Genomic DNA, 47,041 nt, shown 5'->3' on the forward strand with positions numbered 1-47,041 from the left:
GGTGTGATCAAGATGGTGAAGGCGATCGAGCACGGGCTGCTGCCCGCGTCGCTGCACGTGGACGCGCCCAGCGAGCACGTCGACTGGGACGGCGCCGGCGTCGAACTCCTGACGGAGCACACGCCCTGGCCGCGGCTGGAGCGTCCGCGCCGGGCCGCGGTCTCGGCGTTCGGCATCTCCGGCACCAACGCCCACGTGGTACTGGAGCAGCCGGCGCCGGCCGAGGCCGGGACGGGCCCGACGCAGTCCCCCGCACCGGCGGGACCGGTGCCGTGGGTGCTGTCGGCCCGTTCCGCCCCCGCCCTGCGCGAACAGGCCGCCAACCTGGCCGACGCCCTGCGGGACGGCCTGGCCGACGCCGACCCGGTGGCCGTCGCCCGCGCCCTCGCCACCACCCGCAGCCGCTGGAATCACCGTGCGGCCGTCGTCGCCCGCGACGCCGAGGACTTCCACGCGGGACTCCGGCAGCTCGCCGACGGCGGTTCGGCACCCGGCGTGCTCAGCGGCCTCGCCCGCGCCGGAGCGGTGGCCCACATGTTCACCGGGCAGGGCAGCCAGCGCCCCGGCATGGGACGGGGCCTGTACGAGACGCACCCGTTCTTCGCCGCCGCCCTCGACGCGCTGTTCGCGGAGTTCGACCCCTACCTGGACCGTCCGCTGCGCGACATCGTCTTCGCCGGACCCGGCACCCCCGAGGCCGCGCTGCTCGACACCACCGCCTACACCCAGCCGGCGCTCTTCGCCCTGGAGGTCGCCCTCTTCCGCCTCCTCGAACACTGGGGCGCCCGGCCGGACATGGTGCTCGGCCACTCCATCGGCGAGATCGCGGCGGCACACGTCGCCGGGGTGTTCACCCTGCCCGACGCGGTGAAGCTCGTCGCGGCCCGGGGCCGCCTCATGCAGGCGCTCGCCACGGGTGGCGCGATGGTCGCCGTGGAGGCGACCGAGGAAGCGGTCCGCGAGGAGATCGAACGCCAGGGCCACACCCACGGCGTCGACGTCGCCGCCGTGAACGGCCCCGCCTCCGTGGTCCTGTCCGGGGACGCGGACGCCGTCACCGAGGTCGCCCGCGCCCTCGCCGGGACCGGGAGCAGGACGAAGCAGCTGACGGTGAGCCACGCGTTCCACTCCTCCCACATGGACGCCATGCTGGACGCCTTCCGCGCCGTCGCGGAGCAGCTCGACTACCGGCCCGCCGCGCTCACCGTCATCTCCTCGCTCACCGGCGCACCCGCCACGGACGGGGAACTGGGCTCGGCCGACTACTGGGTGCGCCACGCGCGCGGCACGGTCCGCTTCGCCGACGCCGTGCGGTGCGCCCGCGAGGAAGGCGCCGAGGTGCTGATCGAGCTCGGACCCGGCGCCGTGCTGACGCCCATGGCCCTGGACTGCCGGCCGTCCACGGACCCGTGGCCCCTCGTGATCCCGTTCCTGCGGGCCGACCAGCCCGAGGACCTCGCCGCGGCCCGCGCGCTGGCCCAGGCCCACGTGCACGGCGTCCCCGTCGACCTGCCCGCCTGCCTGGGCGCGGGCCCCGCCGCACGCGACCTGCCGACCTACCCCTTCCAGCGCGAGCGCTACTGGCTGGAGCCGGCCGCCGCGACGGCGGACGTCACGACCGCCGGACTCGAGACCGCCCACCACCCGCTGCTCGGTGCGGTCCTGGACCACCCGGAATCCGCCGGTCTGACCCTGACGGGCCGTATCGCCGCCGGCAGCCCGGCCTGGCTCACCGACCACGCCGTCGCCGGAACGGTGCTCCTGCCGGGTACGGCCGTCCTCGACATGGTGCTGTACGCCGGCGCCCACGTCGGCCTGACCGAGGTGACCGAGCTCCTGCTGGAGTCGCCGCTGGCCGTGCCCGCGAGCGGGGACGTCCTGGTGCGGCTGGTCGTCGGCGAACCCCAGCAGGACGGCGACCGGACGGTGACCCTGTACTCCCGGCCGGAGAACGCCGGCCCGTCCACCGCGTGGACACGACAGGCCCACGCACGGCTGGGCGCCGGGACAGCGGCCCCGGCGGACCCGGACCCGTTCCCGGAGCCGGGCCACTGGCCGCCGGCCGGAGCCGAGCCCCTGCCCGTGGACGGGTTCTACGACGAACTCGCCGACATGGGGCTGCACTACGGCCCGGCGTTCCAGGGGCTGCGCGCCGCCTGGCGGGACGCCGGCACCCTCCTCGTGGAGGCGGAACTCCCGAGGGCCACCGGCCCGGACGAGTTCCTGGTCCATCCCGCCCTCCTCGACTCCGCGCTGCACGGCTTCCTGCTCACCCCGCCGGACGTCGCGGACCGCACACCGGTGCTGCCCTTCGCCTGGAGCGGCGTGCGGGTCGGACGGACCGGCGCCACCTCGCTGCGGGCACGCATCACCCCGCTCGCCGCCGACCGGCTGCGGCTGGAGGCATGGGACCACGACGGCCGGTTCGTCGCCCGCGTCGACTCCCTCGCCACCCGGCCGGTGCCGGTGGCCGGCATCGCGGGCCCCACCCCCGGCGACCTGTACGTCATCGACTGGAGCGAACCGCCCCTGCCGCAGGGGCCCCCGGCACAGCGATGGGCCCTGCTGGGCGACCCGGCGGCGCTCGCCCCCGGCTGCGCGGTGCCCGCCGGGACCGCCGCCTACCCGGACGTCGCGGCACTGGCCCGCGCCGTCGACGCCACCGGTGCCGCACCCGGCCTGGTCGTGCTCGCGGGCCGGGCACGCCCCGCGGCCGGACCCGAGCCGGTGGAGCAGACGGAGGCCGTGCGCACGGCGCTGACGGAGCTCCTCGCGACCATCCAGGCCTGGCTGGCCGAGGAACGCCTGTCCCAGAGCCGTCTGATCGTCGTCACCCACGGAACGGAACCGGGCGCCGGCCTGCCGAGCGCCGCACTGCGCGGCTTCGTACGGGCCGCGCAGCGCGAACACCCGGACCGGTTCACGCTGATCGACAGCGACGGACAGGACACCGCGCCGGACGTCTTCCACGCCGCCTGCCGGAGCGACGCACCGGAGATCGCCCTGCGCGCCGGCACCGCCCGCGTGCCCCGCCTGGCACCGGTCGCCCGGACCGGCGACACCCCGCCGTCCGCGCCGGCCACCCCGCTGGACCCCGACGGCACGGTCCTGATCACCGGTGCCGGCGGCTCGCTGGGCCGCCGGGTGGCCCGCCACCTCGTCCACCGGCACGGGGCACGGCGGCTGCTGCTCGTCAGCCGCCGGGGCGCCGCGGCCCCGGGCATGAGCGAACTGGAAGCCGAACTGTCCGCGGCAGGTGCCCAGGTCACCACGGCGGCCTGCGACGCCGCCGACCGCGAGGCACTGGCGGCCGTCCTGCGCACCGTGCCGGCCGACCACCCGCTCACCGGGGTGTTCCACACCGCGGGCGTCCTCGCGGACGGCGTCGTGGAGTCCCTGACACCCGACGACATCGACAGCGTGCTGCGGCCCAAGACGGACGCCGCGCTCCATCTGCACCGGCTGACCCGCGAGGAGAACCTGGGCGCGTTCGTGCTGTTCTCCTCGGTCGCGGGAATCCTCGGCTCGGCGGGACAGGCCAACTACGCCGCCGCCAACGCGGCGCTCGACGCCCTGGCCGCACAGCGCCGGGAGGCGGGCCTGCCCGCCACCTCCGTGGCGTGGGGCAGCTGGCTCGCCGAGGACGACGGCGCCGGGATGACCGGAACGCTCAGCGACACACAGCTGGCGCGCCTGCGCCGCACCGGAGTGGTCCCGCTCGCCGGCGGCGACGCGCTCGCCCTGCTGGACCGCGCCCTGACGCTGCCCCACCCGGTGCTGACAGCCGCCCACCTCGATCCGCGCTCGCTGCGCGAGCAGGCGGGCTCCGGCACCCTGCCCGCCGTCCTGCACGGCCTCGTGCCCGCCCGGCCGGCACGTGCCGCGGCCGGGCGCGACACCCGGCCCGCGCCCGACGGCGCCGAGACGCTCAGCCGCCGGCTCGCGGGAGCGGACCCCGCCAAGCGGCGCGGCATCCTGCTCGACGCGGTCCGCCGCGGGGCCGCGGCGGCCCTCGGACACACCGGCCCGGACGCCGTGCGGGCCGACCGGGGCTTCCTGGACATGGGCTTCAACTCGCTGACGGCGGTGGAGTTCCGCAACGATCTGGAACGGCTCAGCGGATTCCGGCTCGGCACCACCGTCATGTTCGACCACCCGACACCGGAAGCGCTCGCCGACCACCTGCTGGCGCTGAGCGGGTCCGACGACCCCGCACCGGCCTCCCGGGCGCTCGCCCCGCTCGACGAGTTCGCCCGGTCCCTGCCGGAACTGACCGACGACGAGGCCGTCCGCGCGTCCGCCGTGGAACGGCTCAGGGGACTGCTGCTGGCACTCGACCGGCCGGCCGCCCTCCGAGACGCCGCGACTCCCGCCGCGGACGACCTCGACGACACCGACGACGAGGACATCTTCGACCTCGTCGACCGCGAACTCGGGGCCTCCTGATGAGCCACCGAAAGCCCTCCGAGCCTCCGAGAGGACGGACCAGCGTGCCGACCGAAGCGACCACGACACCTACCTCCCCCGCACCATCGGACTCGGAGCGGACCGCGACCGAGCGCAGGCTCCGCGAGTACCTGAAGCGGGTCACCGGCCAGCTCCAGGTGGTCAAGGCCGAGTTGCGTACCCTCGACGACGCCAGGCACGAGCCGGTCGCGATCGTCGCGATGAGCTGCCGCTACCCCGGCGGCGTCCAGACACCCGAGGACCTGTGGCAGCTCGTCGCCGACGGCAGCGACGCCACCGGCGACTTCCCCGGCAACCGCGGCTGGGACACCGACGCCCTCTACGATCCGGACCCCACGACCCCCGGCCGCACCTACAGCACCCGCGGCGGCTTCCTGTACGACGCCGACCTGTTCGACCCGGAGTTCTTCGGGCTCAACCCCCGCGAGGCGCTCGCCACCGACCCGCAGCAGCGGTTGCTCCTGGAGCTGGCCTGGGAAGCCCTCGAACGGGCCGGCATCCCGCCGCGAAGCCTGCGGTCGAGCGCCACCGGTGTCTTCACCGGCGTCATGTACAGCGACTACGCGGGCCGGCTGCGGCCCATGCCCAGCACCTTCGAGGGTTACCTGGGCAGCGGCAGCGCGGGCAGCGTCGCCTCGGGGCGGGTCGCCCACACCTTCGACCTGCGCGGCCCGGCGGTCACCCTGGACACCGCCTGCTCGTCGTCCCTGACCGCCCTCCACCTCGCCGTCGAGTCCCTGCGCCGCGGCGAGACCACCCTCGCCCTGGCCGGCGGCGTCACCGTCATGGCCACCCCGGACACCTTCGTCGAGTTCAGCCGCCAGCGCGGTCTCGCCCCGGACGGCCGGTGCAAGCCGTTCTCCGCCCACGCCGACGGCACCGCCTGGGGCGAGGGCGGAGGGCTCCTCGTCCTCGAACGGCTGTCGGACGCCGTACGCAACGGGCACCCCGTTCTCGCCCTGGTCCGCGGCAGCGCCGTCAACCAGGACGGCACCAGCAGCCAGCTCACCGCCCCCAACGGGCCGGCCCAGCAGCAGGTCATCCGCCAGGCGCTGGCGAACGCCCGCATCACCCCCGCCGACGTGGACGCCGTCGAGGCGCACGGCACCGGCACCACCCTCGGCGACCCCATCGAGGCCGGCGCGCTGATCAGCGTCTACGGCCAGGGCCGGGACGCGGACACCCCGCTCGGCCTGGGCTCCGTCAAGTCCAACATCGGCCACACGCAGGCCGCGGCCGGAGTGGCCGGCGTGATCAAGATGGTCATGGCCCTGCGCAACGACCTGCTGCCGCGCACGCTGCACGCCGAGGAGCCCTCGCCGCACGTCGACTGGTCCGCGGGCGGCGTCCGCCTCCTGACGGAGCAGCGGCCCTGGCCCCGCGGCGAGCGCCCCCGCCGGGCGGGCGTGTCCTCCTTCGGGATCAGCGGCACCAACGCCCACGTCGTCATCGAGGAGGCGCCGCCCGCCGCGACGGCCGCCGCCCCGCCCCGGCCGGTGGTCACCACCGAGGTGCCGCCGTGGATCCTGTCCGCCCGCACCGAGGCCGCCCTGCGGGACCAGGCCCGGCGGCTGCGCACCTGGCTGGACGGCGGCGCCACGGCGGGCGACGCCGAGATCGCCGCCGTCCTGGCGGGCGGCCGGTCCCTGCTGGAGCACCGCGCCGTCCTCCTCGGCGAGGACCGGGACCGGATGCGGCAGGCTCTCGACGCCCTCGGCGCCGGCCGCAGCAGCCGGCACCTGGTCGACGGCGATGTCACCCCGGCCGGACGCACCGTCTTCGTCTTCCCCGGCCAGGGCACCCAGTGGGAGGGCATGGCCGGGGACCTGCTCGAACGCTCGCCCGTCTTCCGGGAGGCCCTGGAAGAGTGCGCCGAGGCACTGGCCCCGCACACCGACTGGTCGCTGATCGAGGTCGTGCGCGAGGGCGGCCGGTCGGAACTGCTGCGACGCGTGGACGTCGTGCAGCCCGCGCTCTTCGCGATGATGGTCGCCCTGAGCAGGCTGTGGCGGTCGGTCGGCATCGTGCCCGACGCGGTCGTCGGCCACTCGCAGGGCGAGATCGCCGCCGCCCACGTCGCGGGCGCGCTCGACCTCGGCGACGCGGCCCGGGTCGTCGCCCTGCGCAGCCGCGCCCTGACCCGACTCGCCGGCACGGGGGCGATGGCGTCGGTGCCCCTGCCCCCGGCCGAGGTCGCCCGGACGGCGGCCGAGAGCCGGCCGGGAGTGGAGATCGCCGCCGTCAACGGGGTGTCCGCCACCGTCGTCGCGGGCGACCCCGAGTCCGTAGCCGCACTGGTTGAGGAGTACCGGGCGGCCGGTGTGAAGGCCCGGCTGATCCCCGTCGACTACGCCTCGCACTCCCCGCACGTGGAGGTCATCCGGGACGAGGTCACCGGCGCTCTCGCGGGCCTCGCCCCCCGGGCCGCCCACACCGCGTTCTACTCGACCGTCGAGGCCGGCCCGGTCGAGACGACGACCCTGGACGCCGCGTACTGGTACCGCAACCTCCGCCAACCCGTCCGGTTCGAGGAGACCACGCGACGGCTCGCCGAGGACGGCTACGGCGTGTTCGTGGAGTCCAGCCCGCACCCGGTCCTCACCACCGCCGTCCAGGAGACCGCCGAGGCGGCCGGGGCGGCCGTCTTCACCGTCGGCACGCTGCGCCGTGACGAGCCCGCCACCCGCCGGTTCCTCACCTCCGCCGCGGAACTGCACACCCAGGCCGCCGACGTCGACTGGCGCGCCGTGCAGTGCGCCGCGCCGCCCTGGCACGCGCCCGTGCCGACGTACGCCTTCCAGCGGCGCCGCCTGTGGATCGACACCCCCGACGGTGCCGTCGACGCGCCCGCGCTGGGCCTGCGGGACACGCCGCACCCCCTGCTCGGCGCCGCCCTGAGCACCGCCGAGACCGGTGCCACGGTCCTGTCCGGCCGGCTCGCGCGGAGCACCCACCCCTGGCTGGGCGGACACGCCGTCGCCGGCACCGTGCTGCTCCCCGGGACGGCCCTGCTCGACCTCGCCCTGCACGCGTCCGCGGAGACCGGGGGCGCCGGGGTCGAGGAACTCACCCTGGAAGCGCCGCTGGTACTGCCCGAGGACGGCGCGGTCGGCATCCAGGTGGCTGTCACCACCGACGCCGACGGACGGCGCCGCGTCACCGTCCACTCCCGGCCCGCGCGGGAGGACGACGCGGGCGGGTGGACCCGCCACGCCTCCGGCCTGCTGGCCGAGGACCCCGCACCGGAGACGGACGCGGCAGGCCCGGGCGCCGCCTGGCCGCCGCCCGGCAGCCGCCCCGTCGACCTGACGGACGCCTACGACCGCCTGGCCGACCTCGGGTACCACTACAGCGGCGCCTTCCGCGGCCTGCGCGCCCTGTGGCGTGACGACACCCACCTGTACGCCGAAGTGGAACTGCCCGCCGAGACCGACGCCGCCGGCCACGGCGTCCACCCCGCCCTGCTCGACGCCTGTCTGCACTCCCTCCTCACCGAGGAGAACACCGCCGAGGGCATCCGGCTGCCGTTCCACTGGCGGGACGTACGCCTGTACGCCGCCGGCGCCCGCACACTGCGGGTCACGCTCAGCCCCGTGGGAGAGGACTCCCTCGCCCTGCTGGCCGTGGACACCGACGGACGCCCGGTGCTGACCGCCGCCGCACTGACCCTGCGCCGCATCGACCCCGCCGGGCTCGCCACGGCCGCGCAGCAGGCCGGGGACGGCATGTTCCACCTGGGCTGGACGGCACTGCCCGACCAGGGGGCGGCCCGGCCCGCCCCGCCCGGCTGGGCCGTCGTCGCCGCACCCGTGGCCGGCGGCCAGGCCGCGGCGGAGGAGGCCGCGCTGCGGATCGCCGGCCTCACCACGAGCCCCGGGCTGCCCCCGTGCCACTCCGGCCTGCCGGCCCTGCGGGCCGCGACCGGCACCGCGGCCCCCGCACCGGACACGGTGCTGACCGTGCTGCCGAGCGACCCGGAGGCCGACCCGGTCGAGCACACCCACGCACTGACCGCCGCCGTGCTCGGCCTGCTCCAGCAGTGGCTGGCCGACGAGACGCACGCCCACGCCCGGCTCGTGCTCGTCACCCGCGGAGCCGTCGCCACAGGGGCCGGGGAGCCGGCCCCCGACCTCGCCGGAGCCGCCGTCTGGGGCCTGGTCGGGGCGGCGCTGGCCGAGACCCCCGACCGGTTCGCGCTGCTCGACGTCGACGACGCCTCCTGGGACGCCGTCCCCGCCGCCCTCGCCACCGGAGAGCCGCGGCTCGCCCTGCGCGCCGGAACACCGCTGCGTCCCCGCCTGGCCCGTGACACCGGACCCCACCCCGACCTGGCGGTCCCCGACGACGGACGGCCGTGGCGGCTGGACCTCTCCGAACGCGGCAGCCTCGACAACGTCGTGCTCGCCGCCGGCCCGGAACTCGGGCAGCCGCTCGGACCCGGACAGGTGCGGCTGTCGCTGCGGGCGGCCGGCCTGAACTTCCGCGACGTACTGATCGGTCTCGGGATGTACCCGGGCGACGGTCGGATGGGCGGTGAGGGCGCGGGCGTCGTCCTGGAGACCGGCCCCGGGGTGACCGGTCTGCGGCCGGGCGACCGCGTGCTGGGACTCGTCACCCACGGCACCGGTCCGGTGACCGTCACCGACCACCGCCTGCTGACCCGCATGCCCGACGGCTGGTCCTTCGCCCAGGCCGCCACCGTCCCCATCGTCTTCCTCACCGCCTACTACGGGCTGCGCGACCTCGCCGGCGCACGACCGGGGGAACGGCTGCTGCTGCACGCGGCGACCGGCGGCGTCGGCATGGCCACCCTCCAACTCGCCGAGCACTGGGGACTCGACGTACTCGCCACCGCGAGTCCCGGCAAGTGGCCGGTGCTGCGCCGCCTCGGCGTCCCCGACGAACGCATCGCCTCCTCCCGCGACCTCGGCTTCGAGGCCATGGTCGCCGAACGGACCGGCGGACACGGAGCCGACATCGTCCTCAACTCGCTGGCCGGGGAGTTCGTCGACGCCTCCCTGCGCTGCCTGCGGCCCGGTGGGCGGTTCGTGGAGATGGGCAAGACCGACATCCGCGACGCCGGCACCGTCGCCCGCGACCACCACGGCGTCCGCTACCAGGCGTTCGACCTCCTCGACGCCGGCCCGGAGCGGATCGCGGAGATGCTCGCCGACCTCGCCCGGCTCTTCGCCGACGGCGTGCTCACACCGCTCCCGGTGCACAGCTGGGACGTCCGCCAGGCGCGGGAGGCCCTGCGTTTCCTCAGCCAGGCCCGGCACACCGGGAAACTGGCGCTCGCGCTGCCCAGGCCGCCCGGCGCCGACGGCACCGTGCTGCTCACCGGCGGCACCGGCACCCTGGGCGGCATCGTCGCCCGGCACCTCGTACGGGACCGCGGCGTCACCCGCCTGGTCCTCGCCGGCCGCCGGGGACCCGACGCGCCCGGCGCCGCCGAGCTGGTACGGGACCTGACCGGGCTCGGCGCGCACGTCACCGTCGCCGCCTGCGACGCCGCCGACGTCCGGCAGCTCGCGGCCCTGCTGGCGGACATACCGGCCGCCCACCCGCTGACCGCCGTGGTCCACCTCGCCGGGGTCCTCGACGACGCCACCGTCCCCAACCTCACCGACGCCCGGCTGCACTCCGTGCTGCGCGCCAAGGCCGACGCGGCGTGGAACCTGCACCGGCTCACCGAACACCTGGACCTCTCCGCCTTCGTCCTCTTCTCGTCCCTGGCCTCGACCGTCGGCGCACCGGGACAGGCCAACTACGCCGCCGCGAACGCGTTCCTCGACGCGCTGGCCCAGCACCGGACGGCCCGCGGGCTGCCGGCGCACTCCCTGGCGTGGGGCCTGTGGGCGGAAGCCTCCGGGATGACCGGCCACCTCGACGGGGGCGACCAGGCCCGGCTGCGGCGCACCGGTGTCCTGCCCCTGAGCGAGGAGACCGCGCTGCGCCTGCTGGACACCGCCCTGGACCACGGCCACGCGACGGTCGTCCCGGCGCTCTTCGACACCGCGGCACTGCGCCGGCAGGCCGAGAGCGGCATGCTGCACCCGGTCCTGCGCGACCTGGTCCGTCACACCCCGAGGCGGGCCGCCGGCACCACGGCGGCACCCGAGGACCTGCTGCCGCGGCTGAACGCCGCCGATCCGGCCGAGCGCCGGCGTCTGATGCTGGAGGCGGTCCGGGAGAACGCGGCGCTCGTCCTCGGCCATGACGCGGCGGACGCCGTCCTGGTCGCCCAGCCGTTCAAGGAACTCGGCTTCGACTCACTGACCGCGGTGGAACTGCGCAACCGGCTGAACCGGGTCACGGGGCTGCGCCTGCCGGCCACGGTCGTCTTCGCCCATCCCACCCCGGCCGAACTGGCCGACCACCTGCTCGGCGAACTCGCCCCGCAGTCCGCGGACCAGGCGCTGCTCGCCGGCCTGGGCGACCTGGAGGCGAGACTCGCCACCGAGGAACCCGGAACCGCCGTACGGGACGAACTCCTGACGCGTCTGGAGGCGCTGGCGCGGCGACTGCGCCCGGACGCGGCGGAGGCGGCCGGGCCCGGGGAACCGGAGACGGAGATCCACAGCGCCGCGACGGAGGAGATCTTCGCCCTGATCGACCGGGAGCTCGGACGGTGAGCGGGGACCGCGCAGACCACACCACCGGGAGGGGCGGCCCAGCCGTGACCGAAGAAGGCAAGCTCACCGAATACCTCAAGCGCGTCACCGCCGACCTCATCAAGACGCGCCGGCGGGTGCAGGACCTGGAGGCGGAACGCCAGGAACCGATCGCCGTCGTCGGCATGGCCTGCCGCTACCCCGGAGGGGTGCAGTCCCCGCAGGACCTGTGGCACCTCGTCGACGCCGGCACGGACGCCATCACACCGTTCCCGCGCGACCGGGGCTGGGACATCGAGCAGGTCTGCCACCCCGACCCGGAGCACACCGGCACCAGTTACGTCGACCGCGGCGGATTCCTGCACCAGGCGGGCGACTTCGACGCCGCCTTCTTCGGGATGAGCCCCCGCGAGGCCCTGGCCACCGACCCCCAGCAGCGGCTGCTGCTGGAGATCACCTGGGAGGCCGCCGAGCGGGCCGGCATCGATCCGGCCGCGCTCAAGGGCAGCGACACCGGGGTGTACGTCGGGGTCATCGCCCAGGACTACGGCCCGGTCACCCCGCACGGCGTCCCCGCCGGCATCGAGGGGTTCGCCGTCGGCAACCAGACCAGCGTGGCCTCCGGGCGGATCGCCTACACCCTCGGACTCAAAGGGCCCGCGATCACCCTGGACACCGCGTGCTCCTCCTCCCTCGTCTCGATCCACCTGGCCGTGCAGGCGCTGCGGAACCGCGGCTGCGCCCTCGCGTTCGCCGGCGGCGCCACCGTGCTCCCCAGCCCCCGCGGATTCATCGAGTTCAGCCGGCAGCGCGGCCTGGCCCCCGACGGCCGCTGCAAGCCGTTCGCCGCCGCCGCCGACGGCACCGCCTGGGCCGAGGGCGCCGGAGTGCTCCTGCTGGAGCGGCTGTCCGACGCCCGCCGCAACGGCCACCCGGTGCACGCGGTCATCACCGGCAGCGCCGTCAACCAGGACGGCGCCAGCAACGGCCTCACCGCCCCCAGCGGCCCCGCCCAGGAACAGGTGATCCGCCAGGCCCTGGCCGACGCCCGGCTGCTCACCGCCGACGTCGACGTCGTGGAGGCGCACGGCACCGGGACCCCGCTCGGCGACCCCATCGAGGCCGACGCGCTGCTCGCCACCTACGGGCAGGGCAGGCCGGCCGACCGGCCGCTGTGGCTCGGTTCGGTGAAGTCCAACCTCGGGCACACCCAGGCGGCGGCCGGGGTCTGCGGCGTGATCAAGATGGTGGAGGCCATGCGCCACGGCCGCCTGCCGCGGACCCTGCACGTCGACGTGCCGTCGCCGCACGTGGACTGGTCGGCGGGCGCGGTCAGGCTGCTCACCGAAGAGGCCCCCTGGCCCGCGGTGGACCGTCCGCGCCGGGCCGCCGTCTCCTCCTTCGGCATCAGCGGCACCAACGCCCACGTGATCGTCGAACAGGCCCCCGAGCCGGAGCCGGCCCCCCGGGAGCCCGGCACCGGCGAGCCCGGCACCCAGCCCTGGATCCTCTCCGCGCGTACCGAGGCCGCCCTGGCCGACAGCGCCAGGCGGCTGCTGCACCACCTGCGGACCCGGCCCGAGGAGACGCCCGCACGGATCGGCAGGACCCTGGCGTCGACCCGCTCCTCCCTCGAACACCGCGCGGTGGTCGTCGGAACGGACCACGCCTCCTTCGCCGACGGCCTGCGCGCGCTGTGCGAGCACGGCACCTCGCCGCGGCTGCGCACGGGCACCGCCGGGGCGCCGCCCCGCACGGCGTTCCTGTTCTCGGGCCAGGGCGGCCAGCGCCTCGGCATGGGCCGGGAACTCCACTTCGCCTACCCGGCCTTCGCGACCGCCTTCGACGAGGTCTGCGAGGCCCTGGACCGGCACCTCCCGCGGCCGCTGCGGAACGTCGTCTGGGCGTCGGGCAACGGGCCGGACGCCGGCCTGCTGGACCGCACCGAGTACGCCCAGCCCGCCCTGTTCGCCCTCCAGGTCGCCCTGTTCCGGCTGCTGGCGGCCTTCGGCGTGCACCCGGACCACCTGATCGGACACTCGGTCGGCGAGCTGGCCCTCGCGCACTGCGCCGGCATGCTCTCGCTGGAGGACGCCGCCACGCTGGTCGCGGCCCGCGGCCGGCTGATGCAGACCCTGCCCGACGGCGGTGCGATGATCGCCGTCGAGGCCACCGAGCAGGAGGCGCGCGAGGCCGTGGACGGCCTGGAGGACCGGCTCGGCATCGCCGCCGTCAACGGTCCCCGGGCCGTCGTCCTGTCCGGGGCGGCAGCCGAGGCGGAGCGGATCGCGGAGCGGTGGCGCGTCCAGGGCCGCCAGGTCCGCCGCCTCACCGTCAGCCACGCCTTCCACTCCCCGCTGATGGACCCCGTCCTGGACGACTTCCGCCGGGTCGTCGCCCAGGCCGACTTCCAGGAGCCCCGCATCGCGATCGTCTGCGGCGCCACCGGGGCGAGCGCCGACGAACGGCTGCGCTCGCCGGAGTACTGGGTGGAGCACCTGCGCGGCACGGTGCGCTTCCACGACGGTCTGACCCGGCTGCGCGAACTGGGCACCGAGGCGTACGTGGAAGTCGGCCCCGACGGTGTGCTCGCGTCGCTGGTCCAGCGGACCACGTCCGTCACCACCCCCGCGGACCCGCAGACCGCGCCGGGCGCGGTGCGGGTGGTCACGCCCCTGCTGCGCCGCGACCGGCCGGAGCCCGAGACCCTGCTCACCGCCCTGGCCGTGCTCCACGTCGAGGGGACCGACGTCTCCTGGAGCCCAGCCTTCGGCGGGACCGGCCCGGAGCCCGCCGAGCTGCCGACCTATCCCTTCCAGCGCAAGCGCTACTGGCTCCCCTCGGCCCCCGCCGAGGACCGTCCGCCGCAGGAGCGGTTCTGGACGGCGGTCGACCGCGGCGACGTCGGGGAGGTCGCCCGGATCCTGGGCACGGACGACGACCGCCCGCGCACCCTCGCCGACCTCGTCGCCGGCCTCGCCGCCTGGCGCGGACGCCCGGAGACCGCCGCGTCCGCCGACGGCGTCGTGCACCGGACGGTCTGGCCGTGGACGGCCGTGCCCGGCGTGCCGCTGCTGACCGGTCACTGGCTCGCCGTGCTGCCCCCCAACGGCGCGCGGCAGCCGGACCTCTCCGCGGTCACCGCCGCCCTGACCCGCGCCGGCGCGGAGGTCGTCCCCGTCGTCCTCGACGACGGCGCGGACGTGGCCGCCGCCCTGCGGGCCGCGCTCGGCACCGTCACGCGGGCGGGCGCGCAGACCCCGGACGTGGCCGGCGTCCTCTCGCTGACCGCCTGCCACGGGCGAGCCGAGGACCCCGACGAGGACGTCCCGGCGGACCTCCTGACGGCCCGTCGCCTCGACGCGGCCCTCGCGGAGGCCGGCCTGGACGTGCCCTTGTGGTGCGTCACCCGGGCGGCCGTCGCCCCCGACGGCGACCGGCCCGGCACCGCCGCCGCCCTCCTGTGGGCGCTCGGTGAGACCCGGCGCTCCGCCAGGACGCCGTGGTACGGGCTCGTCGACCTGCCGGAGACACCCACCCGGCGCGAACTGGACTGGCTGACCGCGGTGCTGGCCGACCCGACGGGACCGGACCACGTGGCGCTGCGTCCCGGCGGTGTCCGGGTGCGGCGCCTCGCCCGCGACACGGCGTCGCCGCCGGCCACGGTACCGGCCCTGACCGGCACCGTCGTGATCACGGACGGGGGTGCCCGGCTGACCGGGGCGGCGGCACGCTGGGCGGCGGAACGCGGCGCCGGCCACATCCTGGTGCTCGCACGGCCCGGCCGGCCCTTCGCCCCCGCGGAGGATCCGGCCGCCCTGACGCACGGCCGCCCCACCACGGTCGTCCCCTGCGATCCCGCCGACCGGTCCCGGCTGGCCGCCGCCCTCGCGGCCGTACCGTCCGAGCACCCGCTCGGCGCGATCCTCCACCTCGGCCCGGCCGGCGACCCGTGGGACCCGGCCGGCCAGGACGCCGGCGTACGGGCCGCGGCCGACGCCGCGCGCCATCTGGACGACCTCACGCGGGACCGCCCGCCCGCGCACTTCGTGCTGTTCTCCCGGTTCGGCAGCCCGCTCGACGGGGGCAGCCGGATCGAGGACGCGCTCCTGCACACCGTCCACGACGCACGGGTACTGCGGCGCCGAGCGTCCGGGGCGTCCGGGGTCAGCGTCGCCTGGAGGCCGGCGGACGACGCCGGGTCCGATCTGGTGGCCGCGCTGGACCGCGCGTTCGCCGGCCGCGAGCCCTCGCTCGTGGTCGCCGCCGTCCCGCTCACCCAGCTGCTCACCGAGTACGCGGGACGGTCGGCGCACCCACTGCTGCGCGACCTGTTCGACCCGGCACCCGCCGACCGCGATCCCGGCGCCGCGGACGAGCGCAACCGGCTCACCACGCACCTGCGCGGACTGCCGGCCGGGGAACGCCACAGCGCGCTGCTGTCACTGGTGCGCAGGAGCACCGCGTTCGCGCTCGGGCACAGCACCGTCGACGCCGTGCCCGAGGACGTCGCTTTTGTGGACCTGGGGCTCACCTCGTTCACGGCCTTCGAACTGCGCAGCAGGCTCGTCGAGATCACGGGCATCGAGCTGCCGCTGTCGGAGATCTACGAGCACCCCAGTCCGTCGGCGCTCGCCGGCTACCTGCACGCGGCGTTCGAGGGCGTGAGAGCGGCCTGAAGGATGCCGAGCCGAAGGACGCGGGAGGACGCACAGGGCGGGTTCGGCCGCAAGGCCGCCGAGGACGGTCGGGAAGGGAGTGACGGGCACCGTGGATGCCGCTGACATGAAGGTCGACGCCGATGTGGTGGTGGTCGGAGGAGGGCCCGTCGGACTGTTCCTGGCAGCCGAACTCGGGCTGGCCGGAGCCTCCGTGGTGGTCGTCGAGAAGCTCGGCCGGCCAGGCCGCGCCGACAGTCCCGCACTGCGCGGAATCACCACGCGCACGATGCGCACCCTCGCCCTGCGCGGACTGGACCGGCCGGTCGCCCGGGCCGCCGAGCAGGCCCTGCGCGGGCTGATCAGCCGGGCGAGCGGCCGGGACGCGCGGCAGGCGCCGCCCCGGCCGGTGGACGGCCAGGTCACCTCCACGACCCTCGGCAGCGGCGGGGCCACCAAGGGGCACTTCGGCATGGTGCCGCTGACCGATCCGGCCGGTGACTTCGCAGAGGTGGCCCTGCTGCCGGTGCCGTACGCCGCGCTGCTCGAGGTGTTCGCGGAGCGCGCCGTCCGGCACGGCGCCGAGATCGTCCGGGGGCGCGCCGTCGCGGACCTGGTGACCGGCCCGCGGGGCGTGACCGCCTGCCTGGAGGACGGGCAGCGGATCCGGGGCCGCTATCTGGTGGGGGCGGACGGCGGGCGCAGCGTGGTGCGACGCCTGGCCGGATTCGACTTCCCCGGCACCGATCCCACCCTGTTCGCCGTCGGCGGCGAGGACGTGACCCTGCTCGGCCCGCGGCAGCTGCCGCACGGCTTCACCAGGACGCCGCGCGGGGTCCTCATGGTCGACGTCGTCCCCGGCCAGATCGTCGCCCTGGAGTACGACGCACCGCCCGCCGCGCGTCTGGCACCGGTGACCCGGGAGGAACTCCAGACGGTGCTGCGCCGGGTGAGCGGAACGGACGTCACGGTGGCCTCCGTCGGCGCGCCCTTCCGCTACAGCGACAACGCCCGGCAGAGCTCGGCCTACCGGCGCGGCCGGGTGCTGCTGGCCGGTGACGCGGCGCACGTCCACTCGCCGTTCGGCGGGCAGGGGGTCAACCTCGGCATCCAGGACGCGGCCAACCTCGGGTGGAAACTGGCCCGGGTCGCGCGCGGCACGGCACCGGCGGAACTCCTGGACACCTACACCACCGAACGGCATCCCGTGGCGGCCCGGGTGCTGCGCAACTCGCGCGCGCAGGCGGCCCTGCTGCGGTACGGGCCGGAGGTGGACGCCCTGCGCGAACTCCTCACGGACCTGGCGGAACTCCCGCAGGCCAAGGCGCTGCTGATCGGCATGGTGCACGCCCTGGACATCACCTACGGCAGTGACGGCGGGCATCCGCTCGTCGGTACGTTCCTGCCGGAGCCGGTGACCGCCCGGGCGGACAGCGGCCCCGGGCCGGCCGTCGCTCTCGCGGACGGCCGTGGTCTGCTGGTGGGCGCCGCGGACGCGGCCGACCTGTGCGGGATCGCGCGGTCACGCGACGACGTCCGCTGGGCCGAGGGGTGGTGCCCCGGCCACCCGGAGGTGGCCGCGCTGCTCGTCCGCCCGGACGGCTACGTCGCCTGGGCGCGCGACCACGGCGGCGAGCACGACTCGCCGACCGCGGCGCTGGACCGCTGGTTCGGCCCGTGCCCGGCCGGGTTCGCGACGGCCTGAACCGCTCCGGCGTACCGCTTCAGAGGGAGTTTGGCGCGCTTCGGCACAGTGCTGTCATGTCCCCGCACATCGGCCGCTGCCTCCGGTTTCTCTACGACGCCCTGGTCGCCCTCGGCCAGTGCTGGTGCCACGTTCCGCCCCCGCCCCCGGTCCTGACCGGGCCCCCGCCGGGCCACCCCGAGCGGCTGTGCCCGCCGGGCACGGAGAGCGAGGCCGAGCGGATGCTGTTCCGCCGGCTGCGGTCGCAGACGGACGGCACCGCTCAGCCGGACAACGCCATATGACGACTTCAGGACGCCGTCCGAGGGCGGTGTCACGTCGAGAGAAGGAGCACGGCAGATGACCCCTCAGCGACTGTCCACCGACGACCCGCAGCAGATCCTCGACCTGGCCAATCGCTTCGCCGAGGCACAGGCGCTGCTGGCCGCCGTGGAACTCGGACTCTTCACCGCCCTGCGCGGGGGCGGGGCGACGGCGGACGAGCTGTGCCGCCGGCTGGAGCTGGACCCGCAGCCGGCGGCGGACTTCCTGCACCTGCTGATCGCCCTCGGCCTCCTCGACAAGGACGGCGAGAAGTTCCGCAACAGCGAGGCCGCGGAACGCTTCCTGGTCGAGGGGGAGCCCGGTTACCTGGGCAGCTCGCTGGGGTACTACAGCCGCCTGATGTACCCGTCGTGGGGCACGGTCGCGGGGGCGCTGCGGGGCACGGCGGTGGGGAGCGGCGACGCGCCCCGGGGCGACCACTGGACGAGTGGGTTCTACGCCTCGGTGGTGGGCGACCGGGGCACCCTGGAGGACTTCCTCGACGGGCTGGACTCCTACAACTCCGTTCCGGGGCAGCTCCTCGCCGAGGCGGTCGACTGGTCCGGGTACGGCAGCGCGCTCGACGTCGGCGGTGCCCGCGGCCATCACGCCTCGCACATCGCCCAGGTCGCCCCGCACCTGTCGGTGGGCGTCTTCGACCTACCGCAGCTCAGGCCGCACTTCGAGGAGTTGATGGCCAAGAGGGGAGTGTCGGAGCGCACGCGCTTCCACGGCGGCGACTTCTTCACCGACGCGCTGCCGGCGGCGGACGTCGTCATCTTCGGCGACGTCCTGCACAACTGGTCGCCCGACGTCCGCCGGATGCTGGTCCGCAAGGCGGCGCAGGCCGTCAACCCAGGGGGACTGCTGCTGGTGTTCGACCGGATGATGGACGACGGGCGCTCCGACAAGGCGAAGCTCATCGCCAGCCTCAGCATGTTCCTGGCCACGCGGGGCGGCGGCTCCGAGTACCTGGAGTCCGAGTGCCGCGGCTATCTCACCGAGGCGGGCTTCGAGGGCGTCACGGCGCGGCCCTTCGGCACCGCCGGCCATGTGCTGGTGACGGGTGGCAAGCCGCGCTGAGCCGCGGCGGACACGACGAAGGCTGCGGAGGCGGACCGCCTCCGCAGCCTTCGTCGTGCGGCTCAGGCGTGCAGGTGGATGCGCAGGTTGACGGTCATGGTGGAGACCGGCAGGATCAGGCCCCACTCCCGGGTGCCGGTCAGCCCGAGGAACTTGCCGCCGGTGCCGATGGCCGGGAACCGCGCCCACTCGCCGCCGAGCATGAGCTGCCGGTCGATGGTCCCGCTGGAGCGCAGGGTGCCGTCGGGCAGCTCGATCGCCTCGTCGTAGTGGGTCATCAGGTGCCCGTTCGGGGCGACGTGCGTGGCGGTCACCATGCCCACGGTGTGCCCGATCGTCGCGCCGTCCGCGTCGTAGATCTCGTCGAAGTACACGATGGCGTCCCCGACCTTCTGGATGGGGAGCGGCTCGTTCTGGCCGATGTAGTGGTACTTGACGGTCTTCTCCGTCACGTTGTCGATGACGATGTTCTCCATGGCACTCCCTGAGGTCGGCAGGACAACGGCACTTCTGGAACCACGTCCATGGTCGAGTCGGGCGCTAAAGGCCTCCTTGCGCCGGTCTTTCGCAGAGGGGCGGGAGCGCCGTCCGGGACAACGCCGCCGGCCGGCATCGTGGGTGATGCCGGCCGGCGGTGTGTGGGGGGTGTTTCAGGGGCTCGTGCGGAGGTGGATGGCGGCGCCGGGACAGAGGGCGACGGCCTCTTGTACGGCCGCCAGACGGGCCGCGGGCACCTCGGGGCGCAGCAGGACGGAGGTGCCGTCGTCCTGGTCCTGGTCGAAGACGTCCGGGACGAGCCGCGCGCACTGCCCGCCGGCGATGCACCGTGCCGTGTCGACCGTCACCGTGGTCACGGTGTCCGCCTCACCCGGGCCGCCGGTCACCACGTGACCGGCACCGAGTCGTAGCCGTAGATCAACGTCTCACGGGTGAACGGCAGTTCCTCGACGGGCACGGCGAGGCGCAGACCGGGGATCCTGGCGAACAGGGTGCTCAGGGCCACCTCCACCTCCAGGCGGGCGAGGTTCTGGCCCAGGCACTGGTGGATGCCGTACCCGAAGGCCAGGTGACCGGGGCGGCCCTCGCGGCGCAGGTCGAGGCGGTCCGGGTGGGCGAAGACGTCGGGGTCGTGGTTGGCCGCGGCGGTGGACAGCAGCATGCCCTCGCCCTCGCGGATGACCCCGTCCGGCAGTTCGATGTCCGCCGTGGCCACGCGGTTGGTGACGTGGTCGGCGTGGCTGACGAAGCGCAGCAGCTCCTCCACCGCCGCGGGGGCGACAGAGGGGTCGGCCTTGAACAGGGCCAGCTGCTCCGGATGGGTCAGCAGGGACACGGTGCTCAGCGAGATGAGGCTCGCCGTGGTCTCGAACCCGGCGATCAGCAGGAGCAGGGCCAGGCCGACGAGGTGCTCGCGGTCGGTCAGGCCGTTCTCGTCGAACCTGAGGACCAGCTTGCTCAGCAGGTCGTCCTCTTCGGGAGTGTCCGCCTTGGCATCCACCAGCTCACCGAGGTAGACCCGCATGTCGGCGAGGTTGCCGGCCCACTCCTCCGCGCTCGCGGTCCGGCTCACGACGGTGCGGGCACGCTTCTGGAACATGTCCCGGTCGGCATAGGGGACCCCCAGCAGCTCGCAGATCACGAGGGAGGGCAGCACCAGGCTGAGCTGCTGCACCAGGTCGGTCGGACGGGGGCCCGACAGCATGCGGCCGACGCACTCGTCGACGACCTCCTGGATGTACGGGCGCATGCTCTTGACCCGCCGGAAGGTGAACTCGCTGACCACCGTGCGCCGGTACGTGGTGTGCTCCGGCGGGTCGAGCCACGGCAGCACGCCCTTCTTGTCGACCGCCTGCTGTCCCTCCACCAGGGAGGGGAAGCCGGGGCGCATGGGGTCCGAGCTGGCCCGGGGGTCGCCGAGCAGCTGACGCACGTACTCGTGCTTGGTGATCAGCCAGGCGGTCCGGCCGCCGCTCAGAGAAACCCGGGTCATCGGCGACTGCGCCCGGATCGCGGAGTACTCCGCAGGGGGCTTGAACGGGCACTCCCGGAGGATCGGAAATGCTGTGGAGCCCGCGTCGGGCGCCGGTTCGGCCACGGTACTCTCCCTCGGTCCGTGAACGGTGTGACGCTCCGCATGCTCGCGTCGCGCACTAAAGCCACCCTTAAAGTCGGCCGGCCGCGTACGGCCCGGAAAACGCCGGCTGGGGCGCCCCTTGCCTCAGGGACGCCCCAGCCGGTGCGGAGCACCGGGGGAGAGTGCTCACGCCTTGGCGGAGGGCTTGGGGACGCGGATCACCAGCAGGGCGACGGCCAGGGCGCAGCCGACGAACACGATGCTGCCGGTGAAGGCGCTGCGGACGCCTTCCGTCACCACCTTGTGCACCGCGTCGACGCCCGTGCCGGCGTGCTTGGCGGCGTCGTCGGCGGACGTGCCGTACACGGTGACCAGGATGGCCAGGCCCAGGGCACCGCCCAGCTGCATCATCGTCTGCAGCACGCCCGAGGCCGCGCCGGCGAGCTGCTGGGGGACGCCGCTGAGTACCGTCACGTTCGTGGGCATCAGGCAGCAGCCCGCGCCGACCCCGAAGAGCAGCATCGGACCGAGCACGCCCGTCACGTAGCTGTCGGAGACCGAGATGGTGCTGAGCCAGACCGCCGTGACGGTCATCAGCAGCGCGCCGACGACCATGAACCGCTTGGCGCCGTGCTTGGGCAGCATCTTCGGCACCGCCCGCGCCACGACGAACATGCCCAGGGTCATCGGCAGGAAGGCGAGGCCGGCCTGGATCGGGGAGAACTCCAGGACGTTCTGGATGAACTGGCTGAGGAAGTAGAACAGGCTGAGGATGGTCGCCGTGAACATCAGCATGTTGGTGTAGGCGGCCGTGCGGGTGCGCTCCGAGAACAGCTGGAGCGGGACGATGGGCTGCGCGGCCCGGCGCTCGGCCAGCAGGAACGACACGAGCAGGACCACGGCGGCGGCGAAGCAGGTCAGCGACACCGCGTTGCCCCAGCCCTCGGAGGGCACCCGGATGAGCCCGTACACCAGGGCCGTCACACCGGCGGTGCCGGTGATCGTCCCGGCGAAGTCGAAGCGGCCCGAGTGCGAGGGGGTCTCCCGGATGCACATCGGGGCGAGCACCGCCACCGCCAGGCCGATGGGTACGTTGACGAACTGGATCCACCGCCAGGACGCCAGGGAGGTCAGGATGCCGCCCAGGATCAGACCGAGCGAGGTTCCGGTGGCGGCGGTGGCGGAGTAGATGCTCAGGGCCCGGTTGCGGGGCGCGCCCTCCTCGAAGTTGCTGGCGATCAGGGCGAGGGTGCCCGGTGCCGCCATCGCCGCGCCCACTCCCTGCAGCGCCCGGGCCGTGACCAGCAGCCACGGCGTGCCGGCGATGCCGCCGAGCAGCGACGAGACCGTGAAGATCACGGTGCCCACGACCAGCACCCGGCGCCGGCCGAACATGTCGCCCATGCGGCCGCCGAGCAGCAGGAGGCCGCCGAAGGCGAGCAGGTAGGCGTTGATCACCCACGACAGGCCGACGGGGGAGAAGCCCAGGGCCTTCTGGATGCTGGGCAGCGCGATGTTCACGATCGTGGAGTCGATGGCCACCATCAGGTAGCAGGTCACGATGACCGCGAGGGTGAGGGCGGAGCGGTTCGGCCGTAACGACGCGCTCGCCGGCTGCCCCGGTGCGCCCGGCTCGTCCTTGGCGGGTGGCGAGCCGACGGTGTTCTGGTTGGACATGCTGCTCCTTGGAGGACCGGGGCGATGGGGGCCGCGCGCTGTCGACGACGCCGAAGAGCCGGAGCGGGATACCGCCGGCCGCGCGTTCACTCAACGAGCGTAGAGTGAAGCGGCACTTACGGTCAACTCGTGTTGAGCGAAGCGGTTAGCATGGATGTGTGAGTACCGAAGAGCCCCCGCTCTCGCGAGCTGAGCGACGCCGCTCGACCGAGAAGCGCATCCTGAACGTCGCGCGTCAGCTGTTCGGTGAGCTCGGTTACGACCGTGCGACGATCCGGAGCATCGCCAAAGCGGCCCAGGTCGACCCCGCCCTGGTGATGCAGTACTTCGACAACAAGGAGAACCTCTTCAGGCAGGTCGTCCGGCTCGACGCCGCGGAGACCGCCCCGGAGACCGCCGACCCGCTCATCGCGCAGCTCATGGCGGGCCTCGGCGTGAAGCTCGCGGGCATGCCGGCCCCTTCGCTGGCCATGCTCCGCTCCATGCTCACCCACCCGGACATGGCCGCGGAGATGCGCGAGACGTTCGACCGCCAGATCAAGCAGGTCTCCGCGGTCATGGAGGGGGAGGACGTCGAGCTGCGGGCGGCACTGCTGATCATGGCCCACCTGGGCGTCGTCGTCGGCAAGCACCTGCTCGAACTCGAACCCCTGCGCGACACCCGGCCGGAGCGGATCATCGAGCTGCTCGACCCCTGCTTCAAGACCCTGGCCGATCCCGCGCCCTGACCCCCGACCGCGACAGCGGCCCGAGGCGGCGGGCCGCTTCCTCCGCGAGGGGGACGTCTCCTGCGCCGGTGCCGCGGGCTCAGCCCGTGTGAGGCCGGGCCAGACCGTGGTCGTAGGCGAAGATCACCGCTTGGATGCGGTCGCGGGCGCCGATCTTGGACAGGACGCGACCGACGTGGGTCTTCACCGTGGACTCCGACAGCACGAAACGCGCGGCGATCTCCCCGTTGGACCAGCCCTTGCCGATGGCGACCAGGATCTCGCGTTCGCGGTCGGTGAGGGCGCCCAGGCGCGGATCCTCGGCAGAGCCGGCCCCGCCGGGGGGCACGAGACGGGCGAACTCGTGCAGCAGGCGGCGGGTGAGGGCAGGCGCGATCACCGCGTCGCCGACGGCCACGGCGCGGATGCCGGCGAGGAGTTCCTCGGGGCGGGCGTCTTTGAGGAGGAAGCCGCTGGCTCCGGCGCGCAGGGCCGCGTAGACGTACTCGTCGATGTCGAAGGTGGTCAGGACCAGGACCCGGGAACGGTCGCCGGCGGCGACGATGCGGCGCGTGGCCTCGATGCCGTCCATGCCCGGCATGCGTACGTCCATGAGGACGACGTCGGGGCGCAGTTCGGCAGCCTTGCGGACGGCCTCGCTTCCGTGCGCGGCCTCGCCCAGCACCTGCGTCTCGGGCACGGAGTCCAGGAGCATGCGGAAGCCGTATCGCTGGAGCGGCTGGTCGTCCACGATGAGCACGGTCGTCATCGGACGCCGGCCCGGGGAGCGAGGTCGAGGGTGGCGCACACCGTCCAGCCGCCACCGGCCGGGCCCGCGCTCACGTGTCCGCCGTAGAGAGCCGCTCGTTCCCGCATGCCCACCAGACCGTGTCCTTCCTCGTTCGCCGGGCCGGGACGGCCGGCCGGTACGGACGGGCCGGAGTCCTGGACGGTGATGGTCAGCAGTGTGTCCTCGACGACGACCGCCAGGTTCGCACGGGCGCCCGCACCGGCGTGCTTGAGGGTGTTGGTCAGTGCCTCCTGCACGATGCGGTAGACCGCGAGCTGCACCCCGCTGTCGAGGGCGTCGACGTCACCGGCCGTACGGTAGACGACTTCCAGGCCGGCGGCGCGCACCGCCTCGCACAGCGCGCCGATGTCCGCGAGACCGGGCTGGGGGCTGAGTTCCGGCTCCCCGCGCGGGCCGTCCGGCTCGCGCAGGACACCGAGCACCCTGCGCAGTTCGCCCAGGGCCTGGCGGCCGGTGTCGCCGATGAGGTGCAGGGCCTCCCTTCCCCGCTCCGGGGAGGCGGCGGTGGCGTAGGCGCCCGCGTCGGCGAGTGTGATGATGACGGACAGGTTGTGGCCGACGATGTCGTGCATCTCGCGGGCCACCCGCGCCCGCTCGGCAGCGACGGCGAGCCGGCCCCGCTGGTCGCGTTCGGTCTCCAGCCGGGCCGCACGGTCCCGCAGCCCGGCCAGCTGCGCCCGCCGGATACGGATCATCAGACCGAGCGCGAGGGCCGCGGTCGCCGTGCTGAGCAGGAAGAAGAGCGCGTCCCCGACCGGGACCGCCGCCGACAGCCTGGCCGCGACCAGGCCGAGTGCCCCCGCTGTCACCGCGCAGGCCCACGGCAGCTGCCGCAGCCGTCCGTGCAGGGTCAGGCTGTACAGGGCGACGAGGAGGGCGACGTCCGCGCGGAGGGCGGCGCCGACAGCCCACTGGAGGGCGAACACGGCCGTCACCGCGCCGAAGGCCACCGCGGGTGCCCGGCGCCGCCACAGCAGCGGCAGCACCAGCCCGGCCTGGAAGGCCAGCACCCCGGCGACGGGCAACCGGGTGAACGCCACCCGGAAGCGGTGTGGTCCGTCACCGTCGCCGTCCCCGCCGGCCAGGCCGGCGGCGTGCAGCAGGTCGGGCAGGCAGAACACCACGAGGATCAGCACCACCACCGCGCTGTCCAGGACCCACGGGCGGGCCCGGTCGGCGCACCGGAGCCGCTGGCCGGCCCGGCCGAGCCGGGCGACCAGCGGCCCCATCCCGCTGAGCTCTTCGGTGGTCACTGAGGTCACCAGCCCATGATGCGGTGGCCGCGCTCAGACGTCGCTGCGCAGCAGCCGGTACGACGCACCGGCGAGTGCCAGCGCTGTCCAGCCGAGGAAGACCGCGAGTCCGGCGCCGGGCGACAGGGTGGTCGAGTCATGGGTCAGGGCGAAGACCGACTCGCCCGCGTGGCTGGGAAGGTAGGGGGCGATGTGCCCCTGCCACGAGGTGGGCAGCAGGGAGACCAGTCCCGGGACCAGCATGAGGGCGGCCACGAGCACCGAGATGCCGCCGGCCACGGACCGCAGCAGCGCGCCGAGGGCGGTGCCGATCACGCCGACCAGGCCGAGGTAGAGCCCGGCGCCCAGCAGGCTGCGGACGACACCGGCGTGACCGAGACCCAGGGCGGCGGGCGTGCCGGAGACGATCCGGCTGCCGACGAGGAAGGCGACGAACGCGCCGGCGGTCGCGATCACCAGCGCGACCGCGCCGAGCACCGCCGCCTTGGACCAGAGCACGGGCAGGCGGCGCGGCACGGCCGCGAGGGTCGAGCGGATCATGCCCGTGGAGTACTCGCCCGCGGTGACCAGCACGCCGAGCACGCCGAGGGCCAGCTGGGCGAAGTTCGTGCCGAAGAGGGACAGGCTCACGGCGGTCGCGGTGGCGAAGTCGCGGTCCAGGTGCCGGCCGGAGCCGACGGCGGAGCGGTAGTGGCTCGCCGCGATGACACCGAACGCGACGAGGAACAGCAGGCCCAGTCCGAGGGTGATCCAGGTGGAGCGCAGGGACCAGAGTTTGGCCCACTCCGAGGCCAGCACGCGCCGTCCGGTCACCCGGTAGACGGGCCGCGACGTGGCGGCCGTGGCGGTCCCGGGTGTCTCAGGGGTCTTCGGGGTCGCCGTGAGGGTGCTCATGCCGCGCTCCCGGAGGTCTCGGTGCCGGTCGTGGAGCCGTGGTACTCCACGGCGTCCCGGGTCAGTTCCATGAACGCCTCCTCCAGCGACACCGCCTTGGTGGTCAGCTCGAACAGGGGGATGGCGTGCTCGGCCGCCTTCAGGCCGATCTCCCGGGCGGAGACGCCGGTCACCTGCAGCTCCTCCGAGCCGATGCGGCCGGTGATCTCCACGCCCGGCCCGGCGAGCACGTCCCGCAGCCGCGCGGGGTCGTCCGTCGCGACGCGCACGGTGTCGCCGCCGGCCTCGCGGACCAGGTCCCGCACGGTCGTGTCGGCCAGCAGCCGCCCCCGCCCGACGACGATGAGGTGGTCGGCCACCAGCGCCACCTCGCTCATCAGGTGCGAGGAGACGAACACCGTGCGCCCCTCGGCCGCGAGGGAGGTGAGCAGGTTGCGGATCCACAGGACGCCCTCGGGGTCCAGCCCGTTGACGGGCTCGTCCAGCATCACGGTCTGCGGGTCGCCGAGCAGCGCGGCCGCTATGCCGAGCCGCTGGCCCATGCCGAGGGAGAAGGCACCGGCCCGCTTCTTCGCGACGCTGCCGAGGCCGGCGAGCTCGACGACCTCGTCGACCCGGCGGCGCGGGATGCCGTGGGTGAGGGCCAGGGCGCGCAGGTGGTTGTGGGCCGAGCGGCCGGGGTGGATCGACTTGGCCTCCAGCAGCGCGCCCACCTCCTGCAACGGCGCCTCGTGGCGGGCGTAGCGCCGGCCGTTCACCGTGACGGAGCCGCTGGTCGGCGCGTCCAGCCCGACGATCATGCGCATCGTCGTGGACTTGCCCGCACCGTTGGGTCCCAGGAAACCGGTCACCGTGCCCGGCTTCACGGTGAAGTCCAGACCGTCGACGGCTGTCTTCTCCCCGTACCTCTTGGTGAGCTGCTGTGCCTCGATCATTCACGTTCTCCCTCGGACTTCGGCGCCCGTGCCGCCCGGCGCCTCCTCTCTCACGCTAGGGCCGTGACCTGCCGTATCCGGTGGTACCGGGGGGTGAACCAGGCCGGGCGGGTGGTACCGGGGTACTACGATCCGGGTCGCACCGAGCCGGGTGCGAGGCCGCCGGCGGCCGACGGCCGTCCCGGCGCGGCCACGGCCCCGGTGCCCGCGCGCGGACGCTGTCCGCGCTTCGCGCCGGGCCCCCTGGTCGTCCGCCTGAGCATGACGCGCAAGGACGTCACCGGACCCGGGCCCGCCGCCCGACACGCGGTCTGACCTGCCACGCGCAAGGCCTTCAGGACGCGTACAGGCACCCTGTGCCACGGTCGTGGACCACGGCCGCCCGGCGGCCGGCTCATCCTCATAGGGCGCTCGTCCCGCTTCCCGGGGGCGAGCGCCCTGTCGTACGACCGGACAGGAGAGTCGCCTTGGAAGAACCGGAGGTCCTCACCGACCTCGACGTGGCGGGCACGTCGGGCACGGCCACGTCGGTGATGAAGAAGCTGCCCGAGGTCACGCTGGCGTTCTGGATCATGAAGATCGCCGCGACGACCCTGGGCGAGACGGCGGGCGACCTCTTCGCGCAGACCCTGAAGCTGGGCTACTTCCTCACCACGGTCGTGCTGTTCCTGGTCTTCGTGGTGACGCTGGTGGTCCAGCTCCGCTCCAGTCACTACAACCCGTTCTTCTACTGGACCGTGATCCTGTCGACCTCCATGGCCGGCACGACCATGTCCGACTTCATGAACCGCGACGCCAGCGCCAGGTACCTCTCGAACGGCGCGACGAAGCTCGGCTGGGGGCCGCAGGGTCTGGGCCTGGGCTACCCCGCGGGGGCCGCCATCCTCCTCTCGATCCTCCTGGTGATCTTCCTCGTCTGGAAGCTGAGCGGGATGACGTTCCGGATCCGCGACATCGTCACCTTCCGGGGCGAGGCTCTGTTCTGGTCGGCGATCCTCGTCTCGAACACCCTCGGCACGTCCATGGGCGACTTCCTCTCCGACAGCTCCGGCCTCGGCTACCTGGGCGGTGCGCTGCTCGTGACCGGGGTGCTGGCCGTGCTCGCGGCGCTCATGAAGGTGCCCGTGGTGCCGAACGTGCTGCTGTTCTGGACCGCCTTCGTCCTCACCCGCCCGCTGGGCGCCACCGCGGGCGACTTCCTCACCAAGCCGGTCGCCAAGGGCGGCCTCGACCTGGGTACCGCGGGCTCGTCCGCCGTGCTCCTCACCGTCCTGTTCGCGCTGATGGCGTACGCCCACGTGCGGGAACGCCGGTCGGTGAAGGAGGGGCAGGCACCGGTCACCCGGCGGGCAGACTGACCGTGAACCTAGCCCCCGGTGTGTGCCCGGGGTCGTGCGTCACCTCACCGCCGACGGCGCGGGCCAGACGGCGCGCGAGCGGCAGCCCCAGGCCCGCGCCGTCGTGCCCGTCGCCGGGGTCGGCGCGCCGGCCGGGCTGGAACAGCTCCTCCCGGAACGCCTCCGGCACACCGGGGCCGTCGTCGACGACGTCGATCCGTACGGCGCCGGGGATGCGCCGCGCGGACACGGTCACCCGGGAGTGGGCGTAGCGGACGGCGTTGGTCAGCAAGGGGCTGAGGATGCGTTCGAGGAGGGCGGGGGCGACACCCGCCTCCAGCTCCGGTGCTTCCGTCTCCACCGCCGTCTTCACCCGCTCCGGGCGGTCGAGACGCCGGAGCAGGCGGTCGAGGACGGGCAGGATGCCCGTCGTCCCGGGGACCGTCGCCGGACGCAGCGCGCTCTCGCGGGCGTCGTTCAGGAGGGTGTCGCAGATGGTGCGCATGGACCGGGCGGCCTCGGCGATCACCTCGTGGGTGGCGCGGGTCTCGGCGTCCGTGCGCGGGCGGCCCCGCCACCAGTCGAGTTCCATGACGATCCGGGTGAGCGGTGTGCGCAGTTCGTGGGACAGCTCTCCGGTCAGCTGCTGTTCGTGGCGCAGGACGGTGCGTGTGCGGTCCAGCAGGGCGTCGAGCGAGGCCCCGAGGCGGGCGAGTTCGGCCGGGTGGTCCTCCGTGCCGAAGCGCTCGTCGGAGCCCATGGCGCTCCACTGGGTGGCCTGGTCGGTCATCGTCCGCACCGGGCGCAGTGCCCGGCCGACGGCCAGGCGGGTGAGGACGTAGGTGCAGCCGAGCATCACGGCGTCCAGGACGAGTGATCCCATCAGCAGGGTGCCGGCCGAATCGCGGTACGGGGTCAGGTCCAGGGCGGTGACGACGGTGGCGGTGGCGCGGCGGCCGGGGACGCGCTGGGCGCACAGCCGGACGGGCCGGTGGCCGTGTGCCCGGACGGTCGCGCAGGTGTCCCCCGGCCGGGCGGCCAGCCGGTCGGCGGCCCGGGCCGGCGGGTCGCCGGCCGTGGCGGACGGCGGCTTCTCCAGCAGACGGGTTCCGGCGTAGATCCACACGTGGGCGTCGAGGAGGCGGTCGTTGACGGTCTCCAGGACGCGCACCCGGCGGCCGGTGGTGTCGACGGTCGCGGCCACGGCTGCCGCCCGGCTGCGCAGTTCGTCGTCCGCCTGGTGCTGAAGGTGCCGGTCCATCACGGCGTTGAACACGACGGTCAGGACCGTCATCAGCAGGGCCGCGGCGGTCAGCGCCACCAGGGAGAGCCGGCCGCGAAGGGTGCGCGGGGTCAGGCGCCGCAGGACACGGGGGGCACGGTTCATGACAGGCGGTGCCCGATCCCGCGCGCCGTACCGATCGTCAGGCCGCTGCCCGCCTCACGCAGCTTGCGGCGCAGCCGGCTCAGGTACTGGTCCAGGGTGTTGTCGCTGACCTGCGCGCCCTCGGGCCAGCCGGCCCGCAGCAGATCGCGGCGGCGTACGAGGGCGCCGTCCGAGGCGGCGAGCGTGGCCAGCAGCCGGAACTCGGTGGGGGACAGGGTGAGGCGGGCGCCGCGCACGGTCGCGCTGTGGTCCACCGGGTCCAAGGCCAGGTCACCGGCCGAGGCCACCCTCGTGGTGACCGTCCGTCTGAGGGCGGCTCTCAGCCTGGCGGCGAGCTCGGCGAGGTGGAAAGGCTTGGCCAGGTAGTCGTCGCCGCCGGCGGAGAAGCCGGACAGGCGGTCGGTGAGCCGGTGCCGGGCGGTCAGGAAGATCACCGGTCCCAGGAAGCCGTTGGCGCGCATCGCCTGGCACACGTCCCGGCCGTCCGCGTCGGGCAGGCCCACGTCCAGCACCGTCGCCGCGATGCCGTCGGCCGCCAGCCGCAGGGCGGTGGCACCGTCGGCGGCGGGGACGGGCTCGAAGTCCTCCTCGTACAGGCCGCGGCGCAGGACGTCACGCAGGGCGTGATCGTCCTCCACCACCAGGATCCTGGGGCGCATGGTCCTCCGTCGGCTCGGCGGCCGGAATCGTCGTGCGGTCGAGGAAGGCGGCGGGCGGGACGCAGGCAGCGGCGCACAGGCACGTGGCCAGCCAGCCCACGGCGAACAGCCAGCCGCCCATGACGTCGGTGAACCAGTGCACGCCCAGGTAGATCCGGGTCAGGCCCACCAGCAGACCCCAGCAGGCGACGGCCGTCCGCAGGGCCGTGCCACCGCGCGGGGCCCGCAGGGTCAGCGCGAGGATCAGCATTCCGGCGGTCAGGGCGGACGTCGTGGTGTGCCCCGACGGGAACGCCCAGCCGCCGGCGTGCGCCGCCCAGTCCGGCTGCGGTGGGCGCGGCCGGTGGACCAGCTCCATCACACCCATGCGCAGCAGCTGCCCGAGCCCGAGGCAGGCGAGGCAGAGCGCGGCGGCCTGCCACCGCTGCCGCGCGGTACGCCCCATCACGGCGCCGGCCAGCGCGGCGAGCAGATAGGGAACGACGCCGGTACCGGTGCCGGTCACGCCGCGCGCCACGGCCACGGCCGTCTCCGGGCGGTGGCCGACCGCCCAGGTGTGAAGGCCGTGGTCGAGCCAGAGCGGAGCACCGGCCCGGCCGCCGACGACCATGGCCAGTACGGCGAACGCCGCCCACGCGCCGAGGGCGACGCTGCCGGCCAGCTCGGCGGCCTCCTTGCGGTTCACGAGGCCGACAGCAGCGGACGCAGCGGAGCCGACGCGGCCACCCGGCGGGCCAGTGCCGGAGCACCGCGCCGGACAGCGAGCATCGTGACGAGAGCGATCAGCCCGCCCACCACCAACCCGGTCACCACGTCGTGCGGGTAGTGCACGCCGACCCAGACCCGTGAGGCCGCCATGGCGGCCGCCGCCACGCAGGCAACCGCGCCCAGCCGCCGCGAGACGAACAGCAGCGCCACGGCGGCAGCCGCGGCGATGGCCGCGTGGTTGCTGGGGAACGACCAGTCACCCGGCGCCGGACAGGCCTCCAGGGTGCTCACCCGCAGGCTCCGGCACGGCCGGTCCTCGCGCACCGCCAGCTTGAGCACGGCGTTGACGCCGTACGCCAGCACCACGACCACCGGAACGGCCAGCGCGGTCACCGCCGCTGTCGCCCCGGTCCGCCGGGCACGCCACCAGCCGGCCACCATGAGCAGGGCGAACAGCGCCAGCCCGTAGGCCGACCACAGCGTCACCGCGGTGTCCAGCCAGCCCGGCGAGCGGTGCGCGAGATCCGTCACGTCCCGATAGGCGGAGCCGTCGATCGACGCCCCGTCGAACGCGAGCATCATCGACGGACCCCCTTCGCCCCGGCCCGGCCGCGGCCGCGGCAGAACTCCACGGCGAGCGGCACCAGCGATATCACGACGATCAGCGCGACCAGCGGCAGCAGATAGCGGTCCACGTTCGGGATCGAGGAGCCCAGCGCGTACCCCGCCAGGGTCAGGCCGAGGCTCCACACCAGGCCGCCGGCGATCTGCCACACGGTGAACACCCGGACGGGCACCCCGAGCGCTCCCGCCAGCGGATTGAGCACGGTCCGCACCACGGGCACGAACCTGGCCAGGACGACGGCTCTGGCGTGCCCGTAGCGGCCGAGCAGTTCCTCGGCTCTCTCCGCTCCCTCACGCAGCCGGGCCGAACGGCTGCGCGCCAGCAGGACACCGCCCGCGCGGCGCCCGATCAGGTAACCGCACTGGGCGCCGGCCAGCGCGCCCACCGCCGCGGCCACCAGCAGCGGACCGAGGGACAGCTTCACGCCGTGCTGCCCGGTGCCGGTGCACAGCAGGCCCGCGGTGAACAGCAGGGAGTCACCCGGCAGGAAGAAACCGATCAGCAGGCCCGTCTCGGCGAACATGACCGCCCCCACTCCCAGCACGCCGAAGGCGGCCAGGAGCGACTGCGCGTCAAGCGGGTTCACCGCGAGCTGCGACGACAGAACCACAGGTGTGGTCATCGGCAAGGGTCCTTTCCGGACGGACGACTGGGCGCACGGCGCCCGGCATGCGCGCCCCCAACGGTCTACAATCCCGTAGACGGTCTACGGAACTGTAGACGATCGTGGGGGGAGGATCGTTCCCATGGGCCTGGCGAAGGACGAACGACGACCGGCGGGTGAACTGGAGGCCGCGGTGATGGCCGCGCTGTGGGCCGCGGGCGCCCCGCTGACTCCCGCGCAGGTCCAGGCCAGACTGGCCGGCGGCCTGGCCCGGACCACCGTGACGACGATCCTGTCCCGCCTGCACGAGAAGGGCACCCTGCGACGGGAGCGCCAAGGCCGCGGCTACGCCTACCGCCCGGTAGAGGATCCACACGGTCTGACGGCGCTGCGCATGCACAGCGAACTCGACCGCGACAGCGACCGCGAGACGGTCCTGGCCCGCTTCGTCGCCCAGCTCAGCTCCGATGACGAGCAGGTGCTGCGCCGGCTGCTGGAGGAGGGCCCGTGACGCTGCTGATGCTGCTCCTGCCGCTGCTCCTGCCCTGTGCGGCGCTCCTGCCGGCCGGCCGGCACCTCGACCGCTGCTCACCGCAGGCCGCGCTGTGGACGCTCACCCTCTCGGTGCTGCTCCTCGCGGCCGGTACCGTGACGGCGCTCGGCACGCTCGCCCTGACCGGCCTGCTCAGGATTCCGGCGTTCGCCGTCCTCGCCGAGCTGGTGCGGCCGCTGCCGACGCCCTCCTCGCGACTGGTCCTGTTCCTGGCGGCCCTGGCGGCCGGCCTGCTCGTGACAGCCGTCCTCGCCGTCGGCCGCTCCGTCGTACGGCAGGCCGCCGGGCTGCGCACCGCCCGGACCCAGGCCGGCCGTCGGCCCGCCGCGGGCGACCTGTGCGTCGTCGAGTCCCCTCGCCCCGACGCCTACGCCCTGCCCGGCCGTCCGCCCCGCATCGTCGTCACCACCGCCATGCTCCGCAGCCTCGACGCATACGAGCGCGAGGCTCTCTTCGCGCACGAGCGTGCCCACAACAGGGGTGGCCACCACTACTTCCTGCTGGCCGCGGAACTCGCCGCCCACTGCCATCCCGCGCTGCGCCCGGTCCGCGAGGTCATCGGGCTGGCCGCCGAGCGGGCCGCCGACGAGGCCGCCGCCGCCACCGTCGGCGACCGGCGCGTCATCGCCCGCGCCATCGCCCGCGCCGCCCTGGCGGCCCATGCGGCGGACGCCTCCCGGCCGGCGGTCACCCCCGCGGCCACCTCGGGCCCCGTGCCACAGCGCGTGACCGCCCTCCTCCACCCCGCCCCGCACACCCCGCGGGCCATGTCGTGGATGGCAGCCCTGCTGGCCGCCTGCGCGCTCCTGTCCTGCGCCACCGCGGCGGCCGGCGCGCTCCACGTCCACCAGGACATCGAGGTCGCCCAGGCAGCGGCCGGCCGCTGAGCCGCGGCACGGGCCTGTGATCTCGGGACTGTGATCTCGAGGCTGTGATCTCGGCGGGCCAGGGCGCTCACGCCTTGCCTGGCCGCCGCTCGGCAGGGCCCGAATGCGCTGCCGCCGCACGCAGGCCCGGCCGCGGCCCGTGGTGGTAGACCACCCCGGGACGCAGGCCGCCGGTCGCGGCGAACATCTCGGGGACGGTGACCAGGACGTAGCCTCGGGCCTTCAGCGCCTGGATGAGGTGAGGGACAGCCGGCGGGGTGGTCGCGTACCGGTCGTGCAGGACGACGATCGCGCCGGATCGCACACGGGCCAGCACGCGCCGCTCGATGAGGCGGGAGTCGTGGTACTTCCAGTCCTGCGAGCTGACGTTCCACATCACCACCGACAGGCCTTCCGCACCGGCTGCCGCACGCACCTTGGCGTTCCACGCTCCGAAGGGCGGCCTGAACAGGGTCGGCCGGTGCCCTGTGACGGAGGCGATCTGCGCCGCCGCGGTCCCCAGCTCGTAGTCGATCCGGGCGGGCGTGAGGCGGGTGAGGTGGGGGTGGGTGACCGTGTGGTCGCCGATCGCGTCGCCGTCCCGCTGCTCCCTCCGGACATCGGCCCGGTACCGCAGAGCGTGCGGTCCGATCAGGAAGAACGTGGCCACGGCGTGCTGGCGCTCGAGCGTGCCGAGCACGGCCGCCGTGTATTCGGTCGGTCCGTCGTCAAGGGTCAGCGCGACACACCTGACGACCCGGCAGTCGACGACGGGAGCCGGCGCGCCGGCGCCGAACCGGGCGGCCCCGTGCGACAGCGCAGCGCCCGGCGACGACGGCGGGCCCGGCACGGCCGCGAACGCGCCCGGGCCGGCCGTGGCCGCGACCGTCACCAGCAGCACCGCGCCGGCGATCGACGCGACCCTGCGGCGGATGTTCGTCATGATGCCGGCCACCTTGTGTCTGACGGGACGGGTGCCCTGGTCGGACAACGTCCCGGAGTGTTACGCGCCTGCCGGGAGCGGGCCGAGGACGCCCTTGATTCCCACTCTGCTCTCAACGGGGTGCTTCTTCAGCCGTCGCGGGCGGCCGGCGTGTGCACCCAGGTCACTCCCGCCCCCGTACCGCCATCTCCGCGAGCAGCGACCAGTCCTCCTGGGGAAGCGTCGCGTTGACGATGCGCGGCGTCTGGGCGAGATACGGCGGCAGGGTCCGCTGCGCCTCGCGGAAATGCTGGGAACGGACGTGTGCGGCGCCCGCCTCGTCGTCGCGGAACGCCTCGACGAGCACGTACTCGGTCGGGTCGTCGAGGCTGCGGGACCAGTCGAACCACAGGCAGCCCGGTTCGGCACGGGTCGCCTCGGTGAACGCGGCCGAGATCTGCGGCCATTGGTCGGCGTGCTCCGGCAGCACCCGGAACTTCGCGGTGATGAAGATCATTCCAAGCTCCTCGAAGACTTTCGTGTCGCGTGCGTCCACGGCCCGCGTGCCTCCATGGTCCGTGCGGGCCGCCGCCCGCGAGGCGGCCGACGCGCCGAGGGCGTCCGGACAGGGCGGTGTCCGGGGCCGGCCCCGGCTCACGAGCCGGGGCCGTCGAACTCGTCGGGGTCGAACTGGTCGAGGAGGAAGTCGACCGGTGCGAGGCGCGGGACGGCCGACGTGCCGTCGTGCAGAACCTGTTCCGCCCAGATGACCTTGCCGCGGGGTGTGTACCGCGTCCCCCACCGCTGGGCGAACTGCGCCACCAGGAACAGCCCCCGCCCGCCCTCGTCCGTGGTCGCCGCCCGCCGCAGGCGCGGCGAGGTGCCGCTGCCGTCCGAGACCTCGCAGATCAGACAGCGTCCGTGCAGCAGCCGCACGCCCACCGGCGGTGAGCCGTACCGGATCGCGTTCGTGACCAGTTCGCTGACGATCAGCTCCGTGGCGAATCCGGCCTCCTCCAGCCCCCACGTCCGCAACGCCTCCCTGCACCACGCGCGCACCGAGGGAACCAGCGCGGGGTCCGACGGCACGTCCCACTCGGCCACGCGCGCCGGCGGGAACGCGCGGGTACGCGCCGCGAGCAGCGCGATGTCGTCGCTGGAGTGCGACGGCTTCAGCGCGTCGATCACCGCCTGGCACGTCTCGTCCGGGGTGCGGTCCCCGGACCCCTCCAGCGCACGGCGCAGCCGCTCCATCCCGACGTCGATGTCCTGGGCGCGGTCCTCCACCAGGCCGTCGGTGTACAGCACCAGCTGGGACCCCTCCGGCAGGGACAGCTCGGCGGTCTCGAACGGATAGCCGCCCAGACCGAGGGGTGCCGACGCCGGCACCCCGGCGCAGCCCACGGTTCCGTCCGGGCGCACCACCACCGGTTCCGGGTGTCCCGCACGGGCCATGGTGCAGGTCTCCACCACCGGGTCGTAGACCGCGTAGAGGCAGGTCGCCCCGGTCACGCCCACACCCTCGTGTTCTCCCGCGGCATCACCCGCGCGCTCCTCGTCGTCCATGCGGACGACCAGGTCGTCGAGGTTGCCGAGCACCTCGTCCACGGGCAGGTCCAGGACGGCGAAGTTGTGCACCGCGGTGCGCAGCCGGCCCATCGTCGCCGCCGCGTGCAGGCCGCGCCCGACGACGTCGCCCATCACCAGGGCCACCCGGGCCCCCGGGAGCGGGATGACGTCGAACCAGTCCCCGCCCACTCCCGCCTCCGCGGGCAGGTACCGCCAGGCCACCTCCAGGGCGTCCTGGTCCGGCTGCCCGCGCGGCAGCAGACTGCGCTGGAGCGTCACCGCCATCGCGTGCTCCCGGGTGAACCTCCGCGCGTTGTCGATGGCCACCGCCGCCCGTACGGCCAGTTCCTCCGCGAAGGCGAGGTCTTCCGGCTCGAACGCCGGGGACCCCGCAGTCCGGTAGAAGCTCACCACCCCCAGCGCCACGTGCCGCGGCCGCAGCGGCACGGTGACCAGCGACCGCAGCCCGCTCTCCAGGGCCGTCCGGGAGCGCTCCGGATCCTGCTCCCGCCAGCCGTGGGCCTGCCGCAGGTCCGCCTCCAGCACGCCCCGTCCCTCCTGGAGCGTCCGCATCTGCGGGCTCCGGGCGGAGAAGGTGACCACTTCGCCCAGCGGATGCACCGGGATCTTCCGCTGCGCGCCGCCGATCGCCGCCCGGCGCAGTTGCCGCCAGCCCTCGGCGGTCGGCTCCCACCCCCGCAGCACGGCGTCGAGCAGATCCACCGTCACCAGGTCGGCGAACTGCGGCGCCGCCACCTCGGCCAGCTCCTGCGCCGTACGCTCCACGTCCAGCGTCGTGCCGATCCTCACCCCCGCCTCGTACAGCAGGTCCAGCCGCTCCCGCGCGACCTCGGCGCGGCCCGAGACCGCCGCCAGTTCCGTCGTGTCCCGCAGGGTCACCACGCTGCCTCCCCGGCCGTCCCGCGGATACGTCGGCCGTTTGTTCACCGCCAGCAACCGGTTCCCCGCGCGGTACACCTCGTCGGTGACCGCCTCCGGCGACGACAGCAGGCGCATGACCGGCTCCGGCAGTCCCAGCTCCTCCGCCGGGCGCCCCTGCACGTCCTCCGGCAGCCCGAGCAGCCGGGCCGCCTCGTCGTTCGCCAGCAGCAGCCGACCGTCGTCATCGGTGATCAGCACGCCCTCCCGCACCGCGTGCAGGACCGCGTCGTGGTGCTCGTACAACCGCGCCAGCTCCACCGGGGACAGACCGCGGGTGTGCCGCCGCAGCCGCCGCGACACCAGCGTCGTGCCGGTCGTGGCCAGCGCCAGCGCGGCCACGCCGCTGCCCAGGATGATCGGCAGCTGCGGCAGCCACAGTGCGGCGACGTTCCTGACCGTGAGCCCGGCGGAGACCAGGCCGACCACCGTGCCGCGCGGGTCGGTCACCGGGACCACGGCCTGCACGTCCGTCCCCCTGCCCGCGGGCAGCGGCGGCCCGCCGGCCTGCTCGACGACGGTACGGCCCCGCACCGCGGGCGCGATGGTGCCGACGAACTTCTTCCCGATCTCCCCCGGGTAGGGGTACGTGTAGCGAATCCCCGTCGTGCTCATGACGATGACGAAATCCATGCCCGCGCGCTTGCGCGCCGCCTCGGCCCGCGGCTGGAGCACCGCCGACGGGTCCCGGCTCCGCAGCGCGGCGGCCGTGCCCGGCGCGCTCGCGAAGGACTGGGCCGCGATCACCGACTCCCGCCGCCCCTGCTGCAGGGCGTCACGCGCCGCCTGGAGGATCATGCCCACCACCGTGGCCACGACCAGCAGGACCACGATGACGACCTGGAGGAGGAACACCTGACCGGCCGCACTGCGCATGTCCAGCAGGGAAGCGCTGCGTTCACGCGGGCGGCCCAGGGGCGGATGTCGTTCCGGGGTCCGAGGACGCCCGGAAAATACCTCCATACACCCTTGATAACACCACTGTGGGACAGCCGTACGCCGCGGCGCGGCGCTCCTGGGGGCTGCTAGGGAATGGCCAGCTCGGCCCAGATGGTTTTCCCGGACGCGGTGTAGCGCGTGCCCCAGCGCTGGGACATCTGGGCGACGAGGAAGAGGCCGCGGCCACCCTCGTCGTCCCGGCGCGCCCGCCGCAGGTGGGGTGCCGTGTGCGCGTTGTCGGACACCTCGCACAGCAGGCAGCGGTCCCTGATCAGCCGCAGGACGACGGGCCCGGTGGCGTACCGGATGCTGTTGGTGACCAGCTCGCTCACCACGAGCGCCGCGCCGAAGGACAGTTCGGACAGGCCCCAGTCCGCCAACTGGCGCTCGGTGCCCGTGCGGGCCCGCGCCACCATGGCCGGGTCCGGCGGCAGCTCCAGGTCCGCCACGCGGTCGTCGCCGAGCCGCCGGGTGCGCACGAGCAGCAGCGTGGCGTCGTCGGACTGCGGACCGGGCGGCCGGGCGGTGAGCGCGCGGTCGCACAGTTCCTCCAGCGGGCACCGCTGCCAGGTGAGCACCTGGGCCAGGCGGTCGATGCCGGTGTCGATGTCGGTGTGCCGGTCCTCCACGACCCCGTCGGTGAACAACGCCACCACGCTGCCGCTGGACAGACTCAGCTCGACGTTCTCGTAGGGCAGGCCGCCCAGCCCGAGCGGCGGTCCCGGCGCCAGCGCCGACAAGGCCACCGAGCCGCTCGCATCGGCCACGATCGGCGGGGGATGGCCCGCGCTCGCCCACACGCACCGGCCGCTGACCGGGTCGTAGATCGCGTACAGGCAGGTCACCCCGAGCGTCTCGTCGCCCAGCCCGTCGTCGGCGTCGGAGTCCGAGTCCTGCGCGACCAGGCCGTCCAGCCGGGTGAGCAGCTCGGCCGGGTCCAGGTCCAGCAGGGCCAGGGTCCGTACGGTGGCGCGCAGCCGGCCCATGGTCGCGGCCGCGTGCACCCCGTGGCCCACCACGTCGCCGACGGTCAGGCCCACCCTGGCGCCGGACAGCGGGATCAGGTCGAACCAGTCGCCGCCCACCCCCACGCGGCTGTCGGCGGGCAGGTAGCGGTACGCCACGTCGACCGCGCTCTGCTCGGGCAGGTGCCGGGGCAGCAGGCTGCGCTGGAGTACCAGGGCCGCCGCGTGCTGGCTGGTGTACCGGCGGGCGTTGTCGATGCCGACGGCGGCCCGCTCGGCCAGTTCCACCGCGAGCGTCTGCTCCTCGGGCCCGAAGCGGTCGGGGTTGCTGCTGCGCCGGAAGGTGGCGAGGCCCAGCACCGCGTTGCGGGTGAGCAGCGGGACGAAGAGGCAGCAGCGCGAGGCGGCCGGTCCCGTCCCGTCCGGTGTCCCGGACGGATCGGTGGAGACGACGGGGCGGCTGGTGGCCAGGCTCTGCGCCTGCGGCGACGAAGGCGGGTAGGAGACGGGAGTGGTCCGGAACTCCTCCGGCGTCCGGCCGTGCATCCGCAGCAGGCCGTGCCCCGGCGCCGAGCCCGTGGGCGGCTGCCGGCCCTCGATGACCGCCGGCGGCAGGTCCACCAGCACCTCGTCGGCCAGCTGCGGTACCGCCACGTCCGCGAGCTCGGCGGCCGTACGGCGCACGTCCAGCGAGGCGCCGATGCGCTTGCCCGCCCGTACGAGCAGCGACAGCCGTTCCTGGGCGCGGTAGCGGTCGGTGATGTCCAGGGACTCCTCGAAGACACCCAGCAGTTCGCCCCGGGCGTCCACCAGCCGGTGGTACGAGCAGGACCAGACGTGCTCGCGCACCGGGTCGGCGGGGGCGCGCCCGCGGTAGTGCATGCCCATGATCGGCTCGCCCGTCGTCAGCACGTGCTCCATGATCTGGTCCTCGTCCGGAGGGTGGTGGCGGGAGATGAACTCGCCCTCCGGGAAGAGATCCGCGGCCGGCCGGCCGATGTACTGGGCGATCCCCGCAAGCTCCAGATCGGTGGAGACGTTGCCCCAGACGACGCGCATGTCGGTGTCGAAGATGGTCAGGCCCACGGCGGACTCGGTCGTCAGCCCCTGGAGCATCGCCAGCTGCGCCTCCCAGCCGCGCAGCGCGTCCAGGTCGGCCGCGACCACGACGGTCGCGGCGGCGCCCCGGTGCGCGAGCGGGCTGAAGGTCACGGCCGCGCGCAGGGTCCGTCCGTCCCGGCGGCACAGGTCCACGACGGTGCTGCGGGGCCCGTGCCCCTTGCAGAGCTTGCACAGGGTGGACAGCCGCTGACCGGGGGCCGCCGCCAGCAGCCGGGCGGCCGGCTGCCCGAGCACGTCCTCGGGGGAATGCCCGAGCATGTGCTGGGCCGAGGATCCCCATCCGGAAACGCGGCCTTCGGCGTCCAGTACCGCGGCGGCGGCCTTGGAGAGGTCCAGCGGACTGTGGAAATCGACGTTGGCGGCATGCGGAAAACGATCCATGGCACCGCTTCCCTCCGTGCTCCCTCAGCATCCCGTGCCGGGCTGCGGACGACAACCGCACGCGCGACGGGCCCGGCGCACCGGGGCCGTCGCGGACCTCCGGTGCGCCGAGCCGCCCCGTGGGGCCGGTGCCGTGGCGGGCCGGTCAGCCGGTCTTCTTCCACTGCGGCCACTGCTCCAGCGCGGTGGTGACGCGTTCCGTCAGGGGCGGGACGGTCTTCGTCGCCTGTTCGTAGGCGGCGACCAGGTCTTGCAGCATCCTCGTGTTGCGCCGCACGTCGTCGGTGTCCGAGTCGAGCACGGACGTGCACTCGCGGGCCGCGTCCCGGCCCTTGGCCAGCAGAGCGGCCCACGCGCGGCCCAGCACGGGGTCGGGGACGCCCAGATGGCGCCGGGCGGTGGCCGTGTCGCGGGCGAGGCCGGCACAGATGGGGCGCAGGCTGTCACCGTCCACGGCACCGGTCGTGGCGTCCGTCGACTCCTTGAACCACGTCGCGAACGCGGTGTAGCGAGCGGTCACGGCGACGATGTCTGCCTGGCCGCTCGTCTTGAACCAGGCCAGCAGCTGGAAGCCGCGCACGCGAGCGTCGGTGCCGGCGGCCGGTGGACGGGCGGGCACCGCCAGGGCCGTGCCGGGGCCGGTCACCGAACGCACGGCCACGACGGACGACACCACGGCCAGGACCGCGACGGCGCCCACGGCGGCGCGGGTCGGCCAGGACCGCCGTACGTCCTCCGCGGGCGTGGAACGTCCCGGGGCGCGGGGGACCCGGGACAAGATCGCGGCGGCCAGGACGGCCCCGAACGTCGCCGGTGCCGTCGTCGCCACCAGGAGGCCGGTCAGCGACCAGGACGCCCCGGGCAGCCAGTGGCAGGTGTCGCCCATGACCCGCAGCGGCCCCAGGCAGCCGTCGGCGGACTGGAGCAGGAACTGCCCCGCCAGCGCCAGGACCTGGGCGATGCCGGCCGCGGTCAGGGCGCGGGGCAGCCGGTGGGCGCGGGTGGTGACGGCGACGACGGCCGCCGTCACCGTCACGCCGGCCCACAGGGCGACGGTCCGCCACCACAGGGAGACGACACCGAAGGCCGTGCCCCGCTCGCCGAGCGGAGGGCGCCAGGAGTGGACGTACGCCATCGTCACCGCGACCGCGGCGACCCCGAGCACGCCCCCGGCGAGGCCGGCCAGGAGCGTGGACCGCAGCCCCGTCGCCCGTGGCCGCCTGAGCAGCAGTACGGCCGGGTACGCCCACAGCACCACCGCGGCCGCCGCGACCACCGGGGTCGAGCCCGCGACGCTCAGGCTCGTGAGGACCGAGGCGATCCAGGGCAGCACCGCCGCGTACTGCTCCCGCGTCCCCCACGGGCCGGGGAACATCTGGCGGATGTCCTGCTCCAGACCGCCCGCCTGGTACAGGTCCCCGGCCAGCCACAGCTTGCCCGCCCCCAGCCACCAGCTCAGACCGGCCGCCGCCACCACACTTCCCGCGACGGCCGCGACCAGTACCGCCGTGCGCAGCGCGCGCCGCGTGCCCGGGGTGTCCCGCAGGGCCAGCCGGGCGCACCGGGCCAGCCAGCAGACGTAGGCCACGCCGCCGAGGAACGGGAAGAGCAGGGGTTCCGGATGTGCGGGCCACCAGCCCGGGCCGATGCTCGGTCCGGACAGCAACTCCCCGCAGACCAGGCCCAGTCCGAGCACCGCGCCGGCCCGCACACCCGAGGGGCCCGGAACGCCCCGGTGCGCGGCGTACAGGGCCGCGCGCCAGACCGAGACCGCCAGGAGGGCCGCCGCCGGGCCCCCGACGACCCAGGCGGCGGGAAGCGCGTCCCACTGGTCGCCGAGCGCGTTGCCGGCGACCAGGGTCACCGCCCCGAGCAGGAACAACGGCACGTCCGTCAGCGCGAACAGGGCCGCCGGGTCCTCCAGCGCGCGCCGCCGCTCCGCCCAGGACGGGTGACTGCGCCACAACGCCGGGACGCTCCGCGCCGGGCGGCCCCGTGCCCCGGCTCCCTCGGCCCGCGCCCGCCAGACCCCGGGATCGGCGCCCAGCGCCACGGCCCCCCGGTCGGCGTACAGCTCGCGGTGGCGCAGGGTGTCGGCGCGGGCCAGGACGACCAGCAGGAACAGGAACCCGGCGGTCGCGATCTCCCGGACCATGTACGGCCGGGAGGCGGGCCAGAAGACGGCGTCGGCGCCCATGAACCAGCCGGACTGCGCCGCGACGAGGCTTCCGCCGAGCACCAGGGTGAACGGGACGGCGGCCAGGACGAGGAAGGCCCGCCACAGTGCCGTCACGGCGTACGCGATGTCCACGTCCCGGTGGCGCAGATGGGCCAGTTCGTGCAGGAGCACCGCCTGGAACCGGGCCGGGTCGGAGCGCCGGACGTGCAGCAGGCCGTTGTCGAGGCAGAGCGTGCGCCTGCCCGCCCGGCCGAAGACGACGGCGCCGGCGCCGAAAGCCGTCAGGTCGACCACCAGGTCGGGCAGGGCGCGCACGCCGGCGACCGCGGCCAGCCGGGCGATCTCGGCCCGGATCTCGCCCCGCGGGTCCCGGCCGTGCAGCGGCACCAGACCGTGCCGCCGCCGCCTGAGGAGCGGCAGCAGCAGGTACACGGCCGCGGCCACCAGCAGGACGACGGCACTGCCGGCCAGGCCGTACCACTCCGGCGTCACGGGGGCGCCCTTGGCGCACTCCCTGATCGCCTCCGCGTGGGCGCTGCTCCGCGTCACGTTGTCGATGACGTTGCCGCCCGGGTCGTAGCCCGCCGCGAACTCGCAGAGGAACGCGACGTCGCGGGCGGGGTACGGCCGCAGGAGACCGGTCAGCATCTCGACCGTGGCCGCCGCCATGGCGACGACGAGGACGAGGAAGCGCAAGGAGGTCCCGGCGGGCAGCACGCCCGGGTCGGGGGCCGCCGGCGCCGGCGGGCGGGGTGCGGCCGCCTGCGTGACTCCGCTCACCGGACCGCCCCGTCCTCCTGACGGCCCTCGCCCTCGTCCGGCTCGTCCGGCTGGTCGTCGCCCGGGTCCTCCGCGCCGGCCAGGGCCAGCCGTGCGACGACGCTGTCCGCGAGGCCGTCGGCGTCCGCGAAGCCGCGCCGGGCCGCCTCCTCGCGCACCCGCCGTCGTACCGAGGCAAGTTGCGCGGGGGAGAGGTGCGGCACCTCGGGCGCGGCGGCCGGGCGGCGGGCGGACGGGCGCAGCCGTCCGAGGGCGGCCGCGGCCCGGTTCACCAGCCGCCCGGTGCCTTCCGCGACGGCGGCGCGGCACGCCTCGTCGACCGCCAGCAGGACCACGGGTGTGACCACGGCCGTGACGGTGTCGAGACCGAAGCCCAGCGGGTCGGACCGCCGGCCGGAGGACGCCTGCCGGATCCGCCGCACCACCAGGCCGTAGTCCAGGCCCGCCAGGTCGTCGGCCAGCGGCCGTTCGTCCGGCGCGTGCCGGTCGACGACGTCCCGCACCACATCCAGCACGGTCGCACGCATGCGCCCGCTCCTTCCCCCGTCCGTTCCCCTCGCGCACCCGTACCCGGGCGCGCTGTTCGGGTCCTTCCCGCCGCGGCATGCCGTACGCCTGCCGGAACCGCCGGTTCACGGGACCCCCGGGCAGGTACGGTACCGACCGGCCACGGTGGCTCGGAACGGCCCCGGAGTTCAGCCGCCGTCCAGTTCCTGCTCGCACCAGATCGTCTTGCCCCGCCGTCCGAACCGGGTGCCCCAGCGGGCGGCGAGCCGGGCGACGAGGGCCAGCCCCCGGCCGCCCTCGTCGATGGCGCGGGCGTTGCGCAGGTGGGGTGCGGTGCTGCTGCCGTCGGACACCTCGCAGATCAGGGTCCGGTCGCGGATCATGCGCAGCCGGATCGGCGGGCTCCCGTACCGGATGGCGTTGGTGACCAGTTCGCTGACGATCAGCGCGGTCGCGAAGGCCACGTCCGCCAACCCCCAGGCCGCGAGCTGGTGTTCGGCGAGCCGGCGGGCGGTGCCGACGACGGCCGGGTCCTTGGGCAGCGTCCACTCGGCGAGCCGGTCCTCCGCCAGGCCGCGGGTGCGGGCGAGCAGCAGAACGGCGTCGTCCTCGCCTTGGCCGGGCAGCAGGGCGTACACCGCGTCGTCGGCGAGGCGGCTCAGGGGGCGGCCGGGATGGCTCAGGACGCGCAGCAGGGTCTGCCGGGCGTTCGCCGCCGCGCGCACGAGACCGTTGGTGTACAGCGCCAGCAGGCTGCCGTCGGGCAGTTCGACGCGCACCGCCTCGTACTCGCAGCGCCCCGTGCCGAGCAGCGGGCCGGCGGGCGGTTCGAGGACCAGGGGGTCGCCGAGCGCGCCGAGGGCCACCGGGGGCGCGTGCCCCGCGCTGGCGGCCGTACAGGCGCGGGTCACCGGGTCGAACACCGCGTACAGGCAGGAGGCCGTGACCGGCCCGCCCGCGTCCCGCGTCAGCGCGGCGGTGGTCTCGTCGAGGCAGGTGAGCAGTTCCTCCGGCGCCAGGTCCCGGACCGCGAGGGTCGTCAGCGCGGTGCGCAACTGCCCCATGGCGGCGGCCACTTCGATGCCGCTGCCGGTGACGTCGCCGACGGTCAGGGCCACCCGGCTGCCGGAGAGGGGGATGACGTCGTACCAGTCCCCGCCGCCGCCCCGGGTGCCGGGCAGGTGGAGGGCGGCGGTGTCGACCGCGGTCAGCCGCGGCGGGGTGCGGGGCAGCAGATGGCGTTGCAGGCCGGTCGCGATGGTGCGCTCGCGGGCGTAGCTGCGGGCGTTGTCGATGCTGAGCGCCGTGCGCTGGGCGAGCTGCTCGGCCAGGCAGAGGTCGTCCTCGTCGTAGGGCCGAGGGTCGCGGTGGCGGTAGAAGCAGACGACCCCGAGGACGGTGCGGCGCACCACCAGCGGGGTGATCAGGAGCGAGTGCACGCCCGCGTCGGTCAGCAGCCGGGCCCGCTCGGGGTCGGTGGCCAGCCACGGTTCGTCCGGCGTCAGGTGCGTGACGAGCCGGGGTGAGGCGTCCTGCAGGCTCCGGCTGAAGGGCGTGGGGAAGGGAAAGGTGTCCAGTGTGCCCGAGGGGCCCTGCCGCGCGGGGTCGCTCACCGAGCGGAAGGCGACCCGGCGCAGCGGTACGTCCGCGTCGACCGGGCCCGCGGACAGCGCGGCGCCGCGCACGGCCTCGTCCACCACGTCCACCGAGACCGCGTCCGCGAACCGGCCCACCACCACCTCGGCCAGCGCGTCCGCCGTGTCACGCACGTCCAGGCTGGTCCCGATGGCGTGATGGGCGTCGTGCAGGATGTCCAGCCGGTCCGCCGCGTGCTGCGGCGCGGAGACGTCCTCCACGACGGCGACGCCCAGGACGGGCCCGTCACCCGGGCGGACCCGGAAGACCGACACCGAGAGCACCGTCTCCCGGCCCGGGTCACCAGGGGGCCGGCCGCGGATCAGGCGGCCTCGCACGCGCGCCTCTCCCGCGAGCACCTGACGGGCGAGCGAGAGCAGTTCCGGATCGTGGAAGCCCTCCGCGATCTCGTCGAGCCGCCGCCCGAGCACCGCGTCGCCGGGCAGTCCGCGCACCGCGCGCCCCGCGGTGTTGTAGCGCACGATCCGCACCTGTTCGTCGAACACGTACAGCCCCATGGGGGCCTGGGTGAACAACGCCTCCAGCACGGCGGCCGACAGGTCCTCGCTGTCGTACGGCGACGACATCGCCGGTCCTAGGGCCTGTCTGGCACTGCGCGTCCGCCGCGCGACGCCCCGCACGCTCCCCGACTGCCTCTCCGGGGTGGGAGGTGCCCGACCGTGCGGTGAGCGGGGAGGACGTCCGGCGAGTCGGGCGGGGGAGAGTACAGAGGGCCGGGCGCGGATCGGGAGGAGACCGGCGCGCGGGTCTGCGGGCCCGCGGCGGGACCCCGCTCGGCGAGGGGCGGACAGCGGCGCATCACTGGTCCCTTCGGCGTCGGCACCGGGCTCTTGCTCGAAACCCTGGCGGACGGACCGGACGGCAGCCATCGGGGCGGGCCGGGCGGGTGACGGCACAGGGCCGCGGGGCGTGTCCGGGCAGTGCGGGCGGGGCAGGCCGCTGACCTCGGCCGGGCAGCGGAATACGCGCGGGGGCGACCCTGTTGCAGCGGTGTAGTTGAAACGTCAACCTCTTGGAGGGGAGGACGGATGCAGTTCGGCATCTTCACCGTCGGTGACGTGACCCTCGACCCCACCACGGGCCGTACGCCGACCGAGCGCGAGCGGATCAAGGCCATGGTCGCCATCGCGCTGAAGGCCGAGGAGGTCGGTCTGGACGTCTT

At 74.6% G+C, this 47,041-nt stretch carries 30 protein-coding genes and 1 pseudogene; 11 read left to right on the top strand and 20 right to left on the bottom strand.

The genetic code is table 11. From position 1 onward, the window contains the following. Window positions 1–12 precede the first annotated feature (12 nt). From AB0947_RS39060 to AB0947_RS39085, 6 genes are all read left to right on the top strand, one after another. Window positions 13–4,446 (top strand): type I polyketide synthase, encoded by a 4,434-nt coding sequence (locus AB0947_RS39060; protein ID WP_366755137.1) that lies wholly within the window; start codon window positions 13–15, stop codon window positions 4,444–4,446. 44 nt (window positions 4,447–4,490) lie between these two features. Beyond that, window positions 4,491–11,102, top strand: coding sequence for an SDR family NAD(P)-dependent oxidoreductase (locus AB0947_RS39065; protein ID WP_366755138.1), 6,612 nt, complete (start codon window positions 4,491–4,493; stop codon window positions 11,100–11,102). A 44-nt stretch (window positions 11,103–11,146) separates the two neighbouring features. Next, on the top strand, window positions 11,147–15,760 hold the full coding sequence (locus tag AB0947_RS39070) for a type I polyketide synthase (RefSeq protein WP_366755139.1): 4,614 nt from the start codon (window positions 11,147–11,149) through the stop codon (window positions 15,758–15,760). A 91-nt stretch (window positions 15,761–15,851) separates the two neighbouring features. Continuing rightward, window positions 15,852–17,444: an FAD-dependent monooxygenase gene (locus tag AB0947_RS39075; RefSeq protein WP_366755140.1), complete on the top strand. Its 1,593-nt coding sequence runs from the start codon at window positions 15,852–15,854 to the stop codon at window positions 17,442–17,444. Window positions 17,445–17,500: 56 nt separating this feature from the next. Continuing rightward, window positions 17,501–17,728, top strand: a complete 228-nt coding sequence (locus AB0947_RS39080; RefSeq protein ID WP_366755141.1) for a DUF6059 family protein — start codon at window positions 17,501–17,503, stop codon at window positions 17,726–17,728. 55 nt (window positions 17,729–17,783) lie between these two features. Continuing rightward, window positions 17,784–18,830 carry a methyltransferase gene (locus tag AB0947_RS39085; protein WP_366755142.1) on the top strand — a complete coding sequence of 349 codons (1,047 nt, stop codon included), beginning with the start codon at window positions 17,784–17,786 and terminating at the stop codon, window positions 18,828–18,830. A gap of 62 nt (window positions 18,831–18,892) precedes the next feature. On the opposite strand, the gene AB0947_RS39090 is transcribed toward AB0947_RS39085, so the two are convergent. From AB0947_RS39090 to AB0947_RS39105, 4 genes are all read right to left on the bottom strand, one after another. Continuing rightward, a complete protein-coding gene (locus AB0947_RS39090; protein WP_366755143.1) occupies window positions 18,893–19,306 on the bottom strand; it encodes a hypothetical protein in 414 nt (137 codons plus the stop codon). 174 nt (window positions 19,307–19,480) lie between these two features. Beyond that, window positions 19,481–19,684 (bottom strand): ferredoxin, encoded by a 204-nt coding sequence (locus tag AB0947_RS39095; RefSeq protein ID WP_366755144.1) that lies wholly within the window; start codon window positions 19,682–19,684, stop codon window positions 19,481–19,483. A gap of 26 nt (window positions 19,685–19,710) precedes the next feature. After that, window positions 19,711–20,925: a cytochrome P450 gene (locus AB0947_RS39100; protein WP_366755145.1), complete on the bottom strand. Its 1,215-nt coding sequence runs from the start codon at window positions 20,923–20,925 to the stop codon at window positions 19,711–19,713. 165 nt (window positions 20,926–21,090) lie between these two features. Further along, window positions 21,091–22,581, bottom strand: coding sequence for an MFS transporter (locus tag AB0947_RS39105; protein WP_366755146.1), 1,491 nt, complete (start codon window positions 22,579–22,581; stop codon window positions 21,091–21,093). Window positions 22,582–22,739: 158 nt separating this feature from the next. Here AB0947_RS39105 and AB0947_RS39110 point away from each other — a divergent pair, with 158 nt between their 5' ends. After that, window positions 22,740–23,309, top strand: a complete 570-nt coding sequence (locus AB0947_RS39110) for a TetR family transcriptional regulator (RefSeq protein WP_366755147.1) — start codon at window positions 22,740–22,742, stop codon at window positions 23,307–23,309. A gap of 79 nt (window positions 23,310–23,388) precedes the next feature. On the opposite strand, the gene AB0947_RS39115 is transcribed toward AB0947_RS39110, so the two are convergent. Genes AB0947_RS39115 through AB0947_RS39130 form a run of 4 tightly spaced genes read right to left on the bottom strand, consistent with a single transcriptional unit; the run spans window position 23,389 to window position 27,181 of the window. Further along, window positions 23,389–24,057, bottom strand: coding sequence for a response regulator transcription factor (locus tag AB0947_RS39115; protein WP_366755148.1), 669 nt, complete (start codon window positions 24,055–24,057; stop codon window positions 23,389–23,391). Then, on the bottom strand, window positions 24,054–25,352 hold the full coding sequence (locus AB0947_RS39120; protein ID WP_366755165.1) for a histidine kinase: 1,299 nt from the start codon (window positions 25,350–25,352) through the stop codon (window positions 24,054–24,056). Before AB0947_RS39120 ends, AB0947_RS39115 begins: the two co-directional genes overlap by 4 nt. A gap of 33 nt (window positions 25,353–25,385) precedes the next feature. Next, window positions 25,386–26,246 (bottom strand): ABC transporter permease, encoded by an 861-nt coding sequence (locus AB0947_RS39125; protein WP_366755149.1) that lies wholly within the window; start codon window positions 26,244–26,246, stop codon window positions 25,386–25,388. Continuing rightward, entirely contained in the window at window positions 26,243–27,181 is a 939-nt protein-coding gene (locus AB0947_RS39130) for an ATP-binding cassette domain-containing protein (RefSeq protein WP_366755150.1), read from the bottom strand. Before AB0947_RS39130 ends, AB0947_RS39125 begins: the two co-directional genes overlap by 4 nt. A 467-nt stretch (window positions 27,182–27,648) precedes the next feature. Here AB0947_RS39130 and AB0947_RS39135 point away from each other — a divergent pair, with 467 nt between their 5' ends. Next, window positions 27,649–28,539: a hypothetical protein gene (locus tag AB0947_RS39135; protein ID WP_366755151.1), complete on the top strand. Its 891-nt coding sequence runs from the start codon at window positions 27,649–27,651 to the stop codon at window positions 28,537–28,539. On the opposite strand, the gene AB0947_RS39140 is transcribed toward AB0947_RS39135, so the two are convergent. Genes AB0947_RS39140 through AB0947_RS39160 form a run of 5 tightly spaced genes read right to left on the bottom strand, consistent with a single transcriptional unit; the run spans window position 28,520 to window position 32,519 of the window. Continuing rightward, window positions 28,520–29,905: a HAMP domain-containing sensor histidine kinase gene (locus AB0947_RS39140; RefSeq protein WP_366755152.1), complete on the bottom strand. Its 1,386-nt coding sequence runs from the start codon at window positions 29,903–29,905 to the stop codon at window positions 28,520–28,522. The genes AB0947_RS39135 and AB0947_RS39140 overlap by 20 nt on opposite strands. After that, complete coding sequence (locus AB0947_RS39145) at window positions 29,902–30,564, bottom strand: response regulator transcription factor (protein ID WP_366755153.1); 663 nt, start codon at window positions 30,562–30,564, stop codon at window positions 29,902–29,904. Before AB0947_RS39145 ends, AB0947_RS39140 begins: the two co-directional genes overlap by 4 nt. After that, entirely contained in the window at window positions 30,518–31,249 is a 732-nt protein-coding gene (locus AB0947_RS39150) for a phosphatase PAP2 family protein (protein WP_366755154.1), read from the bottom strand. Before AB0947_RS39150 ends, AB0947_RS39145 begins: the two co-directional genes overlap by 47 nt. After that, the gene (locus AB0947_RS39155) at window positions 31,246–31,854 is read right to left on the bottom strand and encodes a phosphatase PAP2 family protein (RefSeq protein ID WP_366755155.1); all 609 of its coding nucleotides are present in this window, start codon (window positions 31,852–31,854) and stop codon (window positions 31,246–31,248) included. The genes AB0947_RS39150 and AB0947_RS39155 overlap by 4 nt, the downstream gene beginning before the upstream one ends. Next, on the bottom strand, window positions 31,851–32,519 hold the full coding sequence (locus tag AB0947_RS39160; protein ID WP_366755156.1) for a DedA family protein: 669 nt from the start codon (window positions 32,517–32,519) through the stop codon (window positions 31,851–31,853). The genes AB0947_RS39155 and AB0947_RS39160 overlap by 4 nt, the downstream gene beginning before the upstream one ends. 124 nt (window positions 32,520–32,643) lie before the next feature. Between AB0947_RS39160 and AB0947_RS39165 the strand changes: the two genes are divergently transcribed. Next, window positions 32,644–33,012: a BlaI/MecI/CopY family transcriptional regulator gene (locus AB0947_RS39165; RefSeq protein WP_366755157.1), complete on the top strand. Its 369-nt coding sequence runs from the start codon at window positions 32,644–32,646 to the stop codon at window positions 33,010–33,012. Between the two features lie 8 nt (window positions 33,013–33,020). Further along, window positions 33,021–33,941 carry a M48 family metalloprotease gene (locus AB0947_RS39170; RefSeq protein WP_366755166.1) on the top strand — a complete coding sequence of 307 codons (921 nt, stop codon included), beginning with the start codon at window positions 33,021–33,023 and terminating at the stop codon, window positions 33,939–33,941. Window positions 33,942–34,008: 67 nt separating this feature from the next. On the opposite strand, the gene AB0947_RS39175 is transcribed toward AB0947_RS39170, so the two are convergent. The 7 genes from AB0947_RS39175 to AB0947_RS39205 all read right to left on the bottom strand — a co-directional run bounded on the left by AB0947_RS39175 (window position 34,009) and on the right by AB0947_RS39205 (window position 46,445). Beyond that, window positions 34,009–34,863 (bottom strand): polysaccharide deacetylase family protein, encoded by an 855-nt coding sequence (locus tag AB0947_RS39175; RefSeq protein ID WP_366755158.1) that lies wholly within the window; start codon window positions 34,861–34,863, stop codon window positions 34,009–34,011. Window positions 34,864–35,026: 163 nt separating this feature from the next. After that, window positions 35,027–35,359, bottom strand: a complete 333-nt coding sequence (locus AB0947_RS39180) for a putative quinol monooxygenase (protein WP_366755159.1) — start codon at window positions 35,357–35,359, stop codon at window positions 35,027–35,029. A gap of 137 nt (window positions 35,360–35,496) precedes the next feature. Next, window positions 35,497–38,226 (bottom strand): SpoIIE family protein phosphatase, encoded by a 2,730-nt coding sequence (locus AB0947_RS39185; RefSeq protein ID WP_366755160.1) that lies wholly within the window; start codon window positions 38,224–38,226, stop codon window positions 35,497–35,499. 149 nt (window positions 38,227–38,375) lie between these two features. After that, window positions 38,376–40,757: a SpoIIE family protein phosphatase gene (locus AB0947_RS39190; RefSeq protein WP_366755161.1), complete on the bottom strand. Its 2,382-nt coding sequence runs from the start codon at window positions 40,755–40,757 to the stop codon at window positions 38,376–38,378. A 145-nt stretch (window positions 40,758–40,902) separates the two neighbouring features. Beyond that, window positions 40,903–43,716: a M48 family metalloprotease gene (locus AB0947_RS39195; protein ID WP_366755162.1), complete on the bottom strand. Its 2,814-nt coding sequence runs from the start codon at window positions 43,714–43,716 to the stop codon at window positions 40,903–40,905. Next, the gene (locus tag AB0947_RS39200; protein WP_366755163.1) at window positions 43,713–44,243 is read right to left on the bottom strand and encodes a hypothetical protein; all 531 of its coding nucleotides are present in this window, start codon (window positions 44,241–44,243) and stop codon (window positions 43,713–43,715) included. Before AB0947_RS39200 ends, AB0947_RS39195 begins: the two co-directional genes overlap by 4 nt. Before the next feature lie 168 nt (window positions 44,244–44,411). Continuing rightward, entirely contained in the window at window positions 44,412–46,445 is a 2,034-nt protein-coding gene (locus tag AB0947_RS39205; protein WP_366755164.1) for a SpoIIE family protein phosphatase, read from the bottom strand. A 462-nt stretch (window positions 46,446–46,907) separates the two neighbouring features. On the opposite strand from AB0947_RS39205, the pseudogene AB0947_RS39210 reads away from it, so the two are divergent. Further along, window positions 46,908–47,041 (top strand): annotated as a pseudogene (locus tag AB0947_RS39210) (5,10-methylene tetrahydromethanopterin reductase); the annotation flags it as partial.

The organism is Streptomyces sp. NPDC047841, assembly GCF_040704085.1.
Taxonomy (GTDB): domain Bacteria; phylum Actinomycetota; class Actinomycetes; order Streptomycetales; family Streptomycetaceae; genus Streptomyces; species Streptomyces argyrophylli.

What these genes read in the sequence shown, in the direction of transcription:
- AB0947_RS39140 (WP_366755152.1), bottom strand. Translation starts at nt 29,905, where the DNA reads ATGAACCGTGCCCCCCGTGTCCTGCGGCGCCTGACCCCGCGCACCCTT.
- AB0947_RS39165 (WP_366755157.1), top strand. Translation starts at nt 32,644, where the DNA reads ATGGGCCTGGCGAAGGACGAACGACGACCGGCGGGTGAACTGGAGGCC.
- AB0947_RS39175 (WP_366755158.1), bottom strand. Translation starts at nt 34,863, where the DNA reads ATGACGAACATCCGCCGCAGGGTCGCGTCGATCGCCGGCGCGGTGCTG.
- AB0947_RS39125 (WP_366755149.1), bottom strand. Translation starts at nt 26,246, where the DNA reads ATGAGCACCCTCACGGCGACCCCGAAGACCCCTGAGACACCCGGGACC.
- AB0947_RS39080 (WP_366755141.1), top strand. Translation starts at nt 17,501, where the DNA reads ATGTCCCCGCACATCGGCCGCTGCCTCCGGTTTCTCTACGACGCCCTG.
- AB0947_RS39155 (WP_366755155.1), bottom strand. Translation starts at nt 31,854, where the DNA reads ATGATGCTCGCGTTCGACGGGGCGTCGATCGACGGCTCCGCCTATCGG.
- AB0947_RS39060 (WP_366755137.1), top strand. Translation starts at nt 13, where the DNA reads ATGGTGAAGGCGATCGAGCACGGGCTGCTGCCCGCGTCGCTGCACGTG.
- AB0947_RS39085 (WP_366755142.1), top strand. Translation starts at nt 17,784, where the DNA reads ATGACCCCTCAGCGACTGTCCACCGACGACCCGCAGCAGATCCTCGAC.
- AB0947_RS39115 (WP_366755148.1), bottom strand. Translation starts at nt 24,057, where the DNA reads ATGACGACCGTGCTCATCGTGGACGACCAGCCGCTCCAGCGATACGGC.
- AB0947_RS39205 (WP_366755164.1), bottom strand. Translation starts at nt 46,445, where the DNA reads ATGTCGTCGCCGTACGACAGCGAGGACCTGTCGGCCGCCGTGCTGGAG.
- AB0947_RS39190 (WP_366755161.1), bottom strand. Translation starts at nt 40,757, where the DNA reads ATGGATCGTTTTCCGCATGCCGCCAACGTCGATTTCCACAGTCCGCTG.
- AB0947_RS39170 (WP_366755166.1), top strand. Translation starts at nt 33,021, where the DNA reads ATGCTGCTCCTGCCGCTGCTCCTGCCCTGTGCGGCGCTCCTGCCGGCC.
- AB0947_RS39180 (WP_366755159.1), bottom strand. Translation starts at nt 35,359, where the DNA reads ATGATCTTCATCACCGCGAAGTTCCGGGTGCTGCCGGAGCACGCCGAC.
- AB0947_RS39090 (WP_366755143.1), bottom strand. Translation starts at nt 19,306, where the DNA reads ATGGAGAACATCGTCATCGACAACGTGACGGAGAAGACCGTCAAGTAC.
- AB0947_RS39105 (WP_366755146.1), bottom strand. Translation starts at nt 22,581, where the DNA reads ATGTCCAACCAGAACACCGTCGGCTCGCCACCCGCCAAGGACGAGCCG.
- AB0947_RS39185 (WP_366755160.1), bottom strand. Translation starts at nt 38,226, where the DNA reads ATGCGCAGTGCGGCCGGTCAGGTGTTCCTCCTCCAGGTCGTCATCGTG.
- AB0947_RS39160 (WP_366755156.1), bottom strand. Translation starts at nt 32,519, where the DNA reads ATGACCACACCTGTGGTTCTGTCGTCGCAGCTCGCGGTGAACCCGCTT.
- AB0947_RS39200 (WP_366755163.1), bottom strand. Translation starts at nt 44,243, where the DNA reads ATGCGTGCGACCGTGCTGGATGTGGTGCGGGACGTCGTCGACCGGCAC.
- AB0947_RS39130 (WP_366755150.1), bottom strand. Translation starts at nt 27,181, where the DNA reads ATGATCGAGGCACAGCAGCTCACCAAGAGGTACGGGGAGAAGACAGCC.
- AB0947_RS39145 (WP_366755153.1), bottom strand. Translation starts at nt 30,564, where the DNA reads ATGCGCCCCAGGATCCTGGTGGTGGAGGACGATCACGCCCTGCGTGAC.